This window comes from Halalkalibacter lacteus, from assembly GCF_036663595.1.
GTDB lineage: Bacteria > Bacillota > Bacilli > Bacillales > Bacillaceae_D > Halalkalibacter > Halalkalibacter lacteus.
Genome location: NZ_JAWRVL010000027.1, coordinates 1 through 48,673 on the forward strand (window position 1 = coordinate 1; position 48,673 = coordinate 48,673).

Consider the following 48,673-nt stretch of genomic DNA (forward strand, 5'->3'; position numbering starts at 1 on the left):
AGGTATTTACCTTTTTGGCTCTAAGCAGGATAAATGTGAAAACTGAAAATTCCGTCAATTTTTATGCAACACTAGTGAGCTAAAGGAGTTAAACATGAACATAACTAACATGTATCGAATATTCGAAACTAGCTTACTAGGTTTCTTAGGTGGCTACTTGTTTTATTTATTAGACTTACCACTCCCTTGGGTTTTAGGAGCAATGACATTTGTTATGCTCTGGAAAGGGTTTACAAAACGCGAATCCTACTGGCCTAAGACGATCAAAAATGGTGGGTTTATTGTACTCGGAACATACTTCGGGTTATATTTCACAGCCGAAACGTTCCTTATCGTTGGTCCTAATTTCCTTTCATACGTATTTCTAACAATCATCCTTATCATGATAAGCATTTTCATTAGCGCTACCGTTACGAACTGGATCAATGTTGATAAAATCACAAGTGTGTTCGGTTCAATCCCTGGTGGATTAACAGAAATGACCTTAGCGAGCGAAAACCTCAATGCGCAATCTTCATTAGTGGTCATTTTCCAAACTGTTCGGTTGTTAACAGTTCTATTTATCGTACCTTCTGCCATTGTTTACTTTTTTTCTGAGTCTTCAGGAAATATAGGTGGGATATCAGCATCAGAAAGCTTTATGTATGGAGGGTGGAATTACTTATGGTTTATTCTTCCTATTATAGCAGGAATTCTGTTGCAAGATAAAATCCCTGCTGGTTTAGTTATTGGACCACTTGTAATAACTGCTATTTTAAGTATAAGTTCTGCAGACTTAGGTAGCATTCCACATTTTTTGCTCATCACCGGTCAAATTTCGGTAGGGGTCGGCCTTGGGAAGAACATATCATTCGCAGATTTGAAAAAAGGCGGAAAATACTGTCTTGTTTATTTTGCTATCGCGCTCATCCTTATCATTGTATCATTTGGCTTCGGGACATTATTAGCAAACTTCACAACCATAAATCTTGCTACTGCTATTTTAAGTGTTGCTCCAGGAGGGTTGATTGAAATGGTGCTAACAGCCTCCATGGTCGGTGCAGACCCCGCCATTGTCAGTGCACTCCAACTAACACGTATCTTATTAATTGTGATTTTCGTTCCACCATTTTTAAAATGGTATTTCAGAAAAAAAGTAGAACAAACGGCAGCATAATTAAAGAGAGAGTCGATTTCAAAGTTTTGAAACTTTGGAAATTGACTCTTTTTGCTTATAGCTATCTAAAATAAAAGTCTCAAAAGTAATTCTTATAAAACAAATACATATATTCCCCGTATCCTTCTCGCTTTAAATCCTTCTTATTGATAAATCGTAGTGAAGCAGAATTAATGCAATAACGGCGCCTCCCTCTATTTTTCGGTCCATCTTCAAACACGTGGCCTAAATAAGAATTCCTTATTTTATTTCGAAGTTCACTTCTTAACATACCATGACTCTTATCCAGCTTTTCTTTAATTTGATAGTGCATAATTGGCTGTGAAAAAGTCGACCAGCCACAGTCTGAATCAAACTTATCAAGCGAAGTAAACAAAGGTTCACCCGAAACTATATCAACGTAGACCCCTTCCTCAACTCTAGGTAATTCAACAAATGGAGGAACCATGAATCAGAAATGACACCTCCAAACGTAGCTAGTTCGTACATTTACCTCACACTCTCCCCTTTACCATTTTAGTAAATTAAGTGTTTCGAGTATCCGTATCTGATCGGATTTAGAAAGACCCCATGTTTCAATTTCCGTCTTTAAATCAGATAACGTACCGAATTCACGAACAAATCCATTTAAGCGTGCAATCAATGTTGAATGTACAAATTGGTCGTGTGTCGTAAATAATTCTCTTACTGCTTCATAGGCTGTTTTATATCGTTTTAAATAATATTTTTGATGCTTCTCCTCCGCGAGAAAAAATTGAGTAAAAGACTTTATCTCAGTTGGAATAACCTCACCTCGAATCTTCTCCCACTTTCTTTTTATTTGCAATGCTTCATTTTTCTGTATTTCATTGTGATATAACAGAAGCGACATGTATTGTCTTCCTCCATAACCGCGTCTTCTTGATGGATGATGATTTTCCCAAAATACCTCCATTATTTGTTCGAAACAAATGAGAGTCGGATCAAAATCTATTTCAATCGTTTCTGTATGGTCACCCATTTGTCGATATGTAGGATTTTCTATTGTTCCCCCTGCATAGCCAACACGTGTACGAATTACACCTGATAAATGCCCGAACCGAGCATCAGGTCCCCAAAATCAGCCCATTCCAAACGTAGCTGTTTCCAAATTTTTAACCTGGCGCGAAAACCTCTCAATACTCACTTTTATCGCCTCCATTATTATTATTCAAGATATTTTGATCGTCCATGCATGTATTTTGACTGATGTTATCATAATGAATAGGATAACAAATTTCCACTTTATATTGTAAGTAGGTGAAAAAATGTACTTCGGTAGTCATGTAAGTATTCGTAATGGATACCATCAAGCAGCGAAAACTGCCTATAATTTAGGTGCGACAGCGTTTCAGTTTTTTCCGAAAAATCCAAGAAGCCTTACCGTAAAAGATTTTGATAAAGAAGATGCCTCAAGTTGTGCATCATTTTGTTCGGTGCATAGCATCCTATCCATTTTCCATACCCCTTATCCGACAAAGCTAATCCCAGATAACAGGGAAATAGAAACACAAATTATTCGATCGCTTGTAAACGATCTTGAAATTGCAGAAGCTTGCGGATCAGTTGGTGTAGTCGTTCATTTTGGGACAACAAAGAAGCTGGATTCAATAGCTGGATATACAAAAATGATCGATATGCTTAACAACGTCTTATCGCAGTGGGATGGCAATGCGCAATTACTAATTGAAAACAATGCGGGGACAGGGTCAGATATGGGAATTACCCTAGAAGAAATGGTTCACGTTCGCAAGCTTACTGATTATCCAGAGAAAATAGGATTCTGCCTCGATACATGCCATGCATATGCAAGTGGTATATGGAATGGTGAAAACTGGTCGGAATTAGAATTGAAAGGGATCGAACTTGACTATTTTCCTCATCTTAAGGCGATTCATTTTAATAATTCCAAGTATCCCTCTGGTTCAAGAAAAGATCGTCATGCTAATCTTCTATCTGGACAAATCACCGAAGACCAACTTAAGCAACTTCTTAACTCAAACATATTATCAACGATTCCTTTTGTTTTAGAAACACCCAAAAATGAGGGAATCTCACATCAAGAAGAGATTGAATGGTTAAAACAAAGGGCTAAATAACCGATTATTCGACGTGTGTTGTAGTACAATATTTTGCAGAATTATTCAAATTTTATTATAAAACAGCATTGCATTATTACAACTGTTATAATACAATACAAATAACAAAACATTGGAGGGATTAATCATGACACCTACACCTGAATATTTCAGAAATATCGATCCGAAAATATGTACAGATTGTGGAAAGAGTATGGAGGAAATGCATGAATCATACTTGAATCAATGTGATAAATGTTTGCGGTTAATTGATCACGACTAGATCCCTCCTGACTATTATAAAACGGATAAAATAAAGAAAGACTGACATTTCAGTCAGTCTTTCTTTATTTTATCCGTTTTCTTTATGGTTCACTGTGATTCAATACTTAATTTACTTTGTTAGCTCGTACAGTCGTTAGATTTGCTCGAAGAACAGAAAAAATATTTACGAATAAACATCCTGCAGCAAATAAAGCTAATAAGATAAATCCAAAACTATAACTCCCAGTTGCTTCTTTTATTACACCCATAACAAGTGGAGGAAAAAATCCACCAATCCCACCAATTGCACTAATAATACCTGTAACAGCTCCTGTATTATTAGGAGAAACTTCTGGCACAAGTTTAAATACAGCTCCATTTCCTGCACCTAGTAACAGTCCCATTGTAAGACAAGTAATACTAAACAAAGGAAAGTTCTCTAAAGTAAAAGACATTATTAATGCACTTAGAATGATTCCTGTAAACAAAAAGGCGATCACTTGGTTAGCACCGATTTTATCAGCCAGATAACCACCGAATGGTCTAATTAAAGTAGCAGCAACGACGAATATTGCCACATTAAATCCTGCATTAACAGGTGAAAAGTTAAACGTTTCTTGTAATAAAGTAGGTAAATAAAAACCAAATGCAACAAATCCACCAAAAGTCAAAAAGTAATATAAAGATAAAACCCAAGTAGCTCTATACTTTGTTACTGACAAAGCCTCTTTTAGAGTTTTTACCTCTTTAGGCTTAGGTAATTCTTTCGTCCCTAGCCAAAAAATCAAAGTCATAATGCCAAGCGCAATTGCTAGCCCCCAAAACGCCCAATGTAATCCAAATAAATTCACTATTGAAGGAACGGTAAAAGAAGCAACTGCAGTCCCTAAATTACCAATACCGATAATACCTAAAACTAGTCCTTGTTTATCAGCTGGATACCACTTTGTGACATAGGTTATGGCAATCGTAAATGTCGTACCAGCCATACCGATTAGAAAGGCCCAAAATAGCAAGGCACCAAATGAGTTTGCAAACCCTGCTGCAATCATTGGGAAAATACTAAAAAGCATCGTCAATGTATATACTTTTCTGGCGCCGTACTTATCAGCGATAATCCCAATAGGAATACGCATGACAGAACCTAATAAAATGGGAATGACAATGATTAAGCTTCTTTGAGTCTCACTTAGTTGATACTGCTCTTGTAAAGTAGAAGCGATTGGGGAAAAGACGGACCAAACCGCAAAAGAAATAATCATCGCTAATGTTGACAATAATAATGCCGATGTTTGACCACGGGATTTCATTTGTAAACCTCCTCTAGTTGCTTAATATTCGTATTATATAGAAAGATCTTTCTCGATTTAGTTCTCTTGTCGTTTGATAATTTTTATTGCTAACAACAAGAGCATTATTTTTTCAAGACTCTCTTGAGTACAAATTAAATTTTAGATGCAATGTTCAAAACAATCTATAACCTTGTCAGATATTTTGACAAAGTAAATACCAATGGTATTTTTTTGAAAATTAAATTTATTTTCTGGATCCCGAGCTTTCTCTAGTGTTTTACTAACAATTATTAAGGGGTAATTTTAATATATGTTTATCTATGTTACATTTCCTAACTAAAACTCTTACATTTTATTTAGATCTATTATTAACTCTAATTAACAGAGACCATCATTAGGAGGAGTTCTTTTTGAAAAATTCAACATTAAAAAATCTAGGAATCTTTACTTTATTTACTCTTACTTCATCTGTACTTTTTCAATAAATTCATAAACACACTTCAAACATTTTTCTATTTCGCAAATGTCCATAAATAAAAATAGCTGTTAAGGTATCACCTTAACAGCTACATTCTCTTATAGAAATTGTTCAAAGTTGAATTTTGAACAATTTCTTATATAGTACATATTTCAACTGGACAATCGCCGCATTGTAAAAAATCCTTTAAAAACTGAATATCATGGATCACAATATTGTTATTTTCATAGAAAATAATGTTTTCCTTTTTCAACTCATTCATCAATCGATTCACGCCTTCACGAGTTGTACCAATATAATTAGCAATCTCAACATTTGTAAGGTTGACGTTGATAAGAATTCCGTTCTCATGCTGCACGCCATAGGAATTGCTAAAGCGAATGAGAGTTGAGTATAGCCCGCCTTTTTTACCACATAAAATAAGATCGCGAAATTTTGATTGTGTTGATTGGTTTTGGATGGCAGACCACTTCATAAAAGCAACAGCCAGTTCCCCATTCTCTTTAAATAATTCCTCTAATGCCGTTCGTTCATAACGAATTAATTGCGCCTCTTCTTCAAGAGTTGCTGTAACCGTAACAGATAACTCATTAAACAATCCTGTTTCTCCAGCTAATTCATCTTTTTGCAGAAGACTCACAGAAAATTCTTTTCCATCTGAAGTCAACTTACTTAACCGAATCAGTCCAGATAAAATTAGATAAATATACTTAGGGGCATCTCCTTCGGAAAAAAGAACAGAACCAGATTGTACAGTAATTTCCGTTCCTTTAGTGAGCATTAATTGTTTATTCACAGGACTTAATTGTTCAAAGAAACGGACCATTTTTTGTTCTTTTCTTTCCAATATAAACACCCTCACTTTCATTCCTTTATCTTAATAATCGTATCACCTATAGAATAAGAAGTAAATTGAGTATTGATCATCCAATAAATAAAATAGGAAAATGCCTACAAATACAGTAGACATCCCCATTACTAATATTCAACCTTTCTCCACCTAAATAATGTAACTAATGCAAGAAGTGATGAAATCATAGCAATAATTGTATAACGAAAAACACGCTCAAACTCTAACCCTAAATACGCCTCAATTGTCCATTGCAACATTACCACATTCAGAGCCAGTGTTATAAAAATAATCGTCCAACAAATTTTTTTACCCATGGCGAATCTTCCTTCCGACGGCATATACCACTCCATTTTGAACTTCTATTTCGATTAATGGTAGTTCGCGTTGCGGAGGTCCAGCCAAAGGATGCCCATTATTTAAATCAAAGTACCCTTGATGACAAGGACAAAGCAATACTTCCTCCTCCTTTTCGTAAAATACCGGACACATTAAGTGAGTACATGCACTATTATAAGCTTTTAACTCCCCTGCTTTTGTATGAACGAGTAAAGCTGGGTCATTTTCAGTTGGATAGTTGAATGTGATAGAAGATCCTTTCGGTAAAGAATCTAGTTTTGCAATTTCTACTAGCTCTCGCTCATCTTCAAAGTCTCCTAAAAAGGCTTTCACAGAAAAAGGCAACGTAGCCAGACCAAGAGCTACAGACGCCCCTACTGCTGACTTTAAAAAGGCTCTTCTATTGAATTTCAAGTCGTCATAACGACTTATATTATCCGTTAAATTCACCATATCGCCTTTACTTTTATGTTTCGCTCGTTTGCATTTTTTGTCAGTCATTATTTACCTCCTTACTAATCTGAATAGACTCCGAAAAATTCAGGTACATACTTCCATTTATCTTGTTCACTTGGTTTCTTACCTTCGATTAAATTCATTTGAGTACGACGTCTCCGTAATGATTGCATCTCTTCAAAATCAATGAACCGGATCGCTTCACTCGGGCATACGGATGCACACATTGGAGCAATATCATATTTTGAACGGTCATAACACATGTCGCATTTATACATTTTGTTTTCTTCAAAATCAAATTTAGGAATTCCGAACGGACAGGCAAATGTACAGTTGCGACAGCCAATACACTTTTCGTCCATCGCAGATAATACAACCCCTTCTTCCGTAATTTGAATCGCATTCGCCGGACAGACCCTAGCACAAGCTGGATCCTTACACTGCATACACATCATTGGAAACGTCTGTCTGCTTTCTGTAAAATCAATGTAATCTACATAATTCCGTTCTTTTGCATCATGGTCACCACACTCTCGGCAGGCCGCTTGACAAGCACGGCAGCCGATACAGCGTTCAAATTCAAGGTACATAATTTTATCCATAAACTGTTCCCCCATTTAGCTTCTAATTTATATTTTTTCCAGTTTAACCGCAGCCACTTTAAATTCTGGCATTCTTGATACAGGGTCTAAAGCAGGATTGGTTAACAGATTCGCAGCAAGCTCCTTGCCCCAGTGATACGGAATAAATAGCGTATCTTTTCGTATAGCTTTCGTAATTCGTGCTTCAACGGTCATATTAGAACGGGGAGTCGTTACTAAAACCTTCTCTCCGTTAGAAATGTTATATTGACTTGCTAATTCAGGGTGAATCTCAATATATGGTAACGGACATTGTTGCATTAAGAAGTCAACACGTCTCGTTTGCGTTCCTGATAAATAATGAAAAACAACACGTCCGGTCGTTAAAATATGTGGGTAATCCTTAGATGGTGTTTCTCCAGGCTCCGCCCAATCGACAGCTGCTAAATTTGCTTTTCCATCTTCCGTTCCAAACTTATCTTTGAACATCGTTGGTGTACCGGGATGATCTTCTGACGGACACGGCCAGAAAACACCATCCTCTTTATCGATTCGCTCCCAAGTAATGCCATAATAATCTGCTTTGCCCCCTTTTGAAGCTAATCTCAATTCTTCAAAAATTTGTTTCGGGTTGTCGTATTGAAAATATCTTTCTTTCCCCATTCTCTTCGCGATATCACTCATGATTTGCCAATCCGTCTTCGATTCTCCTACTGGATCTGTTACTTTTCGTACTCGAATGACACGGCCCTCTAAATTCGTAGTTGTTCCTTCGTCCTCTGCCCATGTTGTCGTTGGAAGAATGACATCTGCAAATTCAGCAGTTTCAGATAAAAAGAAATCACTTACTACTAGAAAATCAAGTTTCTTTAATCCATCCCAAATATATTCTAAATTTGGTGCCGATACGGCTGGATTGCTGCACATTATGTGCATCGCACGAATGTTCTCGTTTTGAATTTCATGAAACATCTCGTATGCAGAGACTCCGGCCTTTGGCATTTCTTCTGGCTTTATTCCCCATACTCCTGCAACATATTTGACATGTTCTGGATTATCAATTTTCCGATAGCCAGGTAGAGCATCTGCTTTCTGCCCATGCTCCCTACCACCTTGACCATTTCCTTGTCCTGTAATCGTCGCTACACCAGACGCAAATTTCCCAATTTGACCTCTAAGTAATGCCATAGACGTATATAACGTTACATTGTCTACCCCTTTGTTTTGTTGTTCAATTCCTCGACAGAACGTCATAATGGAGCGAGGTGATTTACCATATATATGAGCAGCTTTAATAATTTTTTCTTTAGACACTCCTGTGATCGATTCTGTATATTCAGGTGTGAATTTCTTAACCATCGCTTTTAATTCTTCATAATTGTTACACTTTTCATTTACATACTCTTCATCAACATAGCCTTCTTCGACTAATAAATGCATAATGCCATTTGCTAACGCTGAATCAGATCCAGGCTTTAAGTCTAAGTGAACATCAGCAACTCGGGCTGTTGCCGTTTCCCTCGGATCGGCAACTATTAACTTTGCTCCTTTATCCTTCGCCTTCCATAACCACTGAATCATCGTTGGATGGCATTCAGCCGTATTTGAACCTGCCATAAATAAGCAATCTGTATGTTCGAATTCTGGTAATGGTAAACTTGAACCCCGGTCAATGCCAAGCGTTTTCATGAGCCCACCCGCAGCTGAAGACATACAGAACCTGCCATTATAATCTAAGAATCTCGTACCAATACCAACACGAGCGTATTTACCTACTAAGTAGCATTTTTCATTTGTCATGGACACTCCGCCGAATACACCTACTGCATCTTTCCCGTGCTCTTTTTGAAGTCTTTTAAAGTTTTTTTCAATTAAATCGTACGCTTCTTCCCAGCTTGACTCAACAAATTCCCCATTCTTTTTAATCAATGGCTTTAAGATTCGCTCTTTATGGTTGACAGTTTGATAGGCTGTTACACCTTTTGGACACATTTTCCCAAGTGTAACCGGCCAATCGTAACGTGGCTCAACTCCTACTACGTTCCCTGTTTTTTCATTTACTCGAATATGCATTCCACATTGCATGCCACAATAGCAGCAATGGGTTGTCACAAGTTTCTCACCTGGTTTGTGTAAATTTTTAACTCCATCTTTTACAAGAAATTCACTCATTTATTGGTCCTCCGTTTTCTCATAATAAGAATCTTCTCGCTTTTGTCCAAACCCTGGGATATGAATTCCGCTATTTGTTTGAATCGGGCCGTTTGGAGAAGGTAAAATAGATTGAATGTTTAATTGCTTCATTACACGAATTCTTCTTCGACAACTCGGACAATAGTCTGCGAGGTACGAGCCATCCTCTAACTGTAAGTTAAAGCTTTGTGCTTCAAGAATTTCTTTCACATCAGCAATTTGATCATCATTGCTGTAAGGTGCTTGACATGATTTACACTCTCTCGTGTCAACACCAACCACTTCTTGATAATTCATTGGCACAGCTGTAGTGAGCGGTCGTACCGGTAGGTGAAACAGTTTGCCAAATGGGAAAAAGACTAAGAAAATAACTACCGTGATTTGATGGACAAGAGCTAAATAGCTATGCATGAAGCCTCCTAAAAATTTATAAGAGACAGTAAGCAACAATCCTGTTACTGTAACCGTAAGTAGGACATATAAAGGAAACAAATCAAATTCTACACGCTGGGTAACCTTTACATCTTCGTTTTTAGAGCGTCTAATTAACGCCATCGTTACACCGATTAACACCATCATGGCTGTAAGGTTTAAACCGTTGTAAACTAATTCTGCAAATATTCCATGTGCAGCCATCTTAATAGTAGGAATTCCCATCACTACCATCTGATAGGTTTGGGGATCTACGAGTTTAAAATGCATCAAGCCAAACGTTAAACCAAATGTAATGGCAAACGAACCAATACAGCCCCAGGCAATGAGCCAATGCATAATCCCTCTATAAATTCCACGTTTGAAAATGAACTTTTGAAGAATGATGTTATCAATGAACGTTTTCATGATCGCTTTCCAGTTGCGATTCGCTCTTTTTTTCTTCTTCATATTACTGAAACTTCTTTTAAGCACTTGATGGCTTGCTGGTCGAACTGCCCATGCACACATCCGAATCGTCATTCCAATCGCAAAAACAAAGGATGCGATTAAGTAACCGAACAACATCTTATCGACATGAGAGAATTTTCCGGTACCAACCCACATGAAGAAAATTAAGACCATTACAATACCGAATGAATACATACTTGATTTTGAATAAAAGGATTTTTCAATCTGGCTCATTTTTCCACTCCTTACTAACTACTCTTAATTTGATACGTTCATTGTAAAATTTTTTCTCTATAATTAACTGTGACGTTCATCACATCTAATGAAAAATATGCTTTTTGGAACAACCTATAATAAAAAAACGAGATCTCTTTTAGTGACTAAAGAGGTATCTCGCTTAAGATTATATAAACTTAATAAACATGGTGGTCCTGTTCAAACTGTAAAACTCTTTGATAATCTTCATTGTTTCCAATACGGAAGAGAAAAGGAACAAGACCATCATTCTCTTGAAAACCTTCTACATTCATTACTTTAAATGTTACTTTTTCTAATATATTCATTGAACCTAGTTGTTCTTTTTCTACTAGTTCATTTGTTACATCTAAACAAGAACGATCATATACACCATGGTATAGATGTAAGTGGCCACTCCATTCAAGAGCAATGATTTGAGCATCTGTTTCATTTTTAATATCCAACATATTCGAGACGACATCTTTATTAAGGTATGGCATATCAGAAGTAACGATCCATAGTGATTCATTCTTTGCCAAAGAGAAAGCAGCATGCATGCCACTCATTGTTCCTGACCCTTTATAGTAATCTGTAATCACGCGGATAGAGTTACCAAGTAGAGGCAAATAAACATAAGGATCTTTCGTTACAAGAATAACCTCATTGCAAATTTTTTTCATTTCGACTACTTGTCTCTCAATTAATGTCTGTTCGCCTATTTTTAGTAAGCTAATTAATTGATCATTATCTATACTGTGATTTCCACTATCTAAAATTACCCCAGTTAATTGCATAGGTTTCACCCCCTTTTTCTTACACTATAAAACTAAGAAGGAACAAAAACTGTTAAGTCTGTCACAGTTGTATTTTTTATAAAAGTCCAAAAGTAATTCAAGTGTGATTTTTATCACATCTTCCTTTTCTTTTTTCATCTATAATAAAGTGAATCGTTTGTTAGGAGGAATTATTTATGTCACTAACGTTAGATCGTACCATTCAGCAAAACACATTTCACCTTTCAGAAAAAACACTATCAGCCTTAACGGATATTATGTATGAACAGCACGTTGACGCAGGAAAGTATTTATTTTGGGAGGGCGACACAGCCGATAAGCTATTTTATATAAAAGAAGGTCATATTAAGTTAACAAAAAGTACTTCTGACGGGAAAGAATATATTCTTAATATGTTTGATAATGGAGATTTATTTGGAGAATTAAGCAGTTTTATGTCAATTAACTATAGTTATAATGCGATGGCCATAACAGACTGTGTCATTGGGGTTATTCAACAGAAGGATTTAGAAGTTATCCTTTGGCAACACGGAGAAATCGCAGTAGAGTTCTTGAAATGGACTCAACTATTAAACCAAATCACACAGTCTAAATTACGAGATCTCACATTCCATGGAAAACTCGGTGCTCTCTCTTCTACGATTATTAGAATGGCAAATTCATATGGCGAACCTTTTGATAGGTACATTCGTATAACGAAAAAAGTAAAGAATGGAGAATTAGGCGAATATATTGGGGCAACAAGAGAAAGCGTGAATCGTATGCTAGCGGACTTGCGTACAAAAGGGATACTTGGTCAGGAAAATGGCTATATTCTAATCAATGATATACAAGCATTAAAAGACATTTGTCATTGTGAAGGTTGCCCTTTGGAAATTTGTAGAATGTAATAACAATCTAATCCTATCTACTTATACCTAAGCAGATAGGATTTTTTGCATTCATTTTTATAGAACTTGCATCCAAAGTGGGTTGAAACTAAGTTGCGGCTTCGCTTTTTGCTTAGAGATTGTTCAAAAAAGGGGAAAATCATCTCCTTTTTGAACAATCTTTTAATAGTTAAATGTGATGATCGTCACAGTAGTGATCATATTCTTTTTGTATCATAGTAATTAGTTAGTCTAAAGGAGTGAGCCAATTGTTAAATAAAAATGTGATAGCAGTAACTAGTGGGAAAGGTGGGGTTGGGAAATCAACGGTTGCTGTAAACCTTGCCTTAGCATTAGCAAACCTTGGAAAAAAAGTTGCTCTCATTGACCTTGATGTATACGGATTTAGTATTCCAAAAATCTTAAATATCACATCAAAGCCAAAAACGATTAATAATAAAATTATTCCCGTTGGGTATGAAAATATTACTGTGATGTCTATGGGTTTTCTAACAAATGGAAACGACCCGATTGTTTGGAGAGGACCAATGGCTGGAAAAATGGTCAATCACTTTTTTGATGAAGTCATTTGGGGAAAAATAGATTATTTCATCATTGACATGCCACCAGGAACTGGAGATATTGCTTTAGATTTGCATAACAAGCTTCCGCATTGTCAAGAAATCATCGTCACTACTCCTCATTCAAACGCTGTTCATGTTGCAGAACGTGCAGGAAGTATGGCTAAAGAAACAAAACATACAATATTAGGCGTTATTGAAAACATGTCTTATTTCACACCTCCATTTAGTACAGAACAGTACTATTTGTTTGGTAAAGATGGCGGCGAAACCCTTGCAGCGAATCTTAATACAGAATTATTAGCAAAAATTCCTATTGTTTGTTCACAAACGAATGAAGAGCCTTTCCTTTTAATCAGTGAGTCGGAAACACTAACAAATATCTATCAAACACTTGCAAATAAGCTAGTAGAAAAGCTTGACTTCGTTGAACAAGTGTAGACACAATATGGCCCTTTCTTCGAAGGGGCTTATTTTTTGACAACTTCATTGAAAAAAATTACCATATTTTACACTACATAAGGAAGTTCATTTTCAAACATACTAGAGTTAAAACATGAAAGAGGTGAAAAACATGGCAAGTAACAATTCAAACCAATTAGTAGTACCAGGTGTCCAACAAGCATTGGATCAAATGAAATATGAAATTGCATCAGAATTTGGTGTTCAACTCGGACCAGATACAACTTCTCGCGCAAATGGTTCTGTTGGCGGAGAGATTACGAAACGTCTTGTCCAAATGGCTGAACAACAAATGGGCGGATCTCAGTTCTAAACAAAATCTAAATAAAGCGCTTATATTTTGTAAGCGCTTTATTAATTTTCTGTTAATTATTTTATCGATTCTGCTAAAGTCCATTTACAATATTTATCAATTAAATTCAATTAGATAATGATGAACATTCCTGGATCGAAAAAAAAGTGAGCTTGTCATTGCTCACCTTTCTTTGATTCTTATATGAAAACTAAGTCACTTTTTATCTAAGTAAGTAAATATCGACTTAAGCTTTGTTGAATTCATCAGGGTCTGGGCCAATTCGCTTATCTTGATTTAGGGAGTTTATTTGACTAATCTCCTCTTCTGTGAGCTCAAAATCAAAGACGTCCGCATTTTCAGCGATGCGATGCGGTTTCACTGATTTTGGAATCGTGACCACTTCATTTTGCAAATCCCAGCGTAAAATAACTTGAGCTGTTGACTTATTATATTTCGTTGCAATTTCATTTAAAATAGGCTCATCAAGAAGTCCACCCTGCATTAGAGGAGACCAAGCTTCAAGTTGAATTTCATTCTTTTTACAGAACTCTCGTAATTCCGTTTGATTAAGACGTGGATGGAATTCAACTTGATTAACCATCGGTTTTATTTCACAATTTGCAAGTAAGTCTTCAAGGTGATGAATTTTAAAATTACTTACACCAATTGCACGGATACGGCCATCCTTATAAAGTTTCTCCATTGCTTTCCACGTATCTACATATTTCCCTTGAGCTGGAACAGGCCAGTGAATTAGGTAAAGGTCTAGATATTCTAAACCTAGTTTATCCAAACTTTCATCAAATGCCGCTAATGTAGATTCATATCCTTGATTAGAGTTCCAAACTTTCGAAGTAATGAATAGTTCATCACGAGGTACATAAGATTCAGCAATAGCTTTTCCTACTCCATCTTCATTTTGATAAATGGCAGCTGTATCAATACTTCTATATCCAAGTTCTAGTGCAACGTTTATTGAATTAACAACTTCATCTCCGTCTTTTACTTGAAAAACACCTAAGCCTAGCCAAGGCATTTTCACCCCATTATGTAATGTAGTCGTACTTTGTAAACTCTTTACCATTATTCATCGCTCCTTCATCATGTATGATTCAATTTCATAAAACTTTAATCTATCTCACAAATGAACAGTTTGTCGATGTTCATTCGAAACCAACTCTAAATCAGCTGTCATTGCATTTAATTCTACTTATTTTACACTTTTACATCCTGGAATGACACTCGTAACAGCCGGATGCTGTAAACACCAAGCAAGTGCTCACTGGGCCATATTAATACCTTCAGGTACTTCATAGCGTTGGATTTCTTCAACTAACTTTAGTTGCTTTAACACTTTTGTCTCTTCATGTTTATTCCCGATATCGCTTTGATCAAATACTGTACCTGGTTTATATTCCCCACTTAAATATCCACTCGCCAAAGGTACACGTGCAAGAACCCCTAAATTTTGACTTTCATAAGAAGGAAACACTCGTTCTTCTGGTATACGATCTACTCGATTATAAACCACTTATAAACCACTTGAATAACACTAGCATTTACTTCTGTTGCTAAGTCAGTTGGAATAATGTTATCATTGGATCCAATTGAAACTCCTAGATGCCGTACTTTCCCTGCCTTAATCTGCTTATCCAAGGCAGTCCAAAGGTCATCATTTTTAAATGCTTCGTCACTACCAGAATGAAATTGATAAAGATCAACATAGTCCGTTTGAAGCGCTTTTAAAGAATCATCTAATTGTTTAATCACTTCTTCTGCTGACCAGTGTCTGTTGTCCTTTTTCAAGTAAAATCCGATCAATTTTTCAAAAGGTGATCACAGTAACATCTACTTCCTTTTGTGTGAAATCTTTCCCCATTCGCCTCCATATTGCCAAGTGCCAATACCAACTACGGATACAGTTAAATCAGTTTTTCCAAGCTTACGGTATTTCATTTGTATACTCTCCTCTTTTTATAAAATGAGTGTAACAAAACCCTCCCATAAAAAGTATACGTTTTCATTGTCATTCGGACAAGAACTGAAATAATTTTGAGATAATAACCTTTATGTTATTTACTATAAAAATTATAGTTATTATTTATGGAATCTATTGGTCCTTCTCTTTTACGTTATAATACCTTATAATTTCCTGTTGAAGGAAGGAGGCAAAAATATGGCCGAATTAAAACAATATATCTTTTTTGACTTTGAAATGCTATGTTCTAATACAGGGTTGGCCTTTGAATCGATGGAAGCCATTAGACTAGGCGCTGTTAAGTTTGAAATTGAAACAGAAAAGATCACAACATTTGATCAGTATATTAAACCTATATCTACCAAACCTTTAAGTCGCTTCTGTAAAGATTTAACTGGAATCTACGATAAGGATTTAGAAAGTGCACTGGATTTCAAAATGGTATTCGAGGAATTCTTAACTTGGGTTGGTGGCGTTAAAAAGTCGCGCTTCTTTTCATGGTCTCCCAGTGATTTCAAGAGGCTTAACATAGATGCATCGGTACATGAAATTTCATACTCAACCATAAGTAAGATTGAAAAACGCTATGTTGATTTTCAAGCAATTTTCACAAAAAGAGTTTCAAAATCAAATGTTTCTGTAGAAGCAGCATTAAAATTATATGGTTTAGCTTTTACAGGTGAGAAGCATAACCCCATGTTTGATGCATATAATACACTGCGCATTTATTTGAATTTCTTACAACAACCATTGGAATCAGACTTGATTATGGTGAGAAATTATATCTTTGAAAATGCACACTTTTCGTTCGATGAAATGAATACACATCTCAACGATAAACTATTTCATGATCTTACTGATCTTATAGGTGAATGTGACATTTATTCAATGAAAAGCGCTAGAAAATTATTAAAGAGAACAAGAAGTCTCGTAAACAAATACAGTAATATTCTAATTAATCGCTCTGGGGTGTTTAACCAAGAAAACATATTATTAGTTGAGCATTTAGTAGATTTTTATCATCATTTCTTATTAACATACGAAGAACATGTAGCATACTCTTCGAAGGTTGTAATATTTGATGACTATTTGATTCTGCCTGTAAAAGAACTTTATTCGAAGCGAGGATGAAAATCTTCCTTCATACATAAAACACTTCTTAATACTTAGGATAAGGAAGAATAACATGATTTTGTCTAATCATCTTTTATAAGCGGCCATCATAACCTTTAAATGTTGTCTTGCAAAGTTATCTGCCGCCTTTTCATGCGGGATTGTCCTATATTTTTTCTTTTCCTCATAGGTTACTCCATTTTTCATATTTTCAGTAAAACGGTCATAATAAAATTCACCCTTATCAAAATAGTCATACAGTCTTTCTTTTTTGTTCTTCCCTTGTCCTCCAATTAATGCTTGTACGTAATGCCCTACTTCATGTAATATCACAAATGATGCATACTCAAAACATGTTGTATGTTCACTTTTCATGTCGTAAAGGTACTCCTTATTTTGAAAATCTTCAGTTACTGACATGATATTAAGATAAATGACAGGTTGAAAGGTTTCCCCTTCATCGATTGCTAACTCTCCAGGAAAATTAATCGGTTCATCAGATATATAAAAGGTTAGATCATTTACAATTGTTCGAAAAATGGATGTTTCTAACCATCTAATGGTTGCATCGATTCCTTCTAGTCCATGATGTGCAAATGTTTTAGAAATATTAAATTGTTGTTTTAAGAAATCTTCTCCTTCATACATAAAATCTAATGATTTAATAATTTTCATTACTGGGTATCCCCTCATTTCTCTGTTATCGAAGATCCCTTCCTATTTTTTAGTCTATTTCTATTTACAAGCCTGTAGAAAATACTATTCGATAACATTCACTGTTATGTTGTTCCTTCAAGTAATTTTCCAATTTAAAAATAAAAAAAACCGAAAGACGGATAGTACACATATCCGTCTTTCGGTTTTCAAACATTTTTTATATCCGCTTCAATTTATAAATAAAAACACGATCTCATTATATATACCCTAAAATGAAATATCATCAAATAATATCTTCTTTTTAAGTTGGTTCATTTAATACAATAACTTCCCCTAAGTGGCAACTCCTTCTGCATACGTCTTAATTAATTCCAACTCGATCACCTTCCTATTTTAAATATAAGAAAAATTCCCGTCTCCTAATAGAGACGAGATTACCCGCGGTACCACTCTTATTGTTCATCATGAACCTTCTTACCAAATGATAACGGGCTTCTCCGACCATACCCTACTTTGTCTTCATTTTCAGGTTGTTTCACCAAAGTACGCTTCATAATGATATATCTATTAGGCTCTCACCAACCCTAACTCTCTTCAAGACACTCTCATAACTACTGTCTTCTTCATAGAATTTTCATATTTTTGACATTATAAACAATATAGAAAAATAAATCAACCGGCAGGGGATAAGTGAAATTCTTATTCACCTTAGAACGTTAACTTTACTCCATTGTGTTCTCTGATGTATTTTCTTATTAAAAAAAATCTTATAAGAACCCTCCTCTCATTTATACAACTAACTATAGATAATAGCTATAATCCTAAATGGATTATGGCTATTATTTAGACATGTACATGACTTACGACGGACCCACTATAACCTTACTTTAAAGGGTTAGAGCGTTTTCTTGTTCTACACGAGTATTATTTTGTTTGAAAATAAACTTACACTCCTCCCTCACTCTAGTTAATAAATCTTCTATATGTCCTGGTTTCTCAACGATAAATGAATACATAGGTATTAGAGAACCGGATTCACTTGTTTCATAAATAACTTTCACAATCTCTTCTGTAAAAGAATCTTCTGATTCATCTGTATTGGTCTCTATTAATTCCCACACAACATAATAATGGTTTTTCACTTCATCGCTAAAATACTCTTTCACATTTAATACTTCCCGGGTCATCATTTGATGTCATCCCTTCCAGCCATAATTTTTTAGTCATAGTTTGAACTAACCTTTGAAACTCAAAAAATGTCATGAAAATGGGTATATGCATAATCCTGACGAAAAGACAGATTGTGATAACCAATATATCTTACTGTTATTATTGTAATCGTTAGACAAGCATTACTTCTATGACCTTCATCACTCTTTTTAAAAAGTTTTCAAAATAGGCAAACGTAGAGTAATGAAGTTTCGGATAACTCCATTACTGTTTAATGGCCTTCTTTTCATGCATATCCCTGTAAAAGGATAAAACCTTTTTGTTTGTGATGAGTATCACATACTTTTTTTTTCAAAATCATCTATCATTTAAGAAGAGACAGCTAGAAATATTTCACAGTAATAATTGGTTGGACATCATAACACTTTATATCGAGAGGCGATGCTTGTTATGTGAGAAAAACTATTTTTCAGAGTTTGATGTTAATCTGTTTAAATGAAGTAAATATTTTAACAAGAAGGCGAGTGAGGATTTTGAAAAAGGAAAAAAATAGATGGTTGATTGCATTATCTGCAATCGCTATTCATTTATCAATTGGTTCAGCTTATGCCTACAGTGTATACACAAATCCAATTGGAGAGTCAGTAGGTTGGAAAGGAACTCAAGTTACACTTGCATTTACATTAGCCATTGCTTTTTTAGGAATATCCGCAGCTACATTTGGTCGAATGGTCGAAAAGAAAGGTCCTCGAAAATCTGCTATGTTAGCAGCCATTCTATTTAGTGTCGGACAACTTGGAGCCGGTTTTGCCGTATCTATTCAATCGTTGCCTTTGTTTTTATTCATGTATGGTGTAGTTGGAGGAATTGGACTAGGATTAGGCTATATTTCTCCAGTATCTACCCTTGTAAAGTGGTTTCCAGATAGAAGAGGGTTAGCTACAGGAATGGCTGTCTTTGGTTTTGGAGCCGGTGCTCTGATAACGAGTCCCATTGCAGCTAAATTAATTGAAATTGTTGGGATTCCAAACACATTCTATATTCTAGGAACAGCTTATTTCGTTTTAATGATGTCTGGTGCATCTTATATCGTCCGTCCATCAGAAGGTTGGATGCCTGAAGGAATGAAAATGACCAAGCAAACTAGTAACAAAAAATTGAAAGAAGACTTATCTCAGCTCACTGCGAACGAAGCTGTGAAAACGAAGCGATTCTGGATGCTTTGGGCCATGATTTTTATTAATATTAGTTCAGGCATCATGATTATTTCCGTTGCCTCTCCCATATCTCAAGAAATGGTTGGACTAAGTGTTGCAACGGCTGCTTCCATGGTCGGTCTTATGGGTATGTTTAATGGCGGTGGCAGAATTGGATGGGCTAGTATTTCGGATTATTTAGGTCGTCCTACTGTATTTTCAGTATTTTTCATCATTCAAATTACAGCATTTCTAACGTTGCCCCATATAACTAATGTTATCTTGTTTCAAGTTTTCATTTTCCTAATTATGACTGTTTATGGCGGTGGGTTTGCTTCCCTTCCGGCCTTTATAGCTGATATCTTTGGTACAAAAGAATTGGGTGCCATTCATGGATACATTCTAACGGCTTGGTCAGTTGCCGGTATCGTTGGTCCTATTGCTGTATCTTATTTTCATGAAGCTACAGGTAGTTATATCCCTGCTTTCTATTTCTTTACTATTTTATTATTCATAGCGTTTATTATATCCATACTCATTCAATATGATATTAATAAAATCAAAAGAAAACAAACAAAAGCATCTGTTTTAAAAGCAGGATAACCTCTTTATCCTAATGTATCATATGTAAAATTATTCACAAGAACATCCATTGTATCGGACTTTGGGTGTTTTATTTATGTAGACTTTTTTAGCATTAATTTATAAGATTAAAAATCAAGAGAGCGTTTCAGAATTATTCCTCTTCATCCCCTATCCTTAGTTGTATTTATCTTTCTTATCAAACCATAATAAATAAAGTGCGATATCAATAGACATCGCACTCAGAAATACTATCTACTATTAATTACTAACAAAATTCATGCTAACTCCATTCACTATTCTTTCATCCTCTCCTAAGTTCAATGAGCCCCCAACGCCAACATGTCTCTCATATCCGCTTCAGCCGTCGTAATCAGCTTTAAATCAAACGCTTCTTGTAATACACTAAGTACGCCTGGTGTAATCCATTCTGGCAGCTTCGGTCCGATTCGAATATCTTTGATTCCTAGGCTGAATAAGCCAAGAAGAATGGCGACTGCTTTTTGCTCGAACCATGATAAGACAATGCTTACAGGCAGTTCATTTACTTCGCAGTCGAAGGCTTCTGCTAACGCTAGCGCAATTTTGACTGTTGAAACCGAGTTATTACATTGACCTAAGTCGATGTATCGTGGAATTCCTGTGTCTGCTACTGTTCCAAAGTTGTGATCGTTGAATCGAAATTTACCACAGGAAGTCGTTAAAATAACTGTATCATTTGGTAAGGATGTTGCAAGCTCGCGGTAGTAATTCCCACCTGGTCCTGGTGCATCGCAGCCTGCAATGACGAAGAAACGTTGGATTTTTCCGGCTTTTACTGCATCAACAATTTCAGGCGCGATTCCGATAACCGTGTTGTGATGAAATCCAGTAGTTAAGCTGTCTTCGCTATGCATGTTTGCATCAGGTAACGATTGTGCTTTTTTAATTAAAGGAGTGAAATCATCATTTGCTATTTTTTCAACCCCTTCTAAACCTGCTATGTCATAGGAAAAAAATCGGTCTGAATAGCTTCCTTTAATAGGCATGACACAATTTGTTGTCGCAAGAATCGCTCCTTTGAACTTTTCAAACAAACGACGTTGGTCAAACCAAGCTTTTCCGATATTCCCTTTTAAATGTGGATACTTTTTTAGTTCTGGATAGCCGTGGGCTGGAAGCATTTCAGAATGTGTGTAAATATTAACTCCTTTTCCTTCCGTTTGTTTAAGTAATTCTTCTAATGCAAATAGATTATGACCTGTTACAATGATGGCTTTTCCTTCAACCTTATTTTGTGAAACAGTGACAGGTTCAGGTACTCCAAGTCTACTTGTATGGGCGTGATCTAGTAGTTCCATCACTTTAACAGCAGAAGAGCCGACCTTCATAGCCATATCGATATGCTCTTGTAAATTAAAATTTGAATTAGTTAATGTCATATACAACGCTTCATGTGTTGTTGCATCGACTTCTGAGTCAGAAAATCCAAGTTGTCTTGCATGAGTTGCATACGCTGCAATTCCTTTTAACGCAAAAACGAGTGTGTCTTGTAAGCTTGCAATATCTTCATTTTTTCCGCAAACTCCAACGATGTTACAGCCGCCAGTTGGTGTTTGTTCGCATTGATGACAAAACATAATACGTCGCCTCCGATTTCAATGAATTTCATCTCTCTATAACCCGTATTTTACATACATCTTTAGTGATTATCTGTGACATTTATCACTTATTCTTGTAAGGCCTTTATTTATTACCTGTTCTCTAATAAAAACCAGCTGTTGAGAATGATCTCACAGCTGGTTTTTATTTTTGTCTACTTAATAGAAGAGTCTTAGCTTCTACGATTTTGTCTTCGGTTGGTGGTTCTACATGCTCTAAAGCATATTCAAGTCCTAATTCCTTCCATTTATAAACCCCTAATTTATGATATGGAAGAACTTCAACCCTTTCTACATTGGTTAATTCGTCAATAAACAGTCGTAAATTTCTCAAATCGTTCTCATCATCTGAAATTCCCGGGACTAACACATGACGAACCCAGATCGGCATGTTTTTACTAGAAAGCAATTTCGCAAAAGCTAAAATGTGATCATTTTTCATTCCTGTTAATGCTTGATGTTTGATAGGATCAATATGTTTTAGGTCTAGTAGCACTAAATCTGTTAATCCAAGTAATCGATCAAGTTTGCGTAAAAATTCAGGATGCTCCTGGAAACAACCTCCTGAAGAATCAATGGTCGTATGGATACCTAGCTCCTTACATTTTGTAAAAAGTTCAATTAAAAAGTCGAGATGAAGCAAAGGTTCTCCTCCAGAAACCGTAATTCCACCACCACTGCTTTCAAAGTACGGCATATAAGACTGTAGATCGTTGATAATTTCATCAACTGTGATCTCTTTTCCTTCGCCAACCTTCCATGTGTCTGGATTATGACAATATTGACATCGTAATAAACAGCCTTGCATAAACACGATATAACGTAATCCAGGCCCATCTACAGTTCCACATGTTTCTATTGAATGAATCTTTCCTATCATAACGAATCCCTCATTTTTCTAGATAACCAAGGTGACTGATTAGAGTTGCCCCCGTTAGTTGTCTTTATTTTTGTTTTTTCTTAAAGGGGCAACTACTATGCAGTGGCTACACTTTTTACTCTTAGTTCATACAAAAAGGTAAAAAGCAACCTTTTTGTATTAGCATAAACTCTACAGTGATTCGTGAAACGTCCGATTTATAACATCAATTTGCTGATCACGTGTTAATTTAATAAAATTAACAGCATAACCCGATACACGAATCGTTAGTTGTGGATATTCTTCAGGATGCTCCATAGCATCAATTAATGTATCACGATTGAATACATTAATATTTAAGTGATGCCCCCCTTGTTTTGCATATCCATCAAGAATCCCAACTAGATTTGACGTCTGATCCTGTTCTTCTTTTCCTAATGCTTTAGGTACGATACTAAATGTATTAGATACGCCATCAAGCGAATACTCATATGGTATTTTTGCAACAGATGTCAAAGATGCAAGCGCTCCCTTTTGATCGCGTCCATGAAGTGGATTAGCTCCAGGTGCAAATGGCTCCCCTGCTTTTCTCCCATCTGGTGTATTGCCGGTCTTTTTGCCGTACACAACATTACTTGTAATCGTTAAGACAGACATTGTTGGTATCGCATTTCTATACGTTCTATGTTTTTTCAATTTATTCATAAAGGATTTCACAAGCGACACGGCAATATCGTCGACACGATCATCGTTATTTCCATATTTAGGGTAATCACCTGCGATTTCATAGTCGACAGCAATCCCTTGTTCATCGCGAATGACTTTTACTTTTGCATGTTTGATTGCACTTAAACTGTCCGCTGTTACCGATAATCCTGCAATCCCGCAAGCCATCGTGCGAATGATTTCTTTGTCATGCAGGGCCATTTCAATCCGTTCATAACTATATTTATCATGCATGTAGTGAATCACATTAAGTGCATTCATATACAGTTCTGCTAACCAATCCATCACCTTATCAAAATTAGCAACGACCTTTTCGTACTCTAAATACTCGTCTGTAATTGGTGAAAAAGATGGTCCTACTTGAATTTTAAGTTTTTCATCAACCCCACCGTTAATCGCATACAGGAGTGTTTTTGCTAAATTAGCACGCGCTCCAAAAAATTGCATTTGTTTTCCTATTTTCATTGCACTTACACAACAAGCAATTCCGTAGTCATCACCGTAACTCGCTCTCATTAGATCATCATTTTCATATTGAATCGAGCTTGTTTTAATTGACATATTTGCACAATAATCTTTAAAGTTCTTAGGTAATTGATTTGACCATAATACCGTTAAATTTGGTTCGGGTGCTGGTCCTAAATTATCTAATGTGTGCAGGAATCGGAACGAACTTTTTGAAACTAACGCTCTTCCATCAACTCCTACTCCCCCAATTGATTCAGTTACCCAAGTCGGGTCACCACTAAATAGTTCATTATAATCTGGCGTTCTCGCAAACTTCACGAGTCGTAGTTTCATAACAAAATGATCGACTAATTCCTGAGCTTCAACCTCTGTTAACGTCCCTTCTTGAATATCTCGCTCAATATAAATATCTAAAAACGTTGAAATTCGTCCTAGGCTCATTGCTGCACCATTTTGCTCTTTAATTGCTGCTAAATAAGCAAAGTACAACCATTGAAACGCTTCTTTTGCTGATTCTGCTGGCTTTGAGATGTCGTACCCATACGACGCAGCCATTTCTTTTAATTCACGTAGGGCTCTAATCTGTTCGGATAATTCTTCACGATCACGAATGACCTCTTCTGTCATCGTCGAGCCAGTCGTATTTAATTCTTCTTGTTTTTGATTTAATAAATAGGCAACACCATAAAGCGCTACTCTTCGATAGTCTCCGATAATTCTACCACGACCGTAGGCATCTGGAAGGCCTGTGATGATCCCAGCTTTTCGTGCTAATCTCATTTCAGGTGTATAGGCATCAAATACTCCTTGGTTATGAGTCTTGCGATAGTTTGTGAAAATTTCTTCCACCTCAGGTGCAAGTGTATATCCGTAAGCTTTACACGAATCTGCAGCCATTCGGATCCCACCAAAAGGTTGAAGCGATCTTTTAAATGGTTCATCTGTTTGCAATCCAACCACTTGCTCTAATTCTTTATTTAAGTAGCCAGGCTCATGAGATACAATTGTAGAAACGATCGATGTATCCATATTTACAACGCCGCCGTTCTCGCGTTCCTTTTTACTAAGATCCATAATTTGATCCCATAATTGTAAGGAATGATCTGTTGCTTGTTCTAAAAATGTATCATCCCCTTCATATAACCTGTAATTCCGTTGAATGAAGTCTCTGACATCTACGTCATTTTGCCATTTCCCTTGTTTAAACGTTCTCCAATAGTTCATTTACTTTTCCTCGCTCTCTCAAATTATCTGCGATGTACGTACACACCTTCAATGTGAACACTTTCACAATGATAGGTGCTCACGTTTACATGATTAGTAAATTTACACCTATCTATGTGATTTGTCTTGCGATGACGTTTAATACCTTACACTTATTAGTTTATTAGATTTACCAATATATGAATGTGATAAATATCACAAATCACTTGGTATTCGTGACGAAATAATGAATTTGATCGACATTTTACAAGATAAGATAAACATTGTTTCCCTCTACTTCGATTGGATAAGTTTGAACGCTTCCTCTGTCAGGCGCTTGAACTTTTCCATCAATGAGTGAAATAATCCAATCATGAATCGGACAATAAATATATTCACCACTTACAAGACCGTCAGCAAGTTTTCCCCCTTTTGGATGAGGACTCTTGTTTTTAATCGCTCGAACGTCTCCATTTGAAAGGCGAAATACCGCTATTTCCTCTTGGCCTACCATAAACACTTGACCAACCATACTTGGTAACTGATCATAATCAGCAATTTTTGTACGTATTCCATTGTAAATCATTGAAAATCTCTCCCTTCTTCTTTTACACTTTCAGGATTTCACGTGTTGTATAATAAGCATCACGAATAGATGAATCCTCTATCGCTTTTTGCCATGGCTCTTCATAACGAGCAAGCGTTTTGCTTAGGCGTGTGTTTAACTCATTTCTTTTCTCCTCATTAAAAACAACCTCTTTCACATGTTCCAACCCTAAACGGTCTACCCAACTAGAAGTTCGCTCTAAATACAATGCCGTTTCACGATAATATTGTAAATAAGCTCCAGTAATTTCGAACACTTCTTCTTCCGTCTTCACTTTACACAGTAGGTCCCCAGCTCGTAGGTCGGTCCCCCCGTTACCTGCTACATAAATTTCCCATCCGCCATCAAGCCCTACGATTCCGACATCCTTAATTCCCGCTTCTGCGCAGTTTCTTGGGCAAGCAGATACACCCATTTTTACTTTATGTGGCGTATCAAGACGCTCAAAGCGTTTTTCTAACTCTATTCCTAAACTCATAGAATCTTGTGTCCCAAAGCGACAGAACTGTGCTCCAACACATGTTTTCACTGTACGTAACGTTTTACCGTACGCATATCCCGACGGCATCCCTAACTCTTCCCAAACATCAGGTAGCTGATCTTTTTCTAGACCATATAGCCCAATTCGCTGTCCACCTGTAATTTTCAGTAACTGTACATTGTATTTCTCAGCAACCTCCGCTAGTTTCCGTAAATCCTTCGCTGTTGTTACACCGCCGTACATTCTTGGAATCACTGAATACGTTCCATCTTTTTGAATGTTCGCATGCATTTTTTCGTTCACTAGACGCGAATCTCTTTCATCTCGATAGTCCGGATACACCATACCTAAAAAGTAGTTGAGAGCTGGACGACATCTCGAGCAGCCTTCCTCGGTTGACCAGTTTAGAACATTCATTACTTCTTTAATGGTTGTTAATCCTTTTTCTTTGATTTCCTCAACCACCTCATCACGACTTAATGTTGTACAACCACATACCGTCTTTTTCTCGGCAGTTTGTGCGAACTCGTCACCAAGAGTGTACGCAATGATGTCTTGAATGACTGGTTTGCATCGTCCACAAGAACGACCAGCATTCGTACATCCTCCAACCTGCTCGACTGTCGTTACCCCTTCTTGGTGAATGGCACTGACAATCGTTTCCTTTTTTATTCCATTACAACCACATACAATCTCATCATCTGGCATCGTTGCAACATCATTTGTTTCTGCCTCTCCTGACTGAAAAAATGAAATAGAAGTAGAATCTGAAACGTCTTGGTTTTCGTTTAACATTCTAAATAATCGGTTGCTGTCTTTTGTATCTCCATATAACACGATCCCAACAATTCGGTTATCTCTGATGAGAACTTTTTTATAAACGCCTTCGTATTCATTGTGAACGACAATTGATTTTGATGATTCATCGTCATAAATTTCACCAGCTGAGAACAAGTCCACTCCTGAAACTTTTAATTGTGTTCCTGTGATTGACCCTTCGTACCCTTGGTCTTTCTGATTGCAAAGAGTTTGAGCGAGAATTTTTCCTTGTTCATAAAGAGGAGCGACTAGACCATAAACAACTTCTCTATGCTCGGCGCATTCACCAATGGCATACACATGTGGAATGTTAGTCTCCATAAAATCATTTACAACAATGCCTCGGTTTACGTAGATTCCACTCTGTTTTGCTAACTCGACATTCGGTTTAATACCTGCTGCCATAACGACTAAGTCCGCTTCTACCTCGGTGCCGTCCTTGAACCGAATCCCTTCAACACGGTTAGTTCCAGTCAATTCTACTGTCGCTTTTTCCATTAGAAAATTCATCCTTTGTTGCTCTAATTCTTTTTTCAACATAGTGGATGCAACGGCATCAAGTTGACGTTCCATTAAGTGCTCCATTAAATGAACGACATCAACTTTCATACCTAGATGAATCAATCCCTTAGCTGCTTCTAATCCGAGAAGCCCTCCTCCAATCACAACGGCTTTTTTATATTGTGTAGCTGTCTGAATCATTTCCTTACAGTCTTGGATGTCACGAAAACCTATAACACCTTCTTTACCTGCACCAGGTACTGGCAAGATAAATGGTAAAGAGCCTGTTGCGAGAATTAATTCATCATATTCTACTTGTCTACCTTTATCTGAGAGGACAAGCTTTTTCGTAGTATCAATTCGTACGATAGCCTCTCCAGTAAAAAGTTGAATATGATTCGATTCATACCAAGTTAGGTCATTTATAATCGTCTCTTCAAATGATGTATTTCCTTGAAGTACATTTGATAGTTGAATTCGATTGTAATTAGGATGCGGTTCTTTCCCAAATATCGTAATATCGTACAAGTTAGAATGAAGCTTCAACATTTCTTCAATGACACGAACACCTGCCATTCCGTTTCCTATCATAACTAATTTTTTCTTTCCCATATTCAATCCCTCCAAGTTGTTCAATAGTTCACATGCCTTGTTTCTACTGCTCATTGTAGGGCATAATACATTACAATTATATGAAAAAGATCACACTAACTAACATTTGTTCAGTAATTCACAAGATATTCAGGACTTATTATATGAAAAACATTTATTTGAAATGTATAAAACTATTACACTCTAATTTATTAGCTTTCTTCCTATTAATTATGAATACAAAAAAGCCTTTTTCAACCAAATAATTGCTCAATCATGTGACATTCATCACTTTCAGATTCGGTTTATGTTTGTATGATTTGGATTGTAATTAAAAGATGTATTTTAAATATACAATTCATAATTGGGGGAACACATCATGGGAAGAATAAAAAAGTGGAATCCAGAAAACGAAGAATTCTGGGAAAGAGAAGGGAAAAGGCACGCAAAAAGAAATCTATGGATCTCAGTTCCAACATTAATGCTTGCTTTTATCGTCTGGCAAATTTGGTCAGTAGTTGCAGTTAGATTAAATGATATCGGCTTTCAATTTACAGATGAACAACTATTTACATTAGCGGCAACACCAGGACTTGTTGGTGCAACATTACGATTTGTTTATACATTTGCCGTCGGGAAATTTGGTGGAAGAAACTGGGTTGTGTTTTCTACGAGTATTCTACTAATCCCAACCTTAGGAATTGGTTTTGCCGTTCAGAACGCAGATACACCATATTGGGTGATGCTTCTATTAGCGGCCTTATGTGGCCTTGGTGGAGGAAACTTTTCTTCTGCATTAGCGAATATAAGCTTCTTCTTTCCTAAAAAAGAAAAAGGAACAGCACTTGGAATTAATGGCGGGTTAGGTAATATGGGAGTATCTGTCGTGCAATTCGTTACTCCGCTTATTATTACAGTTGGGACATTTGCTTTTATCGGTGGTGAAGGGCAGCAACTACCAAATGGTCAAGAAATTTGGTTACAGAATGCAGCATTCATTTGGGTTATTCCTATTGTCGTTATGACAATCATTGCCTACTTCGGGATGGATAATCTGCCAACAGCTAAGCAATCAGTAAAAGATCAATTTGTGATTGTAAAACGTAAACACACATGGATTATGACGATCCTATATGTTGCAACATTTGGCTCATTTATCGGATATGGAGCTGCATTTCCCTTGTTATTACGTTCACAGTTTCCTGATTACGTTGCCTTAGCATTTCTTGGTGCATTTTTGGCTGCAGCATTCCGCCCAGTTGGTGGATGGGTCTCTGATAAGTTTGGTGGCGCAAGAGTAACTTCTTATGTTCTTGTTGTTATGGCTCTTGGAGCATTTTCTGTCATTTACTTTATCGGTCAACAACATTTTATTGGATTCTTACTATCGTTTCTCATTTTATTTATGGCTGCAGGAGCGGGATCTGGATCTACATTCCAAATGATTCCAATTATCTTCCCTATTAAAGAAGCAGCTCCTGTACTAGGATTTACTGCAGCATTTGCAGCGTATGGATCTTTCTTCATTCCACAGTTATTTGGATGGTCTGTATCAACTACAGGTACTCCAATTTCAGCGTTGTATTTCTTTATTGGTTTCTATGTTATTTCTATTCTATTAAATTGGTATTACTATCAACGAAAAAATGCAGAAATTAAATGCTAAAGAGGTTGTTCAAAAAGGTTGTTTTTTTAACCTTTTTGAACAACCTCTAAGCAATGAGCGGAACCGCTATATGTTTATTCAGTCTCTAAGGAGCGAACTTCTCCTTAGAGACGCATAGCGCGCGAAGCCTTTTTCATTTTCATCCAAATCTGACTAAGATATGGAAGTCTTGAACAACCTTTAATACTTTTTAAATACCAATGATACATTATGTCCACCAAACCCTAAGGAATTAGATAACACAACATTTACATCTTTTTCTTTTGCGCTATTTGGAACGTAATCTAAATCAAGTTCCTCATCTGGTGTTTCATAATTAATTGTTGGAGGAACCATGCTATCGTTAATCGATAATAAGGAGAAAATGGCCTCGATTGCTCCAGCCGCTCCAAGTAAATGTCCCGTCATCGATTTAGTAGAACTAACTGATAGAGCGTAAGCATGCTTTCCGAAAACTTCTTTTATTGCTGTTGTTTCATATAAATCATTATAATGAGTACTGGTACCATGTGCATTAATATAATCGATGTCTTCTAGTGAAATCTCACTATCATTTAAAGCTAATTTCATCGCGCGCTGCGCACCTTCCCCATTTGGAGCTGGCGTTGTAATGTGATGCGCATCACCTGTTCCGCCATACCCAATCATTTCTCCATATATGTTTGCACCACGTGCTAGCGCGTGTTCCAGTTCCTCTAAAATCAGAACTCCTGAGCCTTCAGCAATGACAAATCCATCGCGATTTTTATCAAATGGTCGACTAGCTGTTTGGGGATCTGGGTTCGTCGAAAGAGCTGTCATATTTTGAAAGCCTGCAATCGTCATATCAGTAATCGCCGCTTCTGTACCACCAGCAATCATAATGTCCGCATCACCATTTTGAACAACTCGAAATGCATCACCTATTGAATTTGCTCCTGAAGCACATGCGGTAACAGAACAGTTGTTAATCCCCTTCGCTCCAACTTCAATCGATACTCGACCTGAAGCCATGTCAGGTATAAGCATTGGAATAATAAATGGACTAACTCGTTTTGGCCCTTTATCTAAAAAGCGTTTGTGCTGCTCTTCAAATGCATCTAAACCCCCAATGCCAGAACCAATCCATACTCCAACTCGTTCAGGATTAACATCTTGTCCAATGTTGAGTCCTGCATCAGAGACCGCCATCTTACTTGCGGCAATAGCAAACTGTGTAAAACGAGCCATTCGTCTAGCTTCTTTTCCATCGATATATTCTGCGGGGTTAAAGTCCTTGACTTCTCCTGCTACTTTTACGTTAAATTGCTCTGAATCAAGTCTTGTTAACGGACCAATCCCCGACACACCATTTTTTATATTTTTCCACGTAGTAGAAACATCATTTCCTAATGGTGTGACAGCTCCCATTCCTGTAATAACAACTCGTTTTTTCAATTAAATTCTCCTCTTCTTTAAATAATCATTTTCCCCATTTTAAACAGATTGAACCCCACGTTAACCCGCCTCCGAAACCAACCATGACAACAATATCACCATCCTGTATTTTCCCATCTTGTAATTCAGAGAATAAAGCTAAAGGAATAGAGGCTGCTGATGTATTGCCGTGATTTCGTACAGTTGTAGATACTTTTTCTTTTTTAAGACCTAGTCGTTCTCTGGCTGCATCAATAATACGCATGTTTGCCTGATGAGGAACAAGAAAGTCAACATCTTCTTTCGTTAGCCCTGCTTTTTCAACGACATCTAAGCTAGAGTTAGGCATTTGCCGCACCGCAAATTTAAATACTTCTCTTCCGTTCATCGAGACAAAATTGGTTTTCTTATCGACAAGTAAATGATTCGCTCCTGCACCATCTGCCCCCAAGGTAAAAGACAAAATCCCTTTATCCTCAGACACTTGACTAAGGACAACGGCGCCAGCGCCATCTCCGAATAACACACACGTATTGCGATCTGTCCAATCAACTATTTTAGAAAATTTTTCACTACCAATGACTAACACATTTTTATATGTGTCATTTTCAACAAATTGTTTCCCCGTTACTAAGGCATAAATAAATCCAGAACATGCAGCGCTTATATCCATTGCTGGGATATGTTGTATACCAAGAGCTTCTTGTACAATACAGGCAACAGATGGAAAAGCATAATCAGGTGTTGCCGTTGCAACCAAAATCAAATCTATATCCTCAGGATGTAATTGGGCATCAGAAATAGCTTTTTGAGCTGCGATAATTGCCATATCAGACGTATCTACATCAACACTAGCAATTCTCCGTTCTTCAATTCCAGTTCTTGTCCTTATCCATTCATCATTTGTATCAACTTTCTTCACCAAATCGTGATTTGTCACGATATTTTCTGGAACATATGAACCAACACCTATGATTCCAACCCGTTTCATTTTATCACCCTAACTTTTACGAATTATGACTAGGTCATAACATCTCCTACAAATTCATTTTACAGGAAAACACTATCAAAATGAAGGAAATCTGAAAATAAGTTTAAAGCCTAGTTCTTTCTCTTTTCTTACAAACAGTTCAAAGTCATAAATTATTTAGTATCCTGATTGAATTTCGGCAACGTTCTCTGAAAACCTCCTCATTTGATTCTAAGTACTTACTTTTTAAGCAAAATAAATAGACGAATTTGTAAATATGGGTCGTCTCTTGCTAATGATGAAATAAATTGTATAAAACACAAAATCAAAATTACCCGAATTTCAATCATAGACGTTCACAGAAAAAATAAACATTTTATAAGAATCCTATATCCTTAAACGTAACTTCAGGATTGAATAATGGGATATGTAAAAAGTCGAAATTAACGAAATAATACACTTTCAAGATCAGGTAAAACAACAAAACAGGAATCCTATCTGAATTAAAAAGGGGCAAGTTATCGTAAGATAGCTTGCCCTTTACATGATTCGTTTCAATTTACAAATTCTACATTTCCTTGTTTTTGATTGATATTGAGCTGAATTTGACGGATTCTTTTTACCTCAGCCTTCGTTACTTTCAGATTAAGATCCTGATAAGAAAATTCTTCCCCTTCTTGAGGCACTCGTTGAAATTCTTCAATCAGCCATCCACCAAGCGTATGATTAGATGTAAGCGGAGCATCCATATTAACAAACTGAGCAAAGTCATCAATCGAGTAATCTGCATTAAACACATAACTAGATGGACCTAGTTGTTTCACTTGCCTTATGCTAATATCATGTTCATCCCAGATTTCCCCAACAATTTCTTCCAAAATATCTTCAAGGGTTATCAAGCCTGATGTTCCACCAAATTCATCTATGACAATCGCCATATGCACTTTCAGTTTTTGTAACTCAGGTAATAAGGCAGAGATTTTCATTGATTCTACAACGAACAATGGATTACGGAGTAACGAACGTATATTTAAAGTTTCATTTTGTTGAATATAGGCAGTAAGAAAATCACGTTCAGATAAGATTCCGATAATATTATCGACATTCCCTTCATAAACAGGGATTCTTGAAAAGTGTTCCTTAAAAAAGATTTCTATAATCTCATCTACTGGTTGATGGACTCCAACAGCAACCATATCTGGACGAGGCTTCAAAATCTCATTGACGATAATATCGTCAAATTCAAGAGACCGATGAACCAACTCTTTCTCACTTTTCCCAATGACCCCTTCATCTTCACTAATTTGCACAAGCATTTTAATTTCTTCTTCTGTAACGGAAGGAACTATTTCTTTATTCTTGACAAACATCAAAACAAGGTTTTTCATTTGCAAAAAGATCCAAGTTACCGGATAAAAAACGTTAATTAATATGAACAAAACTCCCGACGTTTTTAACGCATATGCTTCTGCATATTCTTTTGCTAATGACTTTGGGATAATTTCACCAAAAATTAACACCAAAATGGTTACGACAAAAGTACTGATAAACACACCCAAACTAGGTCCATACAATTGAATAGCCATTTGAGATGAAAGCGTTGCAGCTGCAATGTTTACAAGGTTATTACCGACTAAAAGAATCGACAGCGTCTTATCAAAATTCTCAGCAATGTAAACTGCTGTCTTTGCTCCTCGCCTCCCTTCTCCTTCATAATTACGAAGTCGAATTTTGTTTACACTAGAATAAGCGGTTTCGGCTGACGAGAAAAAGGCAGACAGTAATAAGAGCAGGATAAATAACGCAATCGTACTTGACGGAACATCGTCCACCTAAACATCACACTCCAAATAAAGTTACTTATCATTATACCGAATTTTCAGTTAAAATGTTAGAATTTTTAAAAAATAATGTGGAATATACCAAAGTATTTGATTACGATAACAATCAATAAAATAGAAAAGACCTCTACAACGGTAAAGGTCTCGCCAACTCGTTCTTTATATTCCGGACCTCCTTCTGGCTGAGGAAGATCATCTGGTTGTCTTGAGTTATTCCGAACTTTGTTCCACCACCATTGAGACTCTACATCGCCAGACTGATCATTTGCCTTTGCTATCATAGCTCCTGACATTCCTCTGATCGTGAAGGTATACTTAGAAAAAAGTACCTAATATGTTTCTTAACCTGTTCTAATACGCTTACGTTTAGTTGATTTTTCTTGTTGTTCTTCAGCTATAATCGTTCTTTCTCCACCATCTGAAAGCTCTTCTGAGAATTCATAACTCTCTTCGTTTTCATTCAATAGATGTTTAAGTGGGTCACCTTTATCATGTGACAAGTAATATCATCTCCTTGTATTAGATTCAGGTATATTATTTGCAAAACCCCTATAAATAACAAGTCGGTACTTAATTTAATTTATGAACCATTAAAAACCACTAGCACTTGCTACTAGTGGTTTTTAATGGTTCATAAGCTCATTGTATATTCTTCCCATAAAAAATTTCATCCATCTCAGTAGTTAGTTTAGCGGTAATTTCTTCTGCTTCTCCTGGATGCAAGTTTACTTTTGTTGATCCAAACAAGTAGTTGTCTAAATCGAAATCTTTAAGCTTACATTTCGTATGAAAAATGTTTTCTTGATAAATATTAACGTCAATCATATCATACAGTTTTTTCACTTCATCCGGTATGTAATTTTGAATTGAATTAATTTCATGATCAATAAATAATTTCTGACCTTTGATATCTCGTGTAAAGCCACGAACTCGGTAATCCATTGTCATAATATCCGTCTCAAATGAATGAATTAAATAATTTAATGCTTTTAGTGGAGAAATTTCTCCACATGTCGATACATCAATATCCGCTCTAAATGTACTAATCCCTTCTACCGGATGATATTCAGGATAGGTATGAACCGTGATATGGCTTTTATCTAAAGACAAAACAACTGCCTCAGGAAGCGGACCAGGTGATTCATCATATGATTCGGTTGGAACTACTACAACTGGTCCTTCTGATACTAACAAAGTTACACTTGCACCTTGTGGAACGAAATCTTGTTTCGCCACATTTAAAACGTGTGCTCCTATAATTTCCGTAACATTTTCCAATATTTTCGTTAACCTATCTGCATTATATTGCTCATCAATATACTCAAGATAGGCGTCACGCTCTTCTTTTGTTTTTGTATAACATACATCATACATATTAAAACTTAGTGATTTTGTTAAATTATTAAATTCATGTAACGTGATGCGTTGTTCCGGTGTAATTTTCATGAATAAGGTCCCCCTTATTTTCCCAGTAGTGTCTACTTAGATCATAACTTCATATTTTTTATGTTACCCATCTTTAAAAATATAAAACAAATTAAATTACAATGATGTTAATAATTAACTGCTAACCGAGCCTACTTTAAGGAGATACTGAAAATGACTGAATAATGGGACAAGCCCCAGTTATTCCAATTATGCCTACGTTATTTGAGAAAATTACAAATAATGAATATGCCCCTAGAGAAATCATTACGCATACAGTACCTCTTAATGACGCTAGTCAAGCATATAAAATATTTAATGATCATGAAGATAATTGCATTAAAGTTGTTTTGAAGCCGTAAAATCAGATTAAGTGGATGTCTCAAAAATGGTCATATATTGGCCTAATAGACATCCACTAGTCACATATATGAGCGATCCAAAAAGGGATTAAGATGGCTCCGTTCACTATGTACCCACGGATTGAGAAATTCACTCATAGCTAGATCCAAACCTTGTAACAACTAAGCTCTTTGTTTCGAGTTTGTTCAAAAAGTACCCCCTTTTTTTGTGCACAACCTTAAAAATAAAAATTTCTTTTTTTGTGTCACAAACACCCATTGGGTGAATACCATGTGGTTATAAAAGGAGGAGATTACAATGCACAATTACCCAATGAATCAAGGTGCTGGACAACAAATGCAACCTGGAATGATGGATCCTACAGGCCATCAACAACAAATGCAACCTGGCGCGATGGACCCAGCATCTCATCAACAGCAAATGCATGATTTATGTCAACAATATTATCATCATTTAATGCAATTTGAAACAACTGACGGTCAAGTTCATGATGGAATTATTGAAAGTATTGATCAAAATGGTGTTAACATGCTGATCCCTGATGGGGACATGGAACAAGACTACAACAATGATCAACGATACGGATTTGGTGGTGGATATGGTGGTTATCCCCCTTATGGATATGGTTATCCAAGAAGATTCCGCCGCTTCAGACGTCAGAGGTTCCCATTCTTTCTACTAAGAAGTTTATTCTTCCCATACTTTTATTAGTTTTTTCCACCCGGATACATCAGGTTAACGAAGATTGTTGTTAACCTGATGTATTCATATATATCAAGAACTTAAAAATCTCCCTACTTCATCTTTCTTTTCTAAGAAAACTTTTCTACCTAACTCAATAAGTTCATCCATGAACATCACATCGTCAAACGGCACTTCACTACCAAGCTCTTCGTTTAAGCGAAAATATTTATCACCTAAAAGAATTTGACAATGATATGAAATTGATTCTGATGATAAATCAAGCGCTAAATCAAGGAGTTTCGGTTGTACTTTCATCGACATGAAACGAAATGGTAACCACTTTTTAAGTCCCCAATATTTATCATCCTCAATTTTGTATTCAATGTCTTGCACCCCTGTACCTAGAGATAATATTTTAATGTCTTCCATGCTGTTTTGAAAGAAATCCATCGCCTCTGTAATACAAACCAATGAAGGGTTATTCGCCCACAATCCGCCATCAACAGATAAATACCTATTCTTTATATTATTTGGTGGAAAATAAACAGGCGCTGAACAAGAAGACAGAACGGCATCCCATAGTTTAATCGATAAATCATCACTATCCGGGTGACCATAGTTTGAACGATAAACATAGGGCTTCCCATGAGTAACATCTACAGCGGGAATTAAAAGTGGCTTTTTTATATCTGAGAGTGTCAAGTCACCAAACGTATTTTGAAAAAAGCGACGTAAATAGCGATCACTGTATACACTTTTAAATAAACCAATTTTAGCTTGTCGTATAAAAATCTTCTTCCCGAATTCTTTATAGCTATCTAGAACAGATGACATCTCTTTTTTTAACGTAATAGACGTCGCAATGATTGATCCCGTACTTGTTCCCGCAACAACATCAAAGAGATCACCGATTGGCCTGTTATACTCCTCTTCTAATGCTTGTAAAATGGCAACAGGAAATACACCTCGAACCCCTCCACCATCTATGCATAATATCTTCATTGATCATCTCACCTTAAATTCACGGTATTTTTTTTATTATTCACTTCTTAATCATAGACTATGACGATACTAACAATTTTCTTATTAAGATTGAATTCATTTATAAGGGATTTTGGCTTTACTGACTTTTCTTTTGTATATAACCTCATTCTTGAGAGAAATTAAAATTATAGTTTTTATTATATTTTAAAGAGGAGGATCCAACTTGGAAGGAAAAACACCATTTGAATTTGATCGATATACTGCGGCAAACCTCAGTCCTGAATTGTTAGAACGTGTTACATCATTAGAAGAGGATATTAGAAGTGCTACTGACAAAGATGTCGTCCTTATCGCTTATGAAGAAAGTGACCATAATCCTGCTTAATGAATAAAAGCCTGATATAACCATATCAGGCTTTTGTTTGGAAAAACCGGTATATCAAAAACTAAATCCAGCTCTTAAAGCTTTAGGGGTGAGGATGTCTCCTCCTAAAGTAAGTGATGCTTCATTTGCCCAAAATGGATTTCATAACATCCCTCGACCAGCAGCTTGAATAATTTCTCTACGAACAAACTTTTATCTTGCTCGTATTTATCTTCACGTTTATTTGTTAAGGGAGATTGAAATTGATGAATTAAATAGCCGTGAGCTCCGTGTAATTCAATCGTATCAGCCCCAAAGGCTTGTATAATGAGTGAAATGCCAATCGTTCGGCTTTCCGTCTTTACCTGTTACAGAATATTGACACATTGGTGGCATAACAATCCTGTTTTTCAGGTTCAACCCCATTAATTCATTTGGTGTTTCCCTTTTAAAAAAATCGGCATTCAAAAATTAAACAAACGTTTGATTAATTTTAATTGTTGTTATTTGCAAGCCTAATAAGTATGTAGCTTTCAAGTACAAATTTTATAATTTAAAAGGAAGTTGCTATTATAAAACTGAAAAAAACATGTGCTAATAACTTAGACATATTGGTTCTTTCCTGGGCAAGCGCATAATCCAACATTATCAGAGACTTGTCGACTTTATAAGCTATAACAGCAAAAAGCCCCCAATTTCATTGAATTAGCGGGGGCTCCAATTCCTTATTGATTTCCTTTTTTAATCCATTCAGCAACTTGAACCGTGCGCTTAGCTTGGTATTTAGCTGCTTCTTCTACGTCCTCTTGCATTTTTCCGTCTTGACCAACGGTTACACTCGTTCCGTATGGATTCCCTCCAGAAGCAAATAATAATGGATCGGTGTACCCAGGCGAGGCAACAATCGCACCCCAGTGGTACATCGTTGTATAAAGAGATAAAATAGTTGCTTCTTGCCCACCATGTGCATTGCTTGCAGATGACATAGCACTTACCGCTTTATTTGCAAGTTTCCCATTCGCCCAAAGGCCACCAGTTGTATCAATAAACTGTTTCATTTGTGCAGGCATGTTTCCAAAGCGAGTTGGTACACTAAAGATAATCGCGTCAGCCCATTCTAAATCATCTAACGTTGCTTCAGGAACATCTTTCGCCTCTTCAACATGTGCCTTCCATGCCGGATTTGAATCAATTGCAGCTTGTGGAGCTAGTTCAGGTACTTTTACTAATTTCACATCAGCACCTGCTGCCTTTCCACCTTCTTCTGCCCATTTTGCTAATGTATAGTTTGTGCCTGTTGAACTGTAATAAATCACTGCTAATTTAATGTTTGACATATTTCCCGTCTCCTTTTTAGTTAACTGACCAATTTTTTTATAATACTCATTACATTCTTACCTAGTAGGATATGATGTATGTAAGATTATCCTAAAAAATAATCACCCCCTATAATTGATTCAAATGTCTGGATTTCATTAATGGTCTTAATTCATATATTATGAATTAGAGATATGTATGCCGTGAAACTCTTTTAGAATTTCACTTTACCTTAAGTAGGTCGTTCTAATTCAAACATCTCACCTAATTTTGCATACGAATTACCTGCTAAGCGAGCCACTGGCTGCAATCCTTTTGCATCAATTCTTCCTTTATCATACAATTCTTTACGAATATGATACATAACAACACGACCAATTAATAATTCACAAGTTGGTAATTCTTTTGTGCCACCAAGTGTAATGACTTCTTCAAGTAGACATTCCATTCGCACCCTTGCTTCTTTAATACCCGGTACACTTATTTTCAAACTATCTATTATCGTTAAATTAGCATCTTCGACTTCACTTTTGTTTGATGGAAGGTTCTTTGCTGTCATATTTAGTTGGCCAATATAGGATTCATCTGAAACATGAACGACAAATTCCTTACGTAAAATCGCATTTCTCGATGTATCTTTCATTTCCCCATTTTTTCTCTGCACTGAAATGGAAATCATGGGAGGATTTGATGAGACAACATTAAAATAACTAAAAGGCGCAGCATTTAGGATTCCATCATTTGAGAGCGTAGTAACGACTGCTACTGGCCTTGGGATAATACTTCCTGTTAGGAATTTATAATTATCACGTTCAGCTAAATCATTAGGATCAATTGACTTCAAAGAAACTCCTCCTGTCGGCGACAATTATTATTAATTCATTTATTCTTAATTCGAGATATATGTATATAAAAAAATTAACGCTCTTCTGCATAAAGGCCTAATTTTTTTAGTTGTGAAATCATTACCTCTTTTTCACCTTGTTCAAGACCTCCAAAGATTTCTTGAATTGCTTCTCTATGCTTAGGAAAAATATCATCCATTAAACGCTCGCCTAGTTCTGTAATAACTGCGTACGTTACACGACGATCTTTTGGACAAGGTTTTCTTTCTAACAATTGTTTTTTTTCTAATTTATCAACAACATACGTAATACTGCTACTTGCAAGTAATACTTTTTCACCGATTTTTTGAATTGGCTGGTTTCCTTTACTATAAAGTAGCTCAAGAACTCCGAATTCCGTTGGATTAAGTCCATAGCTTTTAATGTCTTCTTCCACCCGCTTCGTAATCGCTTGTATTGCGCGCGTCATGACAACAAATAATTTCAGCGATTGATCTTGATCGAAAATTCCGTTTTGTTTCATCTAATCCATTCCTTTGATATGTATCTCGAATTCGAGGTAATTATATAATTAATCTCTCACTTTTGTCAACACTAGAGACAACTAGCTTCACAATGTTTTCAATAATAATCTTAGGACGAATGAATAAAAAATGATAAGGGCAAGTTTTTATACTCCCTGCCCCTTTCAAATTGATTTTTATTCTATTAGATTATGAGAGCTTCGCTAATATTTCTCGGATGAAAGCTGGCTCATCCTTTGGAGTACGAGATGTAATTACGTTTTCACTTACGACAACTTCCTCGTCCTTAAAGTCAGCACCTGCTAATTTCACATCGTCTCGGATACCAACATAACAAGTAGCTTGTTTTCCATCCAAAACATTTGCACTTATCATCACTTGAGGCCCATGACAAATGCCAGCTATTAGCTTGCTTTGTGCATTTACTTCTCTTACAAAACGAACAATGTCGTCATTTACTCTTAAAGCCTCTGGTGCTCCACCGCCTGGGATAATTACCGCATCAAAATCGGTTGCCTTCACATCTGTCGCCGCTAATTCTGACGTATACATGGTTCCCTTTTTCCCTTCACACTCAACATCTTTCTCTAACCCAATAATTGTTGTTTCATGACCTGCTTCTCTCACTTTTTCATAAGGATTTTTCATTTCGGAGTCTTCAAATCCATTTGCTAATAAAAATGCTACTTTTGCCATTATAACAACCTCCATGTTGTAAAGATGAAATGTCTTAATGTGTATAAAAATGATATACCACATTTATGTATTTAGTAAACATTCAGATGATTTTTTTGCTAAAATAATGTAAGAAACCAAAAACATATAAACAACAAAGGCAGTGAATAACAATATGAGATATTTTAAGCCCGACTTTGAACTCCACCATTTTTCAGATATTAATGTTGAATGGCTCGGAAAAAATAACATCAAAACAATTTTTTCTGATTTAGATAGTACTCTTGCTAGCCACGACCTACCTGCTGGAGATGAATTACGAAAGTGGATAACAATGCTGAAGCAGCAGAATGTTCAATTAGTCATTGCGTCCAATAATAGTCAAGACCGTGTTGATCGCTTTTGTCACCCATTTGATATTATTGGCTTTGGCCAATGCAGGAAGCCAACATCAGGTGAAGTGAAGAAACATATGCGAGCAATCGATGCAAAGATTGAAACGAGTCTTTTTTTAGGAGATCAATTATTTACCGATATATGGTGTGGAAAACGAGTCGGAATTAAGACAGCATTAGTAATACCAATTGGTCAGGAACATGAACCAATCCAAATCGTATTTAAACGAAAAATTGAAAACTGGATCAAAAAAAAATGGTGAAAGTCGTCTTATTTATAAACATTTAGATCCAGTCTTTACTGGATCTTTTTTTGTTCCTATTTTTTACTTTTTCACATGAAAGGCTCCCTCCTTACTCATAATAATATAGGGAGGTTATACAACTTATGGTACAGATTGCTTTAACGATTCTAATGCTCTTTATTCCTCTTATAGAAATATATGATGATTTTACTGTTATCCAAGATGGTAAAACTATTGCTAGTGTTCACAGATCGGAATTTGCTTCGGACTTACTTGGTAAAGATGTAATTGATCTAGATAAGTACGATCAATTCTCACAGAAGATTGATCAACAAACATATCAGCCCCCTGTAAATGCAACGATTGATAAATTCGGACATATCGTCTCTGAACAAGTAGGTTATAGACTTGACCGTCAAAAATTCAAACATTCCTTTTATCGATATTATTATGGACGAGGGCATAGTCAGATCGAAGTACCAAGGCAATCCTTACATCCTCGAGTAGATAGTGAATTATTAGCAGATATTCGCCTTAAGCGAATTGGTCAATATGTGACATATTTTAATAGTCGCAACAAACAACGCTCTCATAATATTTCACTTGCTTCTGAGGCCATTAATAACCAAGTTGTCTTTCCCGGAGAAGTCTTTTCTTTTAACGAAATTGTTGGAAAGAGAACAAAGGAAAGAGGGTATTTGCCTGCTCCTGTTATTGTCAGAGGTGAGTTATCAGAAGGAATTGGCGGAGGCATTTGCCAGGTATCCTCCACTTTGTACAATGCTGTAGATCATGCTGGGTTAGAAATTGTTCAGCGTTATTCCCATAGTAGACGAGTTCCTTACGTCCCTCGTGGTCGAGATGCTACGGTCAGTTGGTATGGACCCGATTTTGTCTTTCGAAATAAGTTGAACCAACCCATTTTAATTCAATCTAAAATTTATGGTGGCCAAATGATCGTCCTAATTCTCTCATCTGATGCGATTGAAACTATTCAAAGAAACGTTCCTGATGCTCCTAATAAATTACCAAAAGAAATTGATATCGAAAAAAATTGAACCCAAATGATAAAAGGGTCTGACCTCTTGGGCACAATGTATGGCTTTTGACTCAAGCCATACTATTGTGCCGACTAGTCGAGGTCAGACCCTTTTATTGCATCATCTGTCGTTTAAAACATACTTCACCATTCTAATTGATAAGCTCAACAGGGATCTGTTCAAGCTTCCATTCGCTAGTTAGAGACTCTCTTTTCGCACGGAACGTATAAAATGCTCCAAACTCTCCCTCACCCTTTTCTTTGATAATAAAAGAAAGAGGAATTTCGAAAAGATACGGTCCTTCAATTGAAGGGCTATTCTTTTTGTTCACTAGCCTTATTGAGTCTACCTCAGCAATCATTTTCGTTGATTCCCCGTTCTCATCACGGTAAATAAGGTTTAGTAAATCAAGATCTTGTTGGTTTAAAGCAACAAAAAACAATTCAACGATATCAGCGGGAGATAGTTGTTTCACAAATGAAGACAATAAACCACCAGCCCTATAAACCATAATTTGATGAGGAAGGTCAAGACTTTTTGAAGTATGAGTTACACTATCTTTAAAATGAATACAGAAGTGTCCTGGAAATCCATTCGCAAGTGCTCCACCCCCATGGGGCATGCCGTGCATTGAAGCTGCGATTTTCTCATTATTATGATGAATAAGAATCGCTCTTCTCTTCCAACTCCATTTGCCGCCATAAATTTCTTTCATGACCTTCGTATCTTTTATTGTTAAAGGTTGAACATCTGCATGATTGCTGCCAGCTCTTCTTTGCGCTTGAAAACATAAACCTGTTTCTAAATCTGTAATCATAAAGCTGGTGTAACGAGGAATAAGTTGGTCAACCTCTTCCCAGGAATAGAGCTTGCCGAAATGATGGTCTTCTAAACCTTTCAAATAACTCTTTAAACTCGCTTTTACATTAGGAGCTACATCCATCTTTTGTTTTTCTTTCAGATCATAAATCTCTCCTTTTGAATCCATTGAAAAGATACGGAAGGTGCCTTTATCTTCAAAAAGCAAATATGCATTCGTCAGAGGAACCTCTGACACCTTATCAATGGATTGAGCTTGCAACAGAGCTTGTGTGATCTTTTCTGATTTAACTTCTAAAACGGTCTGAAATAATGAATGACTAGACGATTTGACTACTAATAAAACTTGTCCATTCGAGCTATTTGCTAATGCAAAACTGGGTAATACAAAACTAAATAGTAAAAACATCACTATGATTTTTTTCATTATTTCGACACCTGTTTTTATAGTTTATTTTTCCTAATTTAGATCGCGCTTTAACGACCTTCCTGCTTTTCTTCCTCAAATATAACGGGATTAAATAAGGAGCTTGTAATAGTTTGGGTAACAGGTACTCCTCCAGTATATTCCTGAATCTCTTCTTCTATTTTTCGAAGATCGTGTTCAACGAGTTCAGTCGATTCATTCGACCCTTTTAATTGTTCTAATTTAATTTGTAGCATTTGTCGTGTTTCCGTTAATACGTAGACGTTTTCAAGTTTTTCATAATATGTTGTAGGTTGATGATTCATAAAAACCTCCTTCATTCTTTTATCATATAATTCCTCAACCATTAAATCATATTCGTCCATGCCGCTATTACCAACTGGCGAGCCTTATCACAATTTTATCTTCTACTTCTTTCGCTTTTTTTCCATCGAGAACATTATTAAGCAAAATTGAAAAGATTAGCGTTTCTCCAGATGTTGTCTCTACGTAGCCAGATAAAGAGCTTACCGTATTTAGTGTGCCTGTTTTGGCTTTCACCTTACCATCCGCTATTGTATTTATCATACGTGAAGACAATGTACCGGTACTCAAGCTATCTTCCCCACCAACAATAGGTAATGCATCAAGAAATGTTGGAAACCATGATTGAAATTGAATTGAATATAACAGTTGAGAAATTTCATTAGCTGGGGTTAGATTCACATGAGAAATACCTGAACCATCCCTTATTACTAACGTATTTATATTCACCCCGAAATTTTTCATTTCAGATTGTACCACTTCAATTCCTTTCTCCCAACTTCCTTCTCCCTTCTTAACTTTTCCCATTTCTTTTATAATCGTCTCGGCATGACCATTATTGCTTTTTCTCATAAATGGAATTAGTAACTTTGATAACGGGATAGATTGGTGCATTGCTAAGTGAGTTGCATCATCAGGTGTTTTCCCTTGCATTCTATTGCCAAGTAGTGTAATACCGTGTTCTTCTAATGATTCTTTTGCTAATTGCAATACATAGTCAGTCGGTTCCCAAACAGCAACCCTCTCTCTTACCTTGCCTGAATTAATAGGCATGTCACCTTCGATCATAATTTGATTTGTCCCATGTTCCCGATTAATCGACAGACTCCTTGCTTGATTCTCTGGTACTGTCATTGTGTTATTGATTATGTCTACATAATTTGTATGAGGACAGAGTGAGATTGTGCCTTTTTGACCAACCTTTTTTCCTGAGGTAACTTCTATAATAATGGTGCCAGCATCATAGTTTGTGTTTGGTGAAGCTGTTAATGCAGAAATGGCAGCACCATAATAAGTTGTTTCATCACTCCATGGCAAATCCACTGAATAACGTATATCGTCGAACCAGTGGTCATCTCCTATTAAATCACCACGGATAACTGTGATTCCTTTTTTCTGTAACACTTGAATTAGTTCATCAATGTCCTCTTTCATAAGAGTGGGGTCTCCCTTTCCCTTTACATATAAATTCCCAGTTAGCATTTTCCATACTATGTTTCCATCTGTAAAAATATCGGTTTGGAATGTATAATTCTCTCCTAAGGTCGATAATGCAGTTGCCGCTGTAACTACTTTCATATTGGAAGCTGGACGTAACCGAGTGTCTCCGAAATAGTCATAAATAAGCTCACCCGTACTTGCTGAGCGGACACTAATACTTGCTAATGCACCTTCAAGAAGTACTTCTGATTGAACAAGTTGCTGTAATTCTTGAGATAACTCATTCTTTTTTTCCAGTGCGTTAACGGAAGGCGGTGAAACAATTAGAAAAAAACTTAGAAGCATGCTTAAATTCATCCATTTACCCATTTTATCCATGTCCTCTCGCTTCAAAAAGTTAGAAGAGCTTCCGTCAGTGATCTATTGCTATTGTTAGTTTTACAACGAAATCCAATTCTTATCAAAAATAAATTACATTCATAAGGAGACACTAAAATTAGCACGTTATCATCAGGTCGTGCATCACACCCTTTTTCCGGATAATTTTGCAATTGTGAGGTGACTTGGGAATGGAGCCAAATGAAACAAGAGATCAAATCACGGTAGAGGATGAACAAGGCCAAGAAAGAGACTATTCAGTTGAAGCGTTATTTGAAATGAAAAATCATTCATATGCTCTTTTGACATCAAATGAAGAAACGATTCTTATGCGCGTTGAAGATAATGATGATGAGCAATATCTAGTCGGAATTTCAGATCCAAACGAAAGAGATTCCATTTTACATGCCTACGAAATAGCCGTTGAAGCGAATCCAGCAGATTAATACACTATTTCAGTTGGGGTGAAAACAATAGCAGAATACGAAAAAACTGAACAAAAAGAGTAATTCACTAAGAAAAGAACACGACATTTCGATTATAATGTCGTGTTCTTTTCCACCTCCATTAATGACGCATTATTATGCTTTTTTACTTCCTTAATAGACAAATAAAGCTGATAGTTTCCATATATCAATAAATCATTCAAAAGGTGATTTAAAGCTTCTTGTGAACGAACCGTTATCTTCAGAAGATAACATGCATCTCCTGAAACGCGATGTGCTTCGCTAATTTCATTACGAGTAGCAATAAATTTCAATAAATCATCATGCGTATGAGCATTCATATAAAAGATGACAAAGGCTGTAAAAGGAAGCCCCACTTTCAATTCATCAATCACAATCGAATATGCTTGAATGACGCCGTTATCCTCCATTTTTTTAATACGATTGCCTACCGCTTGTCCTGTCATATGAATCTCTTCACCAATTTCTTTCCATTGTATCCGAGCGTTTTTGTTTAATAGTTTTAGAATTTGAACATCAATTGAATCAATTTGCATAGTAACTCCTTTCACCGTGAAAAAATTTTGAATGATTGTCTTTCATGCGACCATCGTAAATTCAATGAAACTTGTATATTCTTATACTATATAAAATTTTAAGAGGTGAAGAAAATGACAACAGCTATATTAGTGATTGATATTCAAAATGACTATTTTCCAAATGGAAAGATGGCTTTAACAAACCCTGAGCAAGCAGCACAAAATGCGGCTAAACTGCTTTCACACTTCAGAGAAACAGGCGCACCAGTCTTTCATGTACAGCATATCACAGAAGGTGAAGTCGTTCCTTTTTTCCATCCAAATACAGAAGGTGTCGAAATTCATGAGTCAGTACGCCCAATAGAAGGCGAGACAGTCATTGAAAAACATATGCCGAATAGCTTCTTCAATACAAACTTAAATGAAAAATTACAAGAGCAAGGGGTTAAAGAATTAATCGTTTGCGGTATGATGTCACATATGTGTATTGATGCAACAGTACGTGCAGCAGTTGAACACGGATATACATGCCAAGTGATTGAAGATGCTTGTGCAACCACAACATTACAAATTGAAGATAAAATCATTCCCGCTGATCATGTTCATTACGCATTTATGGCCGCATTAAATGGCATCTATGCAACAGTGAAAACAACAGAGGCATTTTTAAAATAAAAGAGATTCTTTTGGGACTATAATGTCTTTATCTTTACAAGAATGATGTTTTCAATAACTTAATAAAGGGTGTCCAGAAAAAACAACTTCTGGACACCCTTTATTCATTATACTTAATTTTGTTGTTGGGAACTCTTAAACATTTATCATTCTTTAAAAGATAAAACTTCAAATCCTTTGTTATATGTTGAGGTCATTATCGGTGTTTGTCAATATAGTTGTCGTATTTGTTACTTTAGTGATTTCCCAAAATATCATCATTCCCCGAATTCAGTCAAGGCTACCGCAGGTATTTTTTCTTTTATAAGCTTTTTAGCATCTGGTAAACCTGCATGGTGACCTGCCACCATAATACCAGCTAGTTGTGCACGAATATCGGGTATTTCTTGTAATAAAATCGTTCCACCAAGGGCATGTTTTACAGACCCCCTGATTCCGCTATTAGACTGGATATACGACTGAAATTCCTTAGTCTTTTTTCCTAAATCATGGGCAAGCGCTGCAACTGCTGTTATTCCAAAAGGATCAAATGATCGACTATAAACTAAAGAACGTTCCAGTACGCCTCTAGTATGATCTTCTAGTGAATGAGGCCGTATTCTTTCATTTGGAGCAGAATGAGCAATAAACAACCCAAAACCACCTTTCAACTACACTTTATAAAAGGTTTATCACACAAAAATTTTACATACATTAATCCACTAGTGTTGCATAAAAATTGACGGAATTTTCAGTTTTCACATTTATCCTGCTTAGAGCCAAAAAGGTAAATACCT

The 48,673-nt window shown here is 36.3% G+C and carries 47 protein-coding genes, 5 pseudogenes and 1 other annotated feature; of the genes and pseudogenes, 16 read left to right on the top strand and 36 right to left on the bottom strand.

Features of this window, described 5'->3' with window-relative positions:
- Positions 1 to 94 precede the first annotated feature (94 nt).
- Positions 95 to 1,156, top strand: coding sequence for an AbrB family transcriptional regulator (locus SAZ04_RS17010; RefSeq protein WP_332697431.1), 1,062 nt, complete (start codon positions 95 to 97; stop codon positions 1,154 to 1,156).
- Positions 1,157 to 1,235: 79 nt separating this feature from the next.
- On the opposite strand, the pseudogene msrB reads toward SAZ04_RS17010, so the two are convergent.
- Positions 1,236 to 1,571, bottom strand: a pseudogene (gene msrB, locus SAZ04_RS17015) (peptide-methionine (R)-S-oxide reductase MsrB); the annotation flags it as partial.
- 93 nt (positions 1,572 to 1,664) lie between these two features.
- Positions 1,665 to 2,243 (bottom strand): annotated as a pseudogene (locus SAZ04_RS17020) (peptide-methionine (S)-S-oxide reductase MsrA); the annotation flags it as partial.
- A gap of 199 nt (positions 2,244 to 2,442) precedes the next feature.
- On the opposite strand from SAZ04_RS17020, the gene SAZ04_RS17025 reads away from it, so the two are divergent.
- Together SAZ04_RS17025 and yhfH are read left to right on the top strand one after the other, a co-directional pair.
- Positions 2,443 to 3,273 carry a deoxyribonuclease IV gene (locus SAZ04_RS17025; RefSeq protein ID WP_332697433.1) on the top strand — a complete coding sequence of 277 codons (831 nt, stop codon included), beginning with the start codon at positions 2,443 to 2,445 and terminating at the stop codon, positions 3,271 to 3,273.
- Between the two features lie 127 nt (positions 3,274 to 3,400).
- Positions 3,401 to 3,535: a protein YhfH gene (gene yhfH / locus SAZ04_RS17030; protein ID WP_332697435.1), complete on the top strand. Its 135-nt coding sequence runs from the start codon at positions 3,401 to 3,403 to the stop codon at positions 3,533 to 3,535.
- 106 nt (positions 3,536 to 3,641) lie between these two features.
- Here the strand turns inward: yhfH and SAZ04_RS17035 are convergent, their stop codons facing one another.
- From SAZ04_RS17035 to SAZ04_RS17070, 8 genes are all read right to left on the bottom strand, one after another.
- The gene (locus SAZ04_RS17035) at positions 3,642 to 4,826 is read right to left on the bottom strand and encodes an MFS transporter (RefSeq protein ID WP_332697437.1); all 1,185 of its coding nucleotides are present in this window, start codon (positions 4,824 to 4,826) and stop codon (positions 3,642 to 3,644) included.
- 596 nt (positions 4,827 to 5,422) lie between these two features.
- Entirely contained in the window at positions 5,423 to 6,133 is a 711-nt protein-coding gene (locus SAZ04_RS17040) for a Crp/Fnr family transcriptional regulator (protein WP_332697441.1), read from the bottom strand.
- A 131-nt stretch (positions 6,134 to 6,264) separates the two neighbouring features.
- Positions 6,265 to 6,453, bottom strand: a complete 189-nt coding sequence (locus SAZ04_RS17045; RefSeq protein ID WP_332697443.1) for a hypothetical protein — start codon at positions 6,451 to 6,453, stop codon at positions 6,265 to 6,267.
- On the bottom strand, positions 6,446 to 6,976 hold the full coding sequence (locus tag SAZ04_RS17050) for a QcrA and Rieske domain-containing protein (RefSeq protein ID WP_332697445.1): 531 nt from the start codon (positions 6,974 to 6,976) through the stop codon (positions 6,446 to 6,448). The genes SAZ04_RS17045 and SAZ04_RS17050 overlap by 8 nt, the downstream gene beginning before the upstream one ends.
- 14 nt (positions 6,977 to 6,990) lie before the next feature.
- Positions 6,991 to 7,533: a 4Fe-4S dicluster domain-containing protein gene (locus SAZ04_RS17055; RefSeq protein ID WP_332697447.1), complete on the bottom strand. Its 543-nt coding sequence runs from the start codon at positions 7,531 to 7,533 to the stop codon at positions 6,991 to 6,993.
- A gap of 27 nt (positions 7,534 to 7,560) precedes the next feature.
- Positions 7,561 to 9,684, bottom strand: coding sequence for a formate dehydrogenase subunit alpha (gene fdhF / locus SAZ04_RS17060; protein WP_332697448.1), 2,124 nt, complete (start codon positions 9,682 to 9,684; stop codon positions 7,561 to 7,563).
- Entirely contained in the window at positions 9,685 to 10,821 is a 1,137-nt protein-coding gene (locus tag SAZ04_RS17065) for an MFS transporter (RefSeq protein ID WP_332697450.1), read from the bottom strand.
- 179 nt (positions 10,822 to 11,000) lie between these two features.
- Entirely contained in the window at positions 11,001 to 11,618 is a 618-nt protein-coding gene (locus tag SAZ04_RS17070) for a molybdenum cofactor guanylyltransferase (RefSeq protein WP_332697452.1), read from the bottom strand.
- 176 nt (positions 11,619 to 11,794) lie between these two features.
- Here SAZ04_RS17070 and SAZ04_RS17075 point away from each other — a divergent pair, with 176 nt between their 5' ends.
- From SAZ04_RS17075 to SAZ04_RS17085, 3 genes are all read left to right on the top strand, one after another.
- Entirely contained in the window at positions 11,795 to 12,508 is a 714-nt protein-coding gene (locus SAZ04_RS17075; protein ID WP_332697454.1) for a Crp/Fnr family transcriptional regulator, read from the top strand.
- Between the two features lie 248 nt (positions 12,509 to 12,756).
- Complete coding sequence (locus tag SAZ04_RS17080) at positions 12,757 to 13,509, top strand: Mrp/NBP35 family ATP-binding protein (RefSeq protein ID WP_332697456.1); 753 nt, start codon at positions 12,757 to 12,759, stop codon at positions 13,507 to 13,509.
- 133 nt (positions 13,510 to 13,642) lie between these two features.
- A complete protein-coding gene (locus tag SAZ04_RS17085) occupies positions 13,643 to 13,843 on the top strand; it encodes an alpha/beta-type small acid-soluble spore protein (protein ID WP_332697458.1) in 201 nt (66 codons plus the stop codon).
- A gap of 226 nt (positions 13,844 to 14,069) precedes the next feature.
- Here SAZ04_RS17085 and SAZ04_RS17090 read toward each other — a convergent pair whose 3' ends face one another.
- Together SAZ04_RS17090 and SAZ04_RS17095 are read right to left on the bottom strand one after the other, a co-directional pair.
- Positions 14,070 to 14,909: an aldo/keto reductase gene (locus SAZ04_RS17090; protein WP_332697460.1), complete on the bottom strand. Its 840-nt coding sequence runs from the start codon at positions 14,907 to 14,909 to the stop codon at positions 14,070 to 14,072.
- Between the two features lie 126 nt (positions 14,910 to 15,035).
- A pseudogene (locus tag SAZ04_RS17095) lies at positions 15,036 to 15,781 on the bottom strand (aldo/keto reductase).
- A 220-nt stretch (positions 15,782 to 16,001) separates the two neighbouring features.
- On the opposite strand from SAZ04_RS17095, the gene SAZ04_RS17100 reads away from it, so the two are divergent.
- Entirely contained in the window at positions 16,002 to 16,934 is a 933-nt protein-coding gene (locus SAZ04_RS17100) for a 3'-5' exonuclease (protein WP_332697462.1), read from the top strand.
- A 69-nt stretch (positions 16,935 to 17,003) separates the two neighbouring features.
- Here the strand turns inward: SAZ04_RS17100 and SAZ04_RS17105 are convergent, their stop codons facing one another.
- Together SAZ04_RS17105 and SAZ04_RS17110 are read right to left on the bottom strand one after the other, a co-directional pair.
- On the bottom strand, positions 17,004 to 17,591 hold the full coding sequence (locus tag SAZ04_RS17105; protein ID WP_332697464.1) for a hypothetical protein: 588 nt from the start codon (positions 17,589 to 17,591) through the stop codon (positions 17,004 to 17,006).
- 403 nt (positions 17,592 to 17,994) lie between these two features.
- Positions 17,995 to 18,209, bottom strand: a binding site (T-box leader).
- 251 nt (positions 18,210 to 18,460) lie between these two features.
- Positions 18,461 to 18,763 carry a hypothetical protein gene (locus tag SAZ04_RS17110; RefSeq protein WP_332697466.1) on the bottom strand — a complete coding sequence of 101 codons (303 nt, stop codon included), beginning with the start codon at positions 18,761 to 18,763 and terminating at the stop codon, positions 18,461 to 18,463.
- A gap of 513 nt (positions 18,764 to 19,276) precedes the next feature.
- On the opposite strand from SAZ04_RS17110, the gene SAZ04_RS17115 reads away from it, so the two are divergent.
- A complete protein-coding gene (locus SAZ04_RS17115) occupies positions 19,277 to 20,542 on the top strand; it encodes an L-lactate MFS transporter (protein WP_332697468.1) in 1,266 nt (421 codons plus the stop codon).
- Between the two features lie 299 nt (positions 20,543 to 20,841).
- On the opposite strand, the gene hcp is transcribed toward SAZ04_RS17115, so the two are convergent.
- From hcp to nirB, 5 genes are all read right to left on the bottom strand, one after another.
- A complete protein-coding gene (gene hcp, locus SAZ04_RS17120; protein ID WP_332697470.1) occupies positions 20,842 to 22,140 on the bottom strand; it encodes a hydroxylamine reductase in 1,299 nt (432 codons plus the stop codon).
- Between the two features lie 166 nt (positions 22,141 to 22,306).
- Positions 22,307 to 23,041 (bottom strand): pyruvate formate-lyase-activating protein, encoded by a 735-nt coding sequence (gene pflA / locus SAZ04_RS17125; protein WP_332697472.1) that lies wholly within the window; start codon positions 23,039 to 23,041, stop codon positions 22,307 to 22,309.
- A gap of 171 nt (positions 23,042 to 23,212) precedes the next feature.
- Entirely contained in the window at positions 23,213 to 25,438 is a 2,226-nt protein-coding gene (gene pflB / locus SAZ04_RS17130; protein WP_332697474.1) for a formate C-acetyltransferase, read from the bottom strand.
- 244 nt (positions 25,439 to 25,682) lie between these two features.
- Positions 25,683 to 26,003, bottom strand: coding sequence for a nitrite reductase small subunit NirD (nirD, locus tag SAZ04_RS17135; RefSeq protein ID WP_332697476.1), 321 nt, complete (start codon positions 26,001 to 26,003; stop codon positions 25,683 to 25,685).
- A 22-nt stretch (positions 26,004 to 26,025) separates the two neighbouring features.
- On the bottom strand, positions 26,026 to 28,437 hold the full coding sequence (gene nirB / locus SAZ04_RS17140) for a nitrite reductase large subunit NirB (RefSeq protein WP_332697478.1): 2,412 nt from the start codon (positions 28,435 to 28,437) through the stop codon (positions 26,026 to 26,028).
- A 358-nt stretch (positions 28,438 to 28,795) separates the two neighbouring features.
- On the opposite strand from nirB, the gene SAZ04_RS17145 reads away from it, so the two are divergent.
- Entirely contained in the window at positions 28,796 to 30,082 is a 1,287-nt protein-coding gene (locus SAZ04_RS17145) for a NarK family nitrate/nitrite MFS transporter (RefSeq protein WP_332697480.1), read from the top strand.
- A gap of 180 nt (positions 30,083 to 30,262) precedes the next feature.
- Here SAZ04_RS17145 and fabF read toward each other — a convergent pair whose 3' ends face one another.
- The 6 genes from fabF to speD all read right to left on the bottom strand — a co-directional run bounded on the left by fabF (position 30,263) and on the right by speD (position 35,734).
- Positions 30,263 to 31,498, bottom strand: a complete 1,236-nt coding sequence (fabF, locus tag SAZ04_RS17150; RefSeq protein ID WP_332697482.1) for a beta-ketoacyl-ACP synthase II — start codon at positions 31,496 to 31,498, stop codon at positions 30,263 to 30,265.
- 25 nt (positions 31,499 to 31,523) lie between these two features.
- Entirely contained in the window at positions 31,524 to 32,468 is a 945-nt protein-coding gene (locus tag SAZ04_RS17155) for a beta-ketoacyl-ACP synthase III (protein WP_332697484.1), read from the bottom strand.
- 533 nt (positions 32,469 to 33,001) lie between these two features.
- Entirely contained in the window at positions 33,002 to 34,279 is a 1,278-nt protein-coding gene (locus tag SAZ04_RS17160; RefSeq protein WP_332697486.1) for a hemolysin family protein, read from the bottom strand.
- 68 nt (positions 34,280 to 34,347) lie between these two features.
- Positions 34,348 to 34,569, bottom strand: coding sequence for a hypothetical protein (locus tag SAZ04_RS17165; RefSeq protein ID WP_332697488.1), 222 nt, complete (start codon positions 34,567 to 34,569; stop codon positions 34,348 to 34,350).
- A 60-nt stretch (positions 34,570 to 34,629) separates the two neighbouring features.
- Positions 34,630 to 34,788: a hypothetical protein gene (locus SAZ04_RS17170; RefSeq protein ID WP_332697489.1), complete on the bottom strand. Its 159-nt coding sequence runs from the start codon at positions 34,786 to 34,788 to the stop codon at positions 34,630 to 34,632.
- Between the two features lie 139 nt (positions 34,789 to 34,927).
- Positions 34,928 to 35,734, bottom strand: a complete 807-nt coding sequence (gene speD, locus SAZ04_RS17175; protein WP_332697491.1) for an adenosylmethionine decarboxylase — start codon at positions 35,732 to 35,734, stop codon at positions 34,928 to 34,930.
- A 164-nt stretch (positions 35,735 to 35,898) separates the two neighbouring features.
- Here speD and SAZ04_RS17180 point away from each other — a divergent pair.
- Positions 35,899 to 36,075, top strand: a pseudogene (locus tag SAZ04_RS17180) (glutathione-dependent formaldehyde dehydrogenase); the annotation flags it as partial.
- A 298-nt stretch (positions 36,076 to 36,373) separates the two neighbouring features.
- Positions 36,374 to 36,787, top strand: coding sequence for a hypothetical protein (locus SAZ04_RS17185; RefSeq protein ID WP_332697493.1), 414 nt, complete (start codon positions 36,374 to 36,376; stop codon positions 36,785 to 36,787).
- 63 nt (positions 36,788 to 36,850) lie between these two features.
- Here the strand turns inward: SAZ04_RS17185 and SAZ04_RS17190 are convergent, their stop codons facing one another.
- A complete protein-coding gene (locus SAZ04_RS17190; RefSeq protein ID WP_332697495.1) occupies positions 36,851 to 37,762 on the bottom strand; it encodes a CBASS cGAMP-activated phospholipase in 912 nt (303 codons plus the stop codon).
- A 205-nt stretch (positions 37,763 to 37,967) separates the two neighbouring features.
- On the opposite strand from SAZ04_RS17190, the gene SAZ04_RS17195 reads away from it, so the two are divergent.
- Positions 37,968 to 38,129, top strand: a complete 162-nt coding sequence (locus SAZ04_RS17195; RefSeq protein WP_332697497.1) for a hypothetical protein — start codon at positions 37,968 to 37,970, stop codon at positions 38,127 to 38,129.
- Positions 38,130 to 38,281: 152 nt separating this feature from the next.
- Here SAZ04_RS17195 and SAZ04_RS17200 read toward each other — a convergent pair.
- The 5 genes and pseudogenes from SAZ04_RS17200 to SAZ04_RS17220 form a co-directional block, all read right to left on the bottom strand.
- Positions 38,282 to 38,534 (bottom strand): annotated as a pseudogene (locus tag SAZ04_RS17200) (oxidoreductase); the annotation flags it as partial.
- Positions 38,535 to 38,833: 299 nt separating this feature from the next.
- Positions 38,834 to 39,445: an NAD(P)H:quinone oxidoreductase gene (gene wrbA / locus SAZ04_RS17205; protein WP_332697499.1), complete on the bottom strand. Its 612-nt coding sequence runs from the start codon at positions 39,443 to 39,445 to the stop codon at positions 38,834 to 38,836.
- A 212-nt stretch (positions 39,446 to 39,657) separates the two neighbouring features.
- Positions 39,658 to 40,269, bottom strand: coding sequence for a flavin reductase family protein (locus tag SAZ04_RS17210; protein ID WP_332697502.1), 612 nt, complete (start codon positions 40,267 to 40,269; stop codon positions 39,658 to 39,660).
- A gap of 74 nt (positions 40,270 to 40,343) precedes the next feature.
- The gene (locus SAZ04_RS17215) at positions 40,344 to 40,793 is read right to left on the bottom strand and encodes a MarR family winged helix-turn-helix transcriptional regulator (protein WP_332697504.1); all 450 of its coding nucleotides are present in this window, start codon (positions 40,791 to 40,793) and stop codon (positions 40,344 to 40,346) included.
- A gap of 190 nt (positions 40,794 to 40,983) precedes the next feature.
- The gene (locus SAZ04_RS17220; protein ID WP_332697506.1) at positions 40,984 to 41,490 is read right to left on the bottom strand and encodes a type 1 glutamine amidotransferase domain-containing protein; all 507 of its coding nucleotides are present in this window, start codon (positions 41,488 to 41,490) and stop codon (positions 40,984 to 40,986) included.
- Positions 41,491 to 41,644: 154 nt separating this feature from the next.
- Here SAZ04_RS17220 and SAZ04_RS17225 point away from each other — a divergent pair, with 154 nt between their 5' ends.
- Together SAZ04_RS17225 and SAZ04_RS17230 are read left to right on the top strand one after the other, a co-directional pair.
- The gene (locus tag SAZ04_RS17225; RefSeq protein ID WP_332697509.1) at positions 41,645 to 42,127 is read left to right on the top strand and encodes a YqeG family HAD IIIA-type phosphatase; all 483 of its coding nucleotides are present in this window, start codon (positions 41,645 to 41,647) and stop codon (positions 42,125 to 42,127) included.
- Between the two features lie 125 nt (positions 42,128 to 42,252).
- Positions 42,253 to 43,167: a VanW family protein gene (locus SAZ04_RS17230; protein ID WP_332697511.1), complete on the top strand. Its 915-nt coding sequence runs from the start codon at positions 42,253 to 42,255 to the stop codon at positions 43,165 to 43,167.
- A gap of 133 nt (positions 43,168 to 43,300) precedes the next feature.
- On the opposite strand, the gene SAZ04_RS17235 is transcribed toward SAZ04_RS17230, so the two are convergent.
- The 3 genes from SAZ04_RS17235 to dacB all read right to left on the bottom strand — a co-directional run bounded on the left by SAZ04_RS17235 (position 43,301) and on the right by dacB (position 46,228).
- Entirely contained in the window at positions 43,301 to 44,395 is a 1,095-nt protein-coding gene (locus SAZ04_RS17235) for a hypothetical protein (RefSeq protein WP_332697513.1), read from the bottom strand.
- Positions 44,396 to 44,445: 50 nt separating this feature from the next.
- Positions 44,446 to 44,700, bottom strand: a complete 255-nt coding sequence (locus SAZ04_RS17240; RefSeq protein ID WP_332697515.1) for a hypothetical protein — start codon at positions 44,698 to 44,700, stop codon at positions 44,446 to 44,448.
- Between the two features lie 67 nt (positions 44,701 to 44,767).
- Entirely contained in the window at positions 44,768 to 46,228 is a 1,461-nt protein-coding gene (gene dacB, locus SAZ04_RS17245) for a D-alanyl-D-alanine carboxypeptidase/D-alanyl-D-alanine endopeptidase (protein WP_332697517.1), read from the bottom strand.
- 200 nt (positions 46,229 to 46,428) lie between these two features.
- On the opposite strand from dacB, the gene SAZ04_RS17250 reads away from it, so the two are divergent.
- Positions 46,429 to 46,683, top strand: coding sequence for a DUF1292 domain-containing protein (locus SAZ04_RS17250; protein WP_332697519.1), 255 nt, complete (start codon positions 46,429 to 46,431; stop codon positions 46,681 to 46,683).
- A gap of 92 nt (positions 46,684 to 46,775) precedes the next feature.
- Here the strand turns inward: SAZ04_RS17250 and SAZ04_RS17255 are convergent, their stop codons facing one another.
- Positions 46,776 to 47,240 (bottom strand): Lrp/AsnC family transcriptional regulator, encoded by a 465-nt coding sequence (locus SAZ04_RS17255; RefSeq protein ID WP_332697521.1) that lies wholly within the window; start codon positions 47,238 to 47,240, stop codon positions 46,776 to 46,778.
- A 114-nt stretch (positions 47,241 to 47,354) separates the two neighbouring features.
- Between SAZ04_RS17255 and SAZ04_RS17260 the strand changes: the two genes are divergently transcribed.
- Positions 47,355 to 47,897, top strand: a complete 543-nt coding sequence (locus SAZ04_RS17260) for a cysteine hydrolase family protein (RefSeq protein ID WP_332697523.1) — start codon at positions 47,355 to 47,357, stop codon at positions 47,895 to 47,897.
- A 257-nt stretch (positions 47,898 to 48,154) separates the two neighbouring features.
- Here SAZ04_RS17260 and SAZ04_RS17265 read toward each other — a convergent pair whose 3' ends face one another.
- Positions 48,155 to 48,529 carry a CRISPR-associated endonuclease Cas3'' gene (locus SAZ04_RS17265; RefSeq protein ID WP_332697525.1) on the bottom strand — a complete coding sequence of 125 codons (375 nt, stop codon included), beginning with the start codon at positions 48,527 to 48,529 and terminating at the stop codon, positions 48,155 to 48,157.
- Positions 48,530 to 48,673 lie beyond the last annotated feature (144 nt).

What these genes read in the sequence shown, in the direction of transcription:
- SAZ04_RS17010 (WP_332697431.1), top strand. Translation starts at nt 95, where the DNA reads ATGAACATAACTAACATGTATCGAATATTCGAAACTAGCTTACTAGGT.
- SAZ04_RS17025 (WP_332697433.1), top strand. Translation starts at nt 2,443, where the DNA reads ATGTACTTCGGTAGTCATGTAAGTATTCGTAATGGATACCATCAAGCA.
- yhfH (WP_332697435.1), top strand. Translation starts at nt 3,401, where the DNA reads ATGACACCTACACCTGAATATTTCAGAAATATCGATCCGAAAATATGT.
- SAZ04_RS17035 (WP_332697437.1), bottom strand. Translation starts at nt 4,826, where the DNA reads ATGAAATCCCGTGGTCAAACATCGGCATTATTATTGTCAACATTAGCG.
- SAZ04_RS17045 (WP_332697443.1), bottom strand. Translation starts at nt 6,453, where the DNA reads ATGGGTAAAAAAATTTGTTGGACGATTATTTTTATAACACTGGCTCTG.
- SAZ04_RS17050 (WP_332697445.1), bottom strand. Translation starts at nt 6,976, where the DNA reads ATGACTGACAAAAAATGCAAACGAGCGAAACATAAAAGTAAAGGCGAT.
- SAZ04_RS17055 (WP_332697447.1), bottom strand. Translation starts at nt 7,533, where the DNA reads ATGGATAAAATTATGTACCTTGAATTTGAACGCTGTATCGGCTGCCGT.
- fdhF (WP_332697448.1), bottom strand. Translation starts at nt 9,684, where the DNA reads ATGAGTGAATTTCTTGTAAAAGATGGAGTTAAAAATTTACACAAACCA.
- SAZ04_RS17065 (WP_332697450.1), bottom strand. Translation starts at nt 10,821, where the DNA reads ATGAGCCAGATTGAAAAATCCTTTTATTCAAAATCAAGTATGTATTCA.
- SAZ04_RS17070 (WP_332697452.1), bottom strand. Translation starts at nt 11,618, where the DNA reads ATGCAATTAACTGGGGTAATTTTAGATAGTGGAAATCACAGTATAGAT.
- SAZ04_RS17075 (WP_332697454.1), top strand. Translation starts at nt 11,795, where the DNA reads ATGTCACTAACGTTAGATCGTACCATTCAGCAAAACACATTTCACCTT.
- SAZ04_RS17085 (WP_332697458.1), top strand. Translation starts at nt 13,643, where the DNA reads ATGGCAAGTAACAATTCAAACCAATTAGTAGTACCAGGTGTCCAACAA.
- SAZ04_RS17090 (WP_332697460.1), bottom strand. Translation starts at nt 14,909, where the DNA reads ATGGTAAAGAGTTTACAAAGTACGACTACATTACATAATGGGGTGAAA.
- SAZ04_RS17100 (WP_332697462.1), top strand. Translation starts at nt 16,002, where the DNA reads ATGGCCGAATTAAAACAATATATCTTTTTTGACTTTGAAATGCTATGT.
- SAZ04_RS17105 (WP_332697464.1), bottom strand. Translation starts at nt 17,591, where the DNA reads ATGAAAATTATTAAATCATTAGATTTTATGTATGAAGGAGAAGATTTC.
- SAZ04_RS17110 (WP_332697466.1), bottom strand. Translation starts at nt 18,763, where the DNA reads ATGATGACCCGGGAAGTATTAAATGTGAAAGAGTATTTTAGCGATGAA.
- hcp (WP_332697470.1), bottom strand. Translation starts at nt 22,140, where the DNA reads ATGTTTTGTCATCAATGCGAACAAACACCAACTGGCGGCTGTAACATC.
- pflA (WP_332697472.1), bottom strand. Translation starts at nt 23,041, where the DNA reads ATGATAGGAAAGATTCATTCAATAGAAACATGTGGAACTGTAGATGGG.
- pflB (WP_332697474.1), bottom strand. Translation starts at nt 25,438, where the DNA reads ATGAACTATTGGAGAACGTTTAAACAAGGGAAATGGCAAAATGACGTA.
- nirD (WP_332697476.1), bottom strand. Translation starts at nt 26,003, where the DNA reads ATGATTTACAATGGAATACGTACAAAAATTGCTGATTATGATCAGTTA.
- nirB (WP_332697478.1), bottom strand. Translation starts at nt 28,437, where the DNA reads ATGGGAAAGAAAAAATTAGTTATGATAGGAAACGGAATGGCAGGTGTT.
- SAZ04_RS17145 (WP_332697480.1), top strand. Translation starts at nt 28,796, where the DNA reads ATGGGAAGAATAAAAAAGTGGAATCCAGAAAACGAAGAATTCTGGGAA.
- SAZ04_RS17155 (WP_332697484.1), bottom strand. Translation starts at nt 32,468, where the DNA reads ATGAAACGGGTTGGAATCATAGGTGTTGGTTCATATGTTCCAGAAAAT.
- SAZ04_RS17165 (WP_332697488.1), bottom strand. Translation starts at nt 34,569, where the DNA reads ATGATAGCAAAGGCAAATGATCAGTCTGGCGATGTAGAGTCTCAATGG.
- speD (WP_332697491.1), bottom strand. Translation starts at nt 35,734, where the DNA reads ATGAAAATTACACCGGAACAACGCATCACGTTACATGAATTTAATAAT.
- SAZ04_RS17185 (WP_332697493.1), top strand. Translation starts at nt 36,374, where the DNA reads ATGCACAATTACCCAATGAATCAAGGTGCTGGACAACAAATGCAACCT.
- SAZ04_RS17190 (WP_332697495.1), bottom strand. Translation starts at nt 37,762, where the DNA reads ATGAAGATATTATGCATAGATGGTGGAGGGGTTCGAGGTGTATTTCCT.
- wrbA (WP_332697499.1), bottom strand. Translation starts at nt 39,445, where the DNA reads ATGTCAAACATTAAATTAGCAGTGATTTATTACAGTTCAACAGGCACA.
- SAZ04_RS17215 (WP_332697504.1), bottom strand. Translation starts at nt 40,793, where the DNA reads ATGAAACAAAACGGAATTTTCGATCAAGATCAATCGCTGAAATTATTT.
- SAZ04_RS17220 (WP_332697506.1), bottom strand. Translation starts at nt 41,490, where the DNA reads ATGGCAAAAGTAGCATTTTTATTAGCAAATGGATTTGAAGACTCCGAA.
- SAZ04_RS17225 (WP_332697509.1), top strand. Translation starts at nt 41,645, where the DNA reads ATGAGATATTTTAAGCCCGACTTTGAACTCCACCATTTTTCAGATATT.
- SAZ04_RS17230 (WP_332697511.1), top strand. Translation starts at nt 42,253, where the DNA reads ATGGTACAGATTGCTTTAACGATTCTAATGCTCTTTATTCCTCTTATA.
- SAZ04_RS17235 (WP_332697513.1), bottom strand. Translation starts at nt 44,395, where the DNA reads ATGAAAAAAATCATAGTGATGTTTTTACTATTTAGTTTTGTATTACCC.
- SAZ04_RS17240 (WP_332697515.1), bottom strand. Translation starts at nt 44,700, where the DNA reads ATGAATCATCAACCTACAACATATTATGAAAAACTTGAAAACGTCTAC.
- dacB (WP_332697517.1), bottom strand. Translation starts at nt 46,228, where the DNA reads ATGGGTAAATGGATGAATTTAAGCATGCTTCTAAGTTTTTTTCTAATT.
- SAZ04_RS17250 (WP_332697519.1), top strand. Translation starts at nt 46,429, where the DNA reads ATGGAGCCAAATGAAACAAGAGATCAAATCACGGTAGAGGATGAACAA.
- SAZ04_RS17255 (WP_332697521.1), bottom strand. Translation starts at nt 47,240, where the DNA reads ATGCAAATTGATTCAATTGATGTTCAAATTCTAAAACTATTAAACAAA.
- SAZ04_RS17260 (WP_332697523.1), top strand. Translation starts at nt 47,355, where the DNA reads ATGACAACAGCTATATTAGTGATTGATATTCAAAATGACTATTTTCCA.